43 protein-coding genes (1 of these 43 only partly in view) are annotated in these 46,117 nt (G+C 64.7%); 26 read left to right on the top strand and 17 right to left on the bottom strand.

Annotated features, from left to right (window positions below):
* Positions 1-103 precede the first annotated feature (103 nt).
* Positions 104-274, bottom strand: a complete 171-nt coding sequence (locus tag HV773_RS17905; RefSeq protein ID WP_175196065.1) for a hypothetical protein — start codon at positions 272-274, stop codon at positions 104-106.
* Between the two features lie 478 nt (positions 275-752).
* Here HV773_RS17905 and HV773_RS37410 point away from each other — a divergent pair, with 478 nt between their 5' ends.
* The 8 genes from HV773_RS37410 (at position 753) to HV773_RS17865 (ending at position 8,750) form a co-directional block, all read left to right on the top strand.
* On the top strand, positions 753-1,169 hold the full coding sequence (locus tag HV773_RS37410) for a nuclear transport factor 2 family protein (RefSeq protein WP_175196092.1): 417 nt from the start codon (positions 753-755) through the stop codon (positions 1,167-1,169).
* A gap of 3 nt (positions 1,170-1,172) precedes the next feature.
* Positions 1,173-2,030, top strand: coding sequence for an SDR family NAD(P)-dependent oxidoreductase (locus HV773_RS17895; protein ID WP_175196063.1), 858 nt, complete (start codon positions 1,173-1,175; stop codon positions 2,028-2,030).
* A gap of 53 nt (positions 2,031-2,083) precedes the next feature.
* On the top strand, positions 2,084-2,920 hold the full coding sequence (locus HV773_RS17890) for an SDR family NAD(P)-dependent oxidoreductase (RefSeq protein WP_175196062.1): 837 nt from the start codon (positions 2,084-2,086) through the stop codon (positions 2,918-2,920).
* A gap of 64 nt (positions 2,921-2,984) precedes the next feature.
* Positions 2,985-3,893, top strand: coding sequence for an NAD-dependent epimerase/dehydratase family protein (locus HV773_RS17885; protein WP_175196060.1), 909 nt, complete (start codon positions 2,985-2,987; stop codon positions 3,891-3,893).
* Between the two features lie 196 nt (positions 3,894-4,089).
* Positions 4,090-5,244, top strand: coding sequence for a pyridoxal phosphate-dependent aminotransferase (locus HV773_RS17880; protein WP_175196058.1), 1,155 nt, complete (start codon positions 4,090-4,092; stop codon positions 5,242-5,244).
* A 76-nt stretch (positions 5,245-5,320) separates the two neighbouring features.
* Positions 5,321-6,100, top strand: coding sequence for an ABC transporter substrate-binding protein (locus HV773_RS17875; RefSeq protein WP_175196056.1), 780 nt, complete (start codon positions 5,321-5,323; stop codon positions 6,098-6,100).
* A 3-nt stretch (positions 6,101-6,103) separates the two neighbouring features.
* Complete coding sequence (locus HV773_RS17870) at positions 6,104-7,528, top strand: FAD-binding oxidoreductase (protein WP_175196055.1); 1,425 nt, start codon at positions 6,104-6,106, stop codon at positions 7,526-7,528.
* 49 nt (positions 7,529-7,577) lie between these two features.
* Positions 7,578-8,750: an alpha-hydroxy acid oxidase gene (locus HV773_RS17865; protein ID WP_175196053.1), complete on the top strand. Its 1,173-nt coding sequence runs from the start codon at positions 7,578-7,580 to the stop codon at positions 8,748-8,750.
* 32 nt (positions 8,751-8,782) lie between these two features.
* Here the strand turns inward: HV773_RS17865 and HV773_RS17860 are convergent, their stop codons facing one another.
* Positions 8,783-9,694 (bottom strand): hypothetical protein, encoded by a 912-nt coding sequence (locus HV773_RS17860; RefSeq protein ID WP_175196051.1) that lies wholly within the window; start codon positions 9,692-9,694, stop codon positions 8,783-8,785.
* Between the two features lie 137 nt (positions 9,695-9,831).
* Between HV773_RS17860 and HV773_RS17855 the strand changes: the two genes are divergently transcribed.
* The 4 genes from HV773_RS17855 (at position 9,832) to HV773_RS17840 (ending at position 16,754) form a co-directional block, all read left to right on the top strand.
* Entirely contained in the window at positions 9,832-10,698 is an 867-nt protein-coding gene (locus HV773_RS17855) for a M15 family metallopeptidase (RefSeq protein ID WP_175196090.1), read from the top strand.
* Positions 10,699-10,892: 194 nt separating this feature from the next.
* Positions 10,893-14,786: a type VI secretion system membrane subunit TssM gene (tssM, locus tag HV773_RS17850; RefSeq protein WP_175196049.1), complete on the top strand. Its 3,894-nt coding sequence runs from the start codon at positions 10,893-10,895 to the stop codon at positions 14,784-14,786.
* Positions 14,783-15,793: a type VI secretion system-associated protein TagF gene (gene tagF, locus HV773_RS17845; RefSeq protein WP_175196047.1), complete on the top strand. Its 1,011-nt coding sequence runs from the start codon at positions 14,783-14,785 to the stop codon at positions 15,791-15,793. The genes tssM and tagF overlap by 4 nt, the downstream gene beginning before the upstream one ends.
* Complete coding sequence (locus HV773_RS17840; RefSeq protein WP_246282320.1) at positions 15,777-16,754, top strand: OmpA family protein; 978 nt, start codon at positions 15,777-15,779, stop codon at positions 16,752-16,754. The genes tagF and HV773_RS17840 overlap by 17 nt, the downstream gene beginning before the upstream one ends.
* Before the next feature lie 82 nt (positions 16,755-16,836).
* Here HV773_RS17840 and tssA read toward each other — a convergent pair whose 3' ends face one another.
* The 10 genes from tssA to HV773_RS17790 form a co-directional block, all read right to left on the bottom strand.
* Complete coding sequence (tssA, locus tag HV773_RS17835; protein WP_175196045.1) at positions 16,837-18,006, bottom strand: type VI secretion system protein TssA; 1,170 nt, start codon at positions 18,004-18,006, stop codon at positions 16,837-16,839.
* A 2-nt stretch (positions 18,007-18,008) separates the two neighbouring features.
* Positions 18,009-20,696 (bottom strand): type VI secretion system ATPase TssH, encoded by a 2,688-nt coding sequence (gene tssH, locus HV773_RS17830; RefSeq protein ID WP_175196043.1) that lies wholly within the window; start codon positions 20,694-20,696, stop codon positions 18,009-18,011.
* 37 nt (positions 20,697-20,733) lie between these two features.
* A complete protein-coding gene (gene tssG, locus HV773_RS17825) occupies positions 20,734-21,819 on the bottom strand; it encodes a type VI secretion system baseplate subunit TssG (protein ID WP_175196041.1) in 1,086 nt (361 codons plus the stop codon).
* The gene (gene tssF / locus HV773_RS17820) at positions 21,783-23,621 is read right to left on the bottom strand and encodes a type VI secretion system baseplate subunit TssF (protein WP_175196039.1); all 1,839 of its coding nucleotides are present in this window, start codon (positions 23,619-23,621) and stop codon (positions 21,783-21,785) included. Before tssF ends, tssG begins: the two co-directional genes overlap by 37 nt.
* Before the next feature lie 80 nt (positions 23,622-23,701).
* Positions 23,702-24,181 carry a type VI secretion system baseplate subunit TssE gene (gene tssE / locus HV773_RS17815; RefSeq protein WP_175196038.1) on the bottom strand — a complete coding sequence of 160 codons (480 nt, stop codon included), beginning with the start codon at positions 24,179-24,181 and terminating at the stop codon, positions 23,702-23,704.
* Positions 24,182-24,311: 130 nt separating this feature from the next.
* Positions 24,312-24,815, bottom strand: a complete 504-nt coding sequence (locus tag HV773_RS17810; protein WP_175196036.1) for an Hcp family type VI secretion system effector — start codon at positions 24,813-24,815, stop codon at positions 24,312-24,314.
* 71 nt (positions 24,816-24,886) lie between these two features.
* Positions 24,887-26,380: a type VI secretion system contractile sheath large subunit gene (gene tssC, locus HV773_RS17805; protein WP_175196034.1), complete on the bottom strand. Its 1,494-nt coding sequence runs from the start codon at positions 26,378-26,380 to the stop codon at positions 24,887-24,889.
* Positions 26,381-26,393: 13 nt separating this feature from the next.
* Positions 26,394-26,924, bottom strand: a complete 531-nt coding sequence (gene tssB / locus HV773_RS17800; RefSeq protein WP_175196031.1) for a type VI secretion system contractile sheath small subunit — start codon at positions 26,922-26,924, stop codon at positions 26,394-26,396.
* Between the two features lie 97 nt (positions 26,925-27,021).
* Positions 27,022-27,690: a hypothetical protein gene (locus HV773_RS17795; protein WP_175196029.1), complete on the bottom strand. Its 669-nt coding sequence runs from the start codon at positions 27,688-27,690 to the stop codon at positions 27,022-27,024.
* A gap of 108 nt (positions 27,691-27,798) precedes the next feature.
* Positions 27,799-28,062, bottom strand: coding sequence for a hypothetical protein (locus tag HV773_RS17790; protein ID WP_175196027.1), 264 nt, complete (start codon positions 28,060-28,062; stop codon positions 27,799-27,801).
* On the opposite strand from HV773_RS17790, the gene tssJ reads away from it, so the two are divergent.
* The 4 genes from tssJ to HV773_RS17770 all read left to right on the top strand — a co-directional run bounded on the left by tssJ (position 28,049) and on the right by HV773_RS17770 (position 31,926).
* Positions 28,049-28,675: a type VI secretion system lipoprotein TssJ gene (gene tssJ, locus HV773_RS17785; protein ID WP_175196025.1), complete on the top strand. Its 627-nt coding sequence runs from the start codon at positions 28,049-28,051 to the stop codon at positions 28,673-28,675. The genes HV773_RS17790 and tssJ overlap by 14 nt on opposite strands.
* A gap of 170 nt (positions 28,676-28,845) precedes the next feature.
* Entirely contained in the window at positions 28,846-30,192 is a 1,347-nt protein-coding gene (gene tssK / locus HV773_RS17780) for a type VI secretion system baseplate subunit TssK (protein ID WP_175196023.1), read from the top strand.
* Complete coding sequence (icmH, locus tag HV773_RS17775) at positions 30,189-30,983, top strand: type IVB secretion system protein IcmH/DotU (protein WP_175196021.1); 795 nt, start codon at positions 30,189-30,191, stop codon at positions 30,981-30,983. Before tssK ends, icmH begins: the two co-directional genes overlap by 4 nt.
* Positions 30,984-31,305: 322 nt before the next feature.
* On the top strand, positions 31,306-31,926 hold the full coding sequence (locus HV773_RS17770) for a DUF4142 domain-containing protein (protein WP_175196018.1): 621 nt from the start codon (positions 31,306-31,308) through the stop codon (positions 31,924-31,926).
* 67 nt (positions 31,927-31,993) lie between these two features.
* Here HV773_RS17770 and HV773_RS17765 read toward each other — a convergent pair whose 3' ends face one another.
* Positions 31,994-32,593 carry a TMEM175 family protein gene (locus HV773_RS17765; protein ID WP_175196016.1) on the bottom strand — a complete coding sequence of 200 codons (600 nt, stop codon included), beginning with the start codon at positions 32,591-32,593 and terminating at the stop codon, positions 31,994-31,996.
* Between the two features lie 88 nt (positions 32,594-32,681).
* On the opposite strand from HV773_RS17765, the gene HV773_RS17760 reads away from it, so the two are divergent.
* Positions 32,682-33,359, top strand: coding sequence for a cytochrome b/b6 domain-containing protein (locus tag HV773_RS17760; protein WP_175196014.1), 678 nt, complete (start codon positions 32,682-32,684; stop codon positions 33,357-33,359).
* A gap of 34 nt (positions 33,360-33,393) precedes the next feature.
* On the opposite strand, the gene HV773_RS17755 is transcribed toward HV773_RS17760, so the two are convergent.
* Positions 33,394-34,467, bottom strand: coding sequence for a hypothetical protein (locus HV773_RS17755; protein WP_377731128.1), 1,074 nt, complete (start codon positions 34,465-34,467; stop codon positions 33,394-33,396).
* A 140-nt stretch (positions 34,468-34,607) separates the two neighbouring features.
* Between HV773_RS17755 and HV773_RS17750 the strand changes: the two genes are divergently transcribed.
* Positions 34,608-34,883, top strand: coding sequence for an H-NS family nucleoid-associated regulatory protein (locus tag HV773_RS17750; RefSeq protein WP_175196010.1), 276 nt, complete (start codon positions 34,608-34,610; stop codon positions 34,881-34,883).
* A gap of 9 nt (positions 34,884-34,892) precedes the next feature.
* On the opposite strand, the gene HV773_RS17745 is transcribed toward HV773_RS17750, so the two are convergent.
* Positions 34,893-35,621 carry a FadR/GntR family transcriptional regulator gene (locus HV773_RS17745; protein ID WP_175196008.1) on the bottom strand — a complete coding sequence of 243 codons (729 nt, stop codon included), beginning with the start codon at positions 35,619-35,621 and terminating at the stop codon, positions 34,893-34,895.
* Positions 35,622-36,196: 575 nt separating this feature from the next.
* Here HV773_RS17745 and HV773_RS17740 point away from each other — a divergent pair.
* The 8 genes from HV773_RS17740 to HV773_RS17705 all read left to right on the top strand — a co-directional run bounded on the left by HV773_RS17740 (position 36,197) and on the right by HV773_RS17705 (position 43,570).
* Complete coding sequence (locus HV773_RS17740; RefSeq protein ID WP_175196006.1) at positions 36,197-36,802, top strand: c-type cytochrome; 606 nt, start codon at positions 36,197-36,199, stop codon at positions 36,800-36,802.
* A gap of 52 nt (positions 36,803-36,854) precedes the next feature.
* The gene (locus tag HV773_RS17735) at positions 36,855-38,207 is read left to right on the top strand and encodes a c-type cytochrome (RefSeq protein WP_175196004.1); all 1,353 of its coding nucleotides are present in this window, start codon (positions 36,855-36,857) and stop codon (positions 38,205-38,207) included.
* A 46-nt stretch (positions 38,208-38,253) separates the two neighbouring features.
* Positions 38,254-38,436: a hypothetical protein gene (locus HV773_RS17730; protein WP_175196002.1), complete on the top strand. Its 183-nt coding sequence runs from the start codon at positions 38,254-38,256 to the stop codon at positions 38,434-38,436.
* A 64-nt stretch (positions 38,437-38,500) separates the two neighbouring features.
* A complete protein-coding gene (locus HV773_RS17725) occupies positions 38,501-39,079 on the top strand; it encodes a cupredoxin domain-containing protein (protein ID WP_175196001.1) in 579 nt (192 codons plus the stop codon).
* Positions 39,069-40,694, top strand: coding sequence for a b(o/a)3-type cytochrome-c oxidase subunit 1 (locus HV773_RS17720; RefSeq protein ID WP_175195999.1), 1,626 nt, complete (start codon positions 39,069-39,071; stop codon positions 40,692-40,694). The genes HV773_RS17725 and HV773_RS17720 overlap by 11 nt, the downstream gene beginning before the upstream one ends.
* Positions 40,691-41,479 carry a c-type cytochrome gene (locus HV773_RS17715; RefSeq protein ID WP_175195997.1) on the top strand — a complete coding sequence of 263 codons (789 nt, stop codon included), beginning with the start codon at positions 40,691-40,693 and terminating at the stop codon, positions 41,477-41,479. Before HV773_RS17720 ends, HV773_RS17715 begins: the two co-directional genes overlap by 4 nt.
* A gap of 75 nt (positions 41,480-41,554) precedes the next feature.
* Positions 41,555-41,902: a cupin domain-containing protein gene (locus tag HV773_RS17710; protein ID WP_175195996.1), complete on the top strand. Its 348-nt coding sequence runs from the start codon at positions 41,555-41,557 to the stop codon at positions 41,900-41,902.
* Positions 41,903-41,938: 36 nt separating this feature from the next.
* Positions 41,939-43,570 (top strand): sensor domain-containing diguanylate cyclase, encoded by a 1,632-nt coding sequence (locus HV773_RS17705; protein WP_175195995.1) that lies wholly within the window; start codon positions 41,939-41,941, stop codon positions 43,568-43,570.
* Here HV773_RS17705 and HV773_RS17700 read toward each other — a convergent pair.
* Both HV773_RS17700 and HV773_RS17695 read right to left on the bottom strand, forming a co-directional pair.
* A complete protein-coding gene (locus HV773_RS17700; RefSeq protein ID WP_175195994.1) occupies positions 43,542-44,978 on the bottom strand; it encodes a cytochrome-c peroxidase in 1,437 nt (478 codons plus the stop codon). The two genes, HV773_RS17705 and HV773_RS17700, sit on opposite strands and share 29 nt — an antisense overlap.
* 115 nt (positions 44,979-45,093) lie before the next feature.
* On the bottom strand, positions 45,094-46,117 hold the 3' portion of the coding sequence (locus HV773_RS17695) for a phospholipase C (RefSeq protein ID WP_175196086.1). It continues 650 nt past the right edge of the window; the window shows 1,024 of its 1,674 coding nt (coding positions 651-1,674); the start codon falls outside the window, past its right edge — the gene reads right to left on this strand; it ends in the stop codon at positions 45,094-45,096.

Raw genomic sequence — 46,117 nt, 5'->3', positions numbered from 1 at the left:
TGCATCGCCGGCAGAAGCAGCCTCATGTTATCCGCAACCTGTTTCAGGAGAAGCATGTTCGCTACGCAGCTTGATCCAATATACGCACTATTTATTGAACTGGTCAGTAACTCGCCTGCAGTTCGCGCCTGATCAACTCGAGCGCGTCTGCCCATGGAGGCGTTTCGAGCGGTCCCTGATAGATGGCCGCCATCAGTTCGCTGAAGGCCGCAATCTCGGGGTTCGCCTTTATATTCGAAAGTCGGCTTTCTTGCGAAACCCAATTCGTCCGCATCAACACACTCCACCCTCCATGCCACCTGGTTCGATCCTGCCCGCTGCGTCGATAGCTCCACGCGTCGATCAACCGGCGTTGCGCCGGACCACCATAAGTTAGCGGCGGGCCTGACAGCAGCCATCATCCGTTTCGATTACGGGAAAACGCGCACTGGCCAAAAAAAGCGTCTGATGCTGCATGACAGCAATTTAGCGCGCCATTATCTTCGCAAGGGCACATGTTGACGCTGGAATCCCCAAAATTTCGATTTTTCAGCGTAGAAATCCCCCTCTTTTATATTTGCTGCGTCGCACGATTTTCATCTGCGGAAACACCGCGCCGGTCAGCTCGGCGTCTCGCCCGGGACCCGCCCTGCTCCATACGGATGAGGAGAAGCGGTCGATTCGATGGGAATCTGCCGTTGCGCTGCCGCGCGGCGTTCGTTCCGACGCGCATGCGCAGCGAATTTCATCCGATCAATTCACCGGAGCACGTCATGGCCGACCCGAATGCCCGCCACGCGCTGTACGACCTCGCCTGCCGCTACGCGCAGGCGGTCGACCGGCGCGACTGGGCGCAACTCACCGAAATGTTCGTCCCTGATGCGCAACTGAGCGGCCCCGCCTTCATGTTCGGCGACCGCGATGCGATCGTCGCCGGCCTGCGTGGAATCGAGCGCTACGACACCACCCAGCACCACATCCATAATCAGTTGCTGGCATTCGAAGGCAACGACGCGACGGCCGAAACGTACTGCATTGCTCAGCACGTCTACACGGTCGACGGAGTCAAGCGCAAGCTCGATTGGGGGATGCGCTATCACGACCGCTGCGTTTTCGACGGCTCTGCGTGGCGCTTTGCGTCGCGCTCGCTGCTCGTCGACTGGACGCAAGATCTTCCGTTGGAGGGATGAGCCATGCGTACCTCACCTCCCCTCGACAACAAGGTGGCGCTCGTGACAGGCGGCTCGGGTGGCATCGGCGCGGCTTGCGCGCGAGCGCTGCTCGAAGACGGCGCAGCCGTGGTTCTGATGGGTCGTCGCCGCGACGCGCTTGAACGCGTCCAGCAGCAACTGGCCGGCACGGTGCCGGACGGCCGGGTTGTCATCTACGCCGGTGATGCCTGCGCGCCGAAAGACATGCAGGATGCGATGACGTTCGCGTGGTCGCTGCAGGACCGCCTCGACATCGTCGTGCCAACGGTCGGCGGCGGTGGGTTCCGGCCGATCCTGATGCATGACGCCGATACGGTTCGCGCAGAACTGGACCTTAACCTGACAAGCGCGTTTCTAGCGATTCGCTATGGCGCTCCGCTGCTGGCGCAAAGCGGTGGCGGATCGATCGTCTGCATCTCGTCGACGGCGGCGCGAATGAATTTCCGCTGGCTGTCCTTGTATTGCGCGGCGAAGGCCGGCCTCGAAGCGCTGGTCAAGGGAGCTGCCGAGGAACTTGGTAGTGCGAAGGTCCGTGTCAACGCGGTGCGGCCCGGCCTGACCCGTTCGGAGTCGACGCAAGCCATGTTCAGTACGCCGTCGATCGTCGATGGTTTCATCGAGCAGGTGCCAATCGGCACGCTCGGCGAGCCCGAATACATTGCGCGCGCGGTGCGCTATCTCGCCGGACCGGAATCCGGCTGGGTGACGGGTCAGAGTTTCGCGGTCGACGGAGGTCACGAATTGCGCGCGAATCCGCGCCTGGACGACGCAATCGCGCACCTCTACGGCGTACCGGCCCTCGATGCCGTCAAAGCCGGACGTGCGCCGGACGACGTTTGACAATCCGTCGCTGTGAAGCGGCACATTATCTTCCAAACCAGAAGGAGTACAGAATGTTTGAATTCACCGGCAAAACCGTGCTGATTACCGGGGGTGGCGCGGGCATCGGCCGTGCGTGCGCGCAGGCGTTTGGCGCGTCGGGCGCGCGCGTGGTGGTCGCGGAGATCGACGCGGCTCGCGCCCAGAACGTACGGCAGGCGCTCGAAGCCGCGGGCGTCGAATCGGTCGTGGAAGTCGTGGACGTCACGCGCGCCGACCAGGTCGCCGCGCTGGCGCGCACGATCGACGCGCGCTTCGGCGGTCTCGACGTGCTCATCAACAACGTCGGCGACTTCCTGCAGATCGCCAAGCCGTTCGACGACTACACCGACGACGACATCGCGCGCCTGTACGACGTCAACCTGCGCCAGGTGTTCATCGTGACGCGCGCAATGTTGCCACTGCTGCGTCGGCGCGGTGCGGGCGGCAGCATTATCAGCGTTTCGTCAATCGAGGGCTTCCGCGCGATTCCGAACTGTGCGGTGTACGCGTCGTTCAAGGCCGCGATATCGGGCCTCACGAAGAGCCTCGCGCTCGAACTCGGGCCGGCCGGTATTCGCGTCAACCAGATCGCACCCGAGACGACCGAGACACCGCAGGTGCCGACCTCATTGATGGTGGCGGCCGAACACCGCGACCACATCAAACGCTGGATTCCGCTCGGCCGCTTTGGCGAACCCGACGACATCGCAGGCGCCGCGATGTATCTTGCCAGCCCCTTTGCCGCGTGGGTCAGCGGCACGACCCTGCATGTCGATGGCGGCGCGCTCGCCGCAGCGGGCTGGTATCGCGACCCGAAGGGCTTCTGGACGAACATCCCTGTCGTGACCGGCAACGGCTTCAACTTCTGAGCGGCAACGCACGCGCTTTCTTTCCATTATTGCGGCGGTGCAGTCACCGCCTTCGGAGACAACCATGAACATCCTCATCATCGGCGGCACCGGGCTCATCGGCGGTCACGCAGCGCTCTACCTGAAGGACCAGGGCAATACGGTCACGCTCGCGGCGCGCAAGCCGGTCGCGCCGGGCTCCGCGCTCGCGCAGTTCGCAGTGCTGCAACGCGATTACATTGCAGGCGACTTCACGCGCGAAGATCTCGCACGCTTCGACGCGATCGTGTTCGCGGCCGGCAACGACATCCGCCATCTGCCGCCGGGCACCGACGAAGCCGCGCACTGGGAGCGCGCGAACGTGGACGCCGTGCCGCGCTTCTTCGAGCTTGCCCGTGCGGCCGGCGTGAAGAAAGCCGTCCTGGTGGGCAGTTTCTATCCGCAGGTCGCGCCTGAACTCGTCGATACGGTGCCCTACGTGCGCTCGCGCCATCTGGCCGACCAGCGCGTGCGCGCGCTGGCCACGCCGGAATTCTCGGTGTGCAGCGTCAATGCGCCGTTCGTCGTCGGATCAGTGCCGGGCCTGCGCAACGAGATGTTCGCGGCCTACTCGAGCTATGCGGCAGGCAAAATCGCCGGACTCCCGGTCTACGGGCCGGCGGGCGGCAGCAACTTCATCTCGACGCAATCGCTCTCGGAGGCGATTTGGGGCGCGCTGCAACGCGGCGCATCCGGCAAAGGCTATCTGGTCGGCGACGAGAACCTGACCTTCGCCGATTACTTCGCCGCTTTCTTCCGCGCGGCCGGCAATGCGCAAACCGTACCGTCGCTTGACCAGGAACACCCGCTACTGCCCGACATGGCGATCTACACCGGACGCGGCAACGTCGTATCCTACGAGCCCGATGCGGCCGATCTCGCGCTGCTTCGCTATCGCCGCGGCGACATTCAGCGCGCGGTCAACGAGGTCGTCGCGAACTGCCGCGCACAGTAACGATCCGCGCGCGGCGCAGGGGCCGGCAGGCGGCGCGTCCGGGGGGCGCACGCGCCGTCCGCCCCACCGGCATGCATTTAACTCATGCCGGCCATGAAAAATTGTCGATTGGCGTCGAATACCGCTCCGAATACAGTTTCGGATACTTGATCGCGCGCACGCGCGTCGATCAATATTCGTTCCAGAAGGAGAATTCATGCGAAGCGCCACCGTCCCCCGTTCCAAGCTGCCCGACGTCGGCACCACGATCTTTACCGTGATCGGGCAACTCGCGGCCGAGCACGATGCGCTGAACCTCTCGCAAGGCGCACCGAACTTCGCTCCCGATCCCGCGCTCGTCGAAGGCGTCGCGCGTGCGATGCGCGAAGGCCACAACCAGTACGCGCCGATGGCCGGCATCGGCGCGTTGCGCGACGCGCTCGCCGAGAAGACCGAGCGCCTGTACGGCACGCGCTACGACCCGTCCAGCGAAATCACCGTGGTCGGGAGCGCGAGCGAAGGCCTCTACGCTTCGATCAGCGCACTCGTCCATCCCGGCGACGAGGTGATCTACTTCGAGCCCTCGTTCGACAGCTATGCGCCGATCGTGCGGATGCAGGGCGCAACGCCGGTGCCGATCAAGCTCGTGGCGCCGCATTTCCGCGTCGACTGGGACGCGGTTGCCGCCGCGATCACGCCGCGCACGCGGATGATCATCGTGAATACGCCGCATAATCCGACCGCCACGGTTTTCTCCGCCGAAGACATCGCCCAGCTCACCCGCCTCACCCGGCAGACCGACATCGTGATCCTGTCCGACGAGGTGTACGAGCACGTCGTGTTCGACGGCGCGCGGCACGAAAGCATGGCGCGGCACCGCGAGCTCGCGGAGCGCAGCGTGATCGTGTCGTCGTTTGGCAAGTCGTTTCATGTGACCGGCTGGCGCGTCGGCCACATGGTCGCGCCGGCCGAACTGATGGACGAGATCCGCAAGGTTCACCAGTTCATGATGTTCTCGGCCGACACGCCCATGCAGGTCGCGTTCGCGGAAATGCTCGAGCAGCCGGAAAGTTATCTCGGCCTGGCCGCGTTTTATCAGCACAAGCGCGACCTGCTCGCACGCGAGCTCGAAGGTTCACGCTTGGAGTTGCTGCCGAGCGAAGGCTCGTTTTTCATGCTCGCGCGTTTCCGGCACTTCTCCGACGAGCGCGACAGCGACTTCGTGCTGCGCCTGATCCGCGATGCGCGCGTCGCAACGATTCCGCTGTCCGCGTTCTATACGGACGGCACCGACAATGGTGTAATCCGGCTCAGCTTCTCGAAGGACGATGCGACGCTGGTGGAAGGCGCGCGGCGGCTTTGCAGCATTTGATGTGACGGTTGGATCACCGGCGGGGCAACCGTCCGCCGATCACTGACATTCCCTGGACCTGGAAGAGTAAATCACGATGAAACACCTGAAAATTTGCCTCGCCCTCGCCTGCGCGTTCGGTTCCGGCGCGGCGCTCGCCGGCTCGGATACGCTGCGCTACGGCCTTGAAGCCGAATATGCGCCGTTCGAATCGAAGTCGCCGAGCGGCCAACTGGTCGGCATGGACATCGACGTCGGCAACGCGGTGTGCAAGACCGCGCAGCTCAAGTGCACGTGGGTCGAGACGTCGTTCGACGGCCTCATCCCCGCCCTGAACGGCCGCAAGTTCGACGCGATCAACTCGGGGATGAACGCGACCGACAAGCGCCGCGAGGCCATCGACTTCACGCACGTCATCTACCGCGTGCCGACGATGCTGATCGCGCGCGCCGGCAGCGGCCTGCAGCCGACACCCGCATCGCTGAAGGGCAAGCGCGTCGGCGTGCTGCAGGCGTCGGTCCAGGAAACCTACGCGAAGGTTCACTGGGAGTCGGCGGGCGTTTCGGTCGTGTCGTACCAGGACCAGAACCAGGCCTACGCCGATCTGGCCGCCGGGCGCCTCGACGCCACCCTCGTGCAGGCGCCGTCGGGCCAGTCCGGCTTCCTCGATCGCCCCGAGGGCAAGGGTTTCGCGTTCGCCGGCGGCGCGGTGCGCGACGACAAGATCCTCGGCGCCGGCATCGCGTTTGGCCTGCGCAAGGGCGACGCTGCGCTGAAGGACAAGCTCAACGCGGCGATCGACAAGCTGAAGGCCGATGGCACCGTGAAGTCGCTCGGCCAGAAGTACTTCGGCAACGCGGACATCTCCGCGGAGTAACGCATGCCGATTCACGATATGGCGACCGCATGCGGTGAACCGGGCCACGCGGCAACGGACGCGCTCGACGCCGCGCTCATTGCCGAACTCGGCGCTGACATCGTCACGCGATCGGCCGATATCGAGCCGCACTACTTCACCGCGTACAACGAAGCGCCCGGCGCGCGGCCGCGTGCGCTGGTGCGGCCACGCAGCGTCGACGACGTCTCGCGCACGCTCGCGTTGTGCACGAAACTCCAGCAGCCCGTGGTGCCCCAGGGCGGGCTGACCGGGCTCGCGCGCGGCGCGGTCGCGCTCGGCGGCGAGATCGTGTTGTCGATGGAGCGCTTCGCCGGCATCGAGTCGATCGACGCGGCGGCCGGCACGATCACGGTGCGCGCGGGCACGCCGTTGCAGGTGGTTCAGGAAGCCGCGGAAGCCGCCGGCTTCACGTTCGGCGTCGATCTCGGCGCGCGCGGCTCGTGCCAGGTCGGCGGCGCCATCGCCACCAATGCGGGCGGCACGCGCGCGATCCGCTATGGCGTGATGCGCGAGCAGGTGCTCGGGCTCGAAGCCGTGCTCGCCGACGGCACGGTCGTTTCGTCGATGAGCCGGGTGCTGAAGAACAACACCGGCTACGACCTCAAGCAGTTGTTCATCGGCAGCGAGGGCACGCTCGGGATCATCACGCGCGCAGTGCTGCGTCTGCGCCCGAAGCTCGCGCCCCCTGCCACCGCGATGTGCCGCGTCGCCGATTACGACGCGGTCGTGCGCCTGTGGGACCGGATGCGCGCGGTGCCGGAGGTCGTCAGCTTCGAGGCGATGTGGCCGTCGTTTTACCAGTATGTCGGCCGCCATACGCCCGACGTCACCGCGCCGTTCGCCGGCGAGGACGGTTTCGCCGTGCTGATCGAATGCGCCACCAGCGCGCCGGGCGGCGATGCGGCACAGACGCTCGAAACGTGTCTGGCGGACTGCTTCGAAGCGGGGCTCGTCGACGATGCGGCGCTCGCGACTTCGGAGCGGCAAGCGCGTGACATGTGGCTGCTGCGCGAGGGTCTCGCGATCGACGCGCTGCCGAATCTCATCAATTTCGACGTGAGTCTGCCAACCGGCGAGCTCGGCGAGTTCGCGCAACGTTGCGAGGCGGCGCTGCGCGCGCGCTGGCCTGACGTGGTGTGCCTGTTCTTCGGGCACGTCGGCGACGGCAACATCCATATCGGCGCGTCGCTCGCCGAACTCGACGAGGCCCTCGCGGAAGAACTCGACCGCACGGTCTACGGCGTCGTGCAGGAAATGGATGGATCGATTTCGGCGGAGCACGGAATCGGCGTACTGAAACGGCCCTACCTGGGCTGCACGCGCAGCGACGCCGAAATCGGCATGATGCGCCGCTTGAAAGCGGCGCTCGATCCGCAGCAGCTCCTCAATCCGGGGAAGGTCCTTTAAGCGGCAGCGGCGCTAGACGCAGCTTGACGTGATTGGGACGTACACCGAAATGAAACGCAAACTCTATAGCGGACGCAATCCGGCCCGCGCGGTCGCGATTGCCGATCTTCAGGCGATGGCGCGCCGGCGCCTGCCCCACTTCGCGCTCGAATACCTCGAATGCGGCGCCGAGGACGAACTCGGCGTCCACGCGAATCGCGCGGCGTTCGAGGCGCTTCGGCTCGTGCCGCGCACGCTGCGCGACGTCTCGGCTCGTTCGATCGAAACGCAGTTCAAGGGCGGCAATTCGGCAGCGCCGATGGCAGTCGGCCCGACCGGTTTCAACGGCATGCTATGGCGCGATGCCGATATCGCGCTGGCACGAGCAGCCGCTCAAAGCGGCGTGCCGTTCTGCCTCGCGACGCTTGCGAGCGCAAGCATCGAGCGCGTCGCCGCAGCCACGCGCGAGTGGCCCGCTGCGCCGCGCTGGCTCCAGCTCTACATGTTCCAGGACCGGCAATGCACGCTGGAGCTCATGCAGCGTGCCCGTGATGCGGGATACACATCGCTCGTGCTGACGACCGACGCGACCGTGTACGGCAATCGCAACTGGGAAGCGCGCAATTACCGTGGCTTCAAAAAGCCGGACTTCAGGAACCTGCTCAACACCGCAACGTGCTGGCGCTGGCTCGCCAATGTGTATGCGCCTGGACTGCCGCGCTTCGAGAATCTCGACGGCTTCATCGGCAAGCGCGCGAGCGCGCTCGACGCGGCCGAGTGGATCGAGCGTCAGATGGACACGACGCTCGCGTGGCGCGACGTCGAATGGCTGCGCGAGCGCTGGGACGGCACGCTGATCCTGAAAGGCATCCTTGACGCGGACGACGCTTCGCAGGCCGTGCGTTGCGGCGTGGACTCGATCGTGGTGACGAACCATGGCGGCCGGCAGCTCGATGCTGCGATCCCGAGCGTCGCGGCGCTGCCGGCCATCGCCGATGCAGTTGGCGGGCGCGCCGAGATTCTGCTCGACTCCGGCGTTCGGCGCGGGATGGACGCGCTCAAGGCGCGCCGTCTTGGCGCCCAAGGCGTGCTGCTCGGACGCGCCACGCTCTATGGCGTGGCGGCGGCAGGCGAACGGGGTGCGTTGCGCGCGCTGGAGATCATTCGGAGTGAAATCGACAACGGGCTCGCACAGCTCGGTTGCGCGAGTCTCGATCGGCTCGCCGATATTGCGATCGCGTAACGCCCCTCGTCAGGGGCCGCGCCGCCGCAATCTCAATGCTCGTTGCTTGCCCGCGCCGCCGAGGGGCATGCGGGATCCTGGCCCCAGTGGCCATCGCACACGCGCCAGCGGCACAACTGGTCTTCGAAGAACCCGCGCTCGCCGCATGCCTTCACTTGCTGCGCAAGCGAAGCCGTGTTGTCGGCCGATGCCTTGGCTTTCGACCCGCGCGCGGCCGTTTTCGTATCGGCCGGCTTGGTGCGCGCAACGAGCACGGCCAGCAGATCGACATCGGAGTCGTCCTTCTTCGCAGCGTTGCCCGGCTTCTTCGACGGCGCAACCGTGCCCTTGCTTTCCGCACGATGGGCGGAGGCCGTCTGCTGCTTTGCCGCGCCCTTCTCGCGCGACTGCGCCTGCGCATGAGGAGCCTGCGCCTGCGCCGCTTTAGGCGTTGCTGCCGCAACCGTGGCGCTGCTGGCGTTGCCCACCCCACCTGCCAGCGCGCGCGAAAGCCTGTCTGCATCGCTAGCCGGCCTGGCGTTGGCCGCATCGTCGTCGGAAACGATCTTTGCCGCTTGCGACGCCGAGCCTGCGTCCGGCGCGCTGGTCTGTGCGCTCGCAACGACTGCCTGCGACGCGCTAGCTGCCGCCACCGCGAGCGTGGCGCTCGCCGGTGCGGCCACGCTCGCTGCCGTGGATGGCGCGCGCGTCATCAGGTGCCATGCGCCGAACGCGCCGGCGCCGATCACGAGCAGCGCCACAAGCGCGGCCGGCTTCGAGGAGCGCGACGCCTTGCCTGCCGGCGCAGCAGGGGGCACGACGCGCCCTTCGAGGTTTGCAAGAATGCGCGAGCCATTGGCCGCGCCGTTGGCGGGCGCGCTAGCCGCCTTGGCGGCGTTATCGGCTAGCAGGCTGGGGCGAGCGCTGGGTGAAGCTTTAGAACGGGAGTTGTCCGGCACACTCATTAGAGTCTCATTCGAATCGTGCACATTGAATCGGGCCTGTTTCGCCGTGATAATACGTGTCGGCCCGACTTCGGGCAGGCCTGATTCTAAAATCAAGCATTACAAAAAACAATTGCCTCCAGTTCACGGGGTTGCTTTTGGTTGCCATTGCACTCGTTGTCTATTTCGTCGTTACCGTTCCCCTGGCGGCAATACTGCTTTTTCCGGGCGTGCGGGCGGGGTTTATCGAAGCAGTATCCAATCTGCATAACCACATTGCGCGACGTGCTTCAGCAAGCGCCACGCATGCGCGCAAAGGCATTTCAAGGTCGGCAAAATATTCTCAATCGACCGTAACCGGCATGCAAAATTTGCTGATTAAACGGCGCTTGCTGATTTTGTCGACGACAGGTATTCTTGCGACGCCGCCGCTGATTGCTATTGCGCTTCGCGGCCACCAGTTATTCCAATACGATGACACGCTTCGGGCGCCCGATGAAAAAATCGCGGCGCTGCTCAATGGCGAGCAGCTCGTTCCGCCTCCACCATTGCCGCCCGAAGCGTTCGCCTCACGGGAGGTCGAACAGATTCGCCCCGCATTGGTGGATGCGAGTCGCGACTGGAATCTGCTCGATCCCGACTTCCGTACGCGTCTATTGCTCGCTTATAAAATCATGCACGAGCAATACGGTTATCAAATGGCCTTGCTGGAAGGTTATCGGAGCCCCGACCGGCAGGACCGGCTGGCGAAAATGGGGAGCAACGTGACCAATGCCGCGGCGTTTCAGAGCTATCACCAATATGGTCTCGCGGCGGATAACGCGTTTTTACGTGACGGCAAGCTCGTCATTTCAGAAAAAGATCCTTGGGCCATGCGCGGCTATCAGTTATATGGCCAGGTTGCTGAGCAGGTCGGGCTAACGTGGGGTGGCCGGTGGAAAATGATGGATCTTGGGCACGTCGAATATCACAAGCCCGGGTTCGTGCTCGGGCGCAGGGCCGCGGCTCTTCAAAAAGTCCAATAGCGCGCCAATGAATATGACATTGACGCGCCCTGCCCGCTTCACGGCTAGTTTCACCGCTCACTTCGCCGAATTAGCACCATCCGCCGACACGCGCGACACGGTTTCGCAACCGAACGCCGATAAGCTCATGCGGCCCGCCGCGGCCGCCGCGGATCACCAGAACAGCACTCAAAGCACCAGGACCTGACCGGCTTATGCAACGCTTCCTCAACGGGTTGACCGACAAGCGCACGATTTCCATTCTCGGCTTCATCGCGCTGGCCTCGATCCTGTCCTTTGCCGCCGACAAACTGCAAATCGATCCGGTATGGGTCGTGGTCGTGCTCGGCGCGGTGCTCGCCCTGTGCCTGCTCGTGTGGATCGTGCGCCGCATCCGCGTGCGCCGCGCCAATAACAATCTCGGCAATATGCTCGAGCAGCAGGCCCAGGTCGAAAGCACCAGCAGCGCCGCCGCCGCTGCCGCGAGCGGCAAAGAAGCCGAACTCGACGTACTGCGCACGCGCCTCGTCGACACGGTCAAGACCATCAAGACGTCGAAGATCGGCCAGCTTTCGGGCGGCTCGGCGCTTTACGAACTGCCGTGGTACATCGTGATCGGCAATCCGGCGGCGGGCAAAAGCAGCGCCGTGCTCAACTCGGGCCTGCAGTTTCCCTTCGCCGACAAGAAAGACGCCATCGTGCACGGCATCGGCGGCACGCGTAACTGCGACTGGTTCTTCACGACCGAAGGCATTCTGCTCGATACGGCGGGCCGCTACTCGGTGCACGAGGAAGACCGCGGCGAATGGCTCGGCTTTCTCGGCCTGCTCAAGCGCTATCGCCCGAAGGCGCCCATCAACGGCATCATCGTGACAGCCAGCATTGCCGAGCTCACGGGCAACCGCCCCGAATTCGCGATCAATCTCGCGAAGAACCTGCGCCAGCGCGTGCAGGAGCTCACCGAAAAGCTCGAAGTGTTCGCGCCGGTCTACGTGATGTTCACGAAGGTCGACCTCATCACGGGCTTCACGGAATTCTTCAGCGGCAGCGACCGCAACGAATACGACCGCGTCTGGGGCGCCACCCTGCCCTACGAGCCCGACGAAAAGCGCGACGTCGTCACGCTGTTCGACGAGCGCTTCGAAGAGCTCTACGACGGCCTCAAGGAAATCAGCATCGCGCAGATGTCGATCAGCCGCGGCAACGCGCTCACGCCCGGTCAACTGAGCTTCCCGCTCGAGTTTTCCACCATCAAGCCCGCGCTGCGCGCGTTCCTCGCCACGCTGTTCGAGAACAATCCGTTCCAGTACAAGCCCATTTTCCGGGGCTTCTACTTCACGAGCGCATTGCAGGAAGGCGAGACCAACAGCGCCGCCGCACAGCGCATCGCCAATCGCTTCACGCTCTCGACCGACAGCCTGCCCAAGCCGCAAGCAGCGTTCTCAAAAAACGGCTTCTTCCTGAAAGACCTGTTTTCCAAGGTGATTTTCGCCGACAAGCAAACAGTCCGCCAATTCGCGAGCCCCGCCAAGACGCGCCTGCGCTACGCCACGTTCTTTGGCGTGGTGGCCGCGCTCGCGCTGGCGCTCGGCGGCTGGACATGGTCGGCGATCAACAACCAGCAGCTTGTGGCCAACGTTCAGGCCGACCTCGACAACGTCGAAAAGCTCCAGCAGAACCGCAACGACCTGCAATCGCGCCTGCAGGCAATGGACATTCTCGAAGACCGCATCGAGCAGCTCGAGCAGTTCCGCCGCAGCAAACCGCTCGCGGTGTCGCTGGGCCTGTATCAGGGCGACCGCGTCGAGCAGCATCTGCTGCAGGAGTACTACAACGGCGTGCGCCAGATCCTGCTCGCGCCGGTCTCGCAGAATGTCGAAGGCTTCCTCAAGGAAGTCGATGCGCATCCCGACCAGCTCGCGCCCATGACGCACGCGCCCGAATCGGGCGCGGCGCCGGTTTCCGCGCGCGCGGCCATGGCGAACGCGAACCAGGGCGGCCTCTATAGCGATGCGTCGCCCACCAGCGTCGAGGACGCGTACAACGCGCTCAAGACCTACCTGATGCTCTCCGACAAGCGTCATGTGGAAGCCGCCCACCTCACCGACCAGATCGCGCGCTTCTGGCGCGGCTGGCTCGAACAGAATCGCGGCAACATGCCTCGCGACGAGATGATCAAGAGCGCCGAGCGCATGATCACCTTCTATCTCGCGCGCGTATCCGACGACGACTGGCCGATGATCAACGCGAACCTCGCGATCGTCGACCAGACGCGCGAAGACTTGCGCCACGTGGTGCGCGGCATGCCGGCGCGCCAGCGCGTCTATGAAGAAATCAAGGCGCGCGCCTCCACGCGTTTCGCGCCCATGACGGTGGCGCGTATCGTCGGCGACGGCAACTCGTCGCTCGTGGCGGGCAGCTACGCGATTCCCGGCACCTTCACGCGCGAAGCGTGGTTCCAGTATGTGCAGCCCGCGATTCGCGAAGCCGCCACCAAGGAACTGCAGGCGAAGGACTGGGTGCTCAACACCTCGGCCAGCGACGACCTGACGCTCGAAGGCAGCCCCGAGCAGATCCAGAAGACCCTGGTCGGCATGTACAAGACCGAGTATGCGCAGCACTGGCAGAAGTTCATGCAGGGCATTGCCGTGCAGGATTTCGGCAGCTTCGGCCAGGCCGTGGACGCGATGAACCGCCTTGGCGACCCGCAAGATTCGCCGATCCGCAAGATCCTCGAAACCGCGTACGACCAGACCTCGTGGGATAACCCGTCGCTAGTCAACACCACGCTGAAGCAGGCGCAAAGCGGCATCATGGGCTGGTTCAAGAACGTCTTCTCGCGCACCACGAGCGGCCCGATCCAGGCGAACATCGACATCAACGGCAATCCGGTCCAGATGCCAATGGGTCCGATCGGCCAGGCGTTCGCGGGTCTTGGGCGCATCGTCGTCAAGCACGAAAACGGCTCGATGCTCAAGGGCTATATGGACTCGCTCTCGAAGGTGCGCACGCGCTTTAACACCATCAAGAACCAGGGCGATCCGGGACCGGGCGCACGCCAGCTGATGCAGCAGACGCTCGACGGCAGCGGCTCCGAACTCGCCGATTCGCTGAAGTTCGTCGACGAGCAGATGCTCACCGGCCTCACCGACGACCAGCGCAAGGCGCTGCGCCCGCTGCTCGTTCGCCCGCTTATGCAGGCGTATGCGGTGGTGATCCAGCCAGCCAGCGCGGAAGTGAACAAGGTGTGGAACGCGCAGGTGTATCAGCCCTTCCAGGCCTCGCTCGCGAACAAGTATCCGTTCTCGAGCACGGCGAAGATCGAAGCGGGCTCCAGCGAAATCGCCCAGACCTTCGGCCCGGACGGCGCGATCTCGAAGTTCGTGAGCACCACGCTCGGGCCGCTCGCGGTGCGCCGCGGCGACACGCTCACCGCGCGCACGTGGGGCGACATGGGCCTCTCGCTCATGCCCGACTTCACCAACAGCTTCGCGCGCTGGGTCGCACCGCTCGCGGGCGGCGCGGCGAGCACCAGCGCGGGTTCGAGCGAGCCGCAGACCGTGTTCCAGATCCTGCCGCAGCCTTCGAGCGGCACGACCGAGTACACGATTGCGATCGATGGCCAGCAACTGCGCTACCGCAACACGCCGCCGCAGTGGGCCAACTTCGTGTGGCCGAACCCGCAGGGCACGCCGGGCGCGACGCTCTCCGCGACCACCTTCGACGGCCGCACGATCCAACTCGTAAACGAGCCGGGCCGCTATGGTCTCGAGAAGCTGATCAATTCGGCGCAGCGCAGCCGCAAACCGGACGGCACCTTCGATCTCACGTGGACGCAAGGCAGCGTGACGATTTCGGTGAGCATGCGCATCATCAGCACCTCGCAGCCCACGGCCTCGTCCGGCAATGCGCCGCAACAGCAGGGGTTGAGCGGCGTGCAACTGCCTTCCTCGATCGCGAACGTGGGTCCGGCGGGCGCCAATCCCAATGCACCGGGTGCGCCTGGCGCGCCTGGCTCCAACAACGCGCAGAACAACAATGCGCCCGGCGGCGCGGTCACGACGGCCAACGCCACGGGCGCCAACAATAACGCGGGGGAGGCGCAATGACGCAAACCGTTCAGGCGCAGATCGCCTACTTCGGCAAGATCCCGTCGCGCGGCGACTTCGTGAAGAGCCCACACAATCCGCAGCTTCTGCAAACGCTCGACCGCTGGATTGCCGAAGCCATGGACATGCTCACCGACGATCCGCGCTGGAAGATCGTCTACGAAGAAGCGCAGCCGATGCATTTCGCGTTCCTCGGCTCGCAGAGCAAGCTCGCGATCGCGGGGCATATGGTGCCGAGCCACGACCAGTCGTCGCGGCGCTTTCCGTTTCTCGCGGCCACGGCGCTCGAAGTCGAGCAGCCGCTTGCGTTTCTCGCGCGCAGCCCGCTCGCGCTCGCGCGCCTCTGGTCGCGCGTTTGCGCGCAGATGCAGCCGCTGTTGGGCACGAGCGAGCCGGCCGGCGCGCTGCAGGCGCTCGGCGAGATGCACGTGCCGGTGGACGTGGGCGGCGCGGGCAATCCGCACGACGGCACTTTCGCCGATTTCGTCGAGCATCAGACGCTCTCGGGACTCGAGCAAATGCTGCTCGCGAGCGGCCATCCGGTGCGCCTGCGCGGCGCGATGCTCGCGCTCGGCTCGCTGCTGCGCCCCGTGATGACGAGCGGCACGGCTCATCTCGAACGCGGCCTCACACTGCCCTTGCCCGTCGATCCGTTCTATCGCAGCCTCGTGGCGGCGTTCTGGCTCGAACTGATCGCGCCGTTCGTCTCGAAGGCCGACTTCGAACTGGCCATTTTCATGGGCACCATCGCGCAGCGCGAACGGCTCATCGTCGGCTTTAACGGCGCTTCCCCGAAAACCCTGCACAGCGTGGTCGATCCGCAAACCTACGCCGCCCATAACATCGATATCGACGACCCCGAGTGGGTCGACGAACAGGCACAGAACGACCATGGCATCAGCAAACTCGTCAGCTACCTCGACCAGCCGCAACTGTCGCTGCGCGTCTCGATCGACACGTTCCGCGAGGCTTTCATCGGGGAGCCGGTCGATGGCCGCCGTGTTTGAGATGCATAAGCGCGGCGCGCTCGCCGCAGCGGTCGCGCTGGCGCTTGGCGCTTTCGGTGCGCCCGCGTTTGCCGACGAAGCCAGCCCCGCGCGCGTCACGCCCGTGGATACGAGCGGCGGACAGATCCGCACCACGGCGCTGCCTGGCGCCGCGTCCTCTGGCGATGTGGCCAGTGCAACCGGTGTAGCTGCTGGGGCGGTGAATGCGCCCTCCGCTTCCGGCGCGCGCGGTACCGCGAGCTCGATGCCCGCGCCGGCGAACACGACGCCGGGCCAGGTCGTGGTGGGCGGCAAGGTGCCCGACGAAGCGACGCACTCCGCCGTGCTGCAACGCCTGCGCGACACCTATGGCGCGGCGAACGTGGTCGATCAAATCGAAGTGGGCGACGTGGCCACGCCGCCCAACTGGTCGGCGAACGTGCAGAAGCTGATCAACCCTCAGCTCAAGCAGGTGCACAAAGGACAACTGAAGATCGACGGCACCCAGATCGAGGTGCGCGGCGAAGTAGGCAACGAAGCGCAACGCCAGCAGATCGCCAGCGACATGGCCAACGCGCTCAATCCCACCTACACCATCCGCAACGGCCTGCGTGTGAGCGCGTCCGAGCAGGGGCTGCTCGACCAGACGCTGGCGAACCGCACGATCGAATTCGAAACCGGCAGCGCCACACTCGCGCCCCAGGGCCGCGCGATTCTCGACCAGATGGCGGCCGTGCTCGCGAAAATGAACACGCGTACCGTGGAGATCATCGGCCACACCGACAACTCAGGCAATCGCGCATCGAATATCGCGCTGAGCCAGGCGCGCGCGGATACGGTGAAGGGCTACCTCGTCGGCAAGGGCATCTCGCCGCAACAGCTCACGACCGACGGCGTCGGCCCCGACCAGCCCGTGGCTTCGAACGACACGGCCGAAGGGCGCGCGCGCAATCGCCGTATCGAGTTCCGCGCGGGTCTTTGAAACCTTTGAGGCTTCGCCCGCGCTTCGTTAATGCGGTCGACCGGGCAGGCACCCTTCTCCCGGTCGACTCCGCATCACCGCATCACTCTTCGTTCTTCACACCCAGCATCTCGCGGATATGCGAGAGCGTGCTGTCGTCCTTCACCACCGTCGCCAGCCACTGATGCAGCGGCATGCCGGCCCATTCGGCCGCCTTGTCGGCGAGATAGGCCACCGGGCTATGCGGCTCCGTGGCTCGGAAATAATCTGCCACCGCGCGCAGTTGCGCGACGGCGTCTGCACGGCTCTGAATGCCGCCATGCACGTGGCCATGAACACGATTGGAGGTCTGCTGCACGGGTTCCTCGTGGGGCAAGACGGTCTTGAAGCTCGGTTCCGCACGTTCCGGCGTAGAACGCACATTGTTTTGGACTGCTTGTGAAGCGTGCTGCGGGGTATCCGCCTCATGCGATGCTTCCGCCTGCTTCGCCGCCGCGTCCGGATCGACACCCACGTCGCGTGCGAAACGCGTCACCAGACCGTAGACGCTCTCGAACGCATCGCGCGTCTGCCGGAAGCTCGGCGCGGCGTCGCCCGCGCGGCTCTCCAGTTCGTAGTCGAGCGCCGCGAGCGCCGTCTGGAACGCCCTGAATTGCGCGAGCAACGCTTCATAGAACGCGGGCGCCGTGGCGCGCCGCGAGGCATCGATCTGCTCGACAGAGGGCTTGCCGCGCGCAATATCGGCCGCGTTATCGGGATCGCGCTTGATCGCCTGCGCGACATGCTGCGCGACCTCCCAGTCGAGCGCGCTGAACGGCGTGCCCGACTGCGTTAGCGGGACGGCGCGCAGCAGTTCGGCCGAACGCCCCGCTAGCCATGCCACGTTGCCGAGGCGCGACTCGATGTCGTCGCCTTCGGGCAGCGGATGCAGATGATCCCAGAAGCGCTCGACAAGCCCGGTAAGAACCGCGTAGCCCTGCGTGAGGCCGGGCATGCCGTCCTGAATCGCCAACGCCTCGGTTAGCCACACGGCCACGCGCAGATCCTTGGTTTGCGTGGCGAGCAGTTCGGTGCAGCGTTCGGCGACGAAGCCCCAGTCCGCCTCCTTGATCTCCGTGACCCATTCGCCCTGATCGAGCGAGGGATCGTCGAAGCGGCGCGCGTGCGCGATTGCGTCGAAATCCGCGGAAAACAGCAGATCCTCGCCGCACGGCGAGCTGTCGTTGATGGGCGCAAAGATGGGCACGAGTTGCGTGGTGTAGTCGGTCGACATGGTCAATTCACGGTGTATTCGAACTCGCCGGCCTCATTCGCACGCACCGCCACGCTCGCGAGCGCGGTGCCCTGCGCGATGCGTTCGAGCACCTGCTGCGCCAACTCGGGCAGCAGCGTGCCGTTCAGGATGTGATCGACGTTGCGCGCGCCCGAGTCCACTTCGGTGCAGCGGGCCAGCACGGCCTCCACGAGCGAGTCGTCCCACTCGAAGGCGGCGCCGTGATTCGCCTCGATGCGCCGGCGAATGCGTTCGAGCTTGAGTTCGATGATCTCGGCGAGCACGTCGTCGGAGATCGGATAGTACGGAACGACCTTCATACGCCCGAGAAACGCGGGCTTGAAGGTCTTGTAAAGTTGCGGACGCAACAATTCGGCAAGCGCGTCGGCATCCGGCAATTCTTCGGCGGACTTGTTCAGGCACGCCTGCATCACGGCGGACGAACCCACGTTCGAAGTCAGGATGATGAGCGTGTTGCGGAAATCGATGGCGCGCCCTTCGGCGTCGTCCATCGTGCCCTTGTCGAAGATCTGGAAGAACATCTCCAGCACGTCGGGGTGCGCCTTCTCGACCTCGTCGAGCAGCACGACCGAATAAGGATTGCGGCGCACAGCCTCGGTGAGCACGCCGCCTTCGCCGTAACCCACATAGCCCGGCGGCGAGCCCTTCAGGCCCGAGACGCTATGGGCCTCCTGGTACTCGCTCATGTTGATGGTCACGAGCTTGCGTTCGCCGCCATAGAGGATATCGGCAAGCGCCAGCGCGGTTTCGGTCTTGCCCACGCCCGAGGGGCCCACGAACATGAACACGCCGCGCGGCTTATTCGGGTCTTCGAGATTCGCATTCGCCGTGCGCACACGCTGCGCGATCGCGTCGAGCGCGTGGTCCTGGCCGATCACGCGTTCGCCGAGCAGCGGGCTCAGGTTGAGCACGGTCTTGATTTCGTCCTTCACCATGCGGCCCAGCGGAATGCCGGTCCACGACGCCACCACTTCGGCCACCACGTGCGCGTCCACCTGGAGCGGCACCATCGGGCCATCGCCCTGCAGCACGTGCAACTGCTCGACCAGCGCGGGCAGTTCCGCGCGCGCGGCATCGGCGTCGCGGGCGAGGTCGGCAGCGTTTTCCTCTGCGCCCTCTTCCCGCGCAGCGTCGATGCGGCCGCGCAGCGCCGCGATCCGCGCGACGAGTTCGCGCTCCTTCACGTAGCGCGCCTCGTCTTCGGCCACGGCGGCGGCGGCCTCGTCGCGCTGCGCACGCAATTCGCCTAGGCGTTCGTCGTGCGCGGCGCCATTGGCCGCTTCGCGTTCGAGCGCGGCGATTTCCGCATCGATGCGTTCGATGCGGCGCTTGCCGTCGTCGATCGCGCCGGGCGTCGAGCTATGCGCGAGCGCGACCTTCGCGCACGCGGTGTCGAGCACGCTCACCGCCTTGTCGGGCAACTGGCGCGCACTAATGTAGCGATGCGAAAGCCGCACGGCTTCGGTAATAGCCTCGTCGAGAATGCGCACATTGAAGTGGCGCTCCATGAGGCTCGTCATGCCGCGCAGCATCGCTGCCGCGAGCGCCTCGCCGGGCTCTTCGATCTTCACGACCTGGAAGCGCCGCGCAAGCGCCGCATCCTTCTCGAAGTACTTCTTGTACTCGCTCCAGGTGGTGGCCGCGATCGTGCGCAACTCCCCGCGCGCGAGCGCCGGCTTGAGCAGATTGGCCGCATCGTTCTGGCCCGCCTGGCCGCCCGCGCCGATGATGGTATGCGCTTCGTCGATAAACAGCACGATGGGCTGCGGGCTCTTCTTGACCTCGTCGATCACGCTTTTCAGGCGGTTTTCGAACTCGCCCTTCACGCTCGCGCCGGCCTGCAAGAGGCCCATGTCGAGCACGCGCAGCGCAACCTTGCGCAACGGCTCGGGCACGTCGCCCTCAGCGATGCGCAGCGCGAGTCCTTCGACCACCGCGGTTTTACCGACACCGGGCTCGCCCGTGAGAATCGGATTGTTCTGGCGGCGGCGCATCAGGATGTCGATGGTCTGGCGGATCTCGCCTTCGCGGCCGATCACCGGATCCACATGGCCGTCTCGCGCACGCTGCGTGAGATCGGTCGTATAGGTGTCGAGCGCCGGCGTTTTCGAAGGGCCGGCGCCCGCTTGCGCCGGCGCGTCTCCCGATGAAGCAGCGTCGTCCGATGCGTTGCGTTCGGCATCGCGCGGCACGCCTTCCACCGATCCTTCTGTCAATTCATCGAAGCGGTGCTTGAGTTCGGCCACCGGCACGCCGGCAAGACGCGTGGACATGCGTTGCGCGAATTGCGCGAGATCCGGCGCGCTCAACAGCGCGAGCAGCAAATGCCCCGAGCGGATGCGGCCGATTTGCGTATCGAGCGAAGCGATCAGCCAGGCCTGCTCGAACAGCACGACGAGATGCGGCGAAAACACCGGCGTGCGCGCGTTGCCCGTCTTGAAGCGCTGCAATTCGCGCTCGAGATCGGCGCGCACCGCATGCGGATCGATACGCGACGCGCGCAGCGCACACACGAGATCGGACGCCGGCTCTTCGAGCAGCGCAAGAAACAGATGCTCAAGATCGACTTCGTAATGCCCGCGCGACAGGCAGGAACTGGCCGCCCGTTCGGCCGCGAGACGGCTAGTCGTGTTGAGCTTGGTAATCAGGGTTTTAAGGGGCGTGCTCATGTCGTGAAGTCGGTCCAGGCGTGATTCCGGTCAATCGTCATTGGGTGACATGCAATTCGTAGTGGGCGTCGCTGCGGTCGCAATCGGCCTCGTGCGTGCAGAGGAACGCGTCCCAGCCAAGCCGCGAGCCGGCGCCGAGCTGGCTCGCGCCTACATCGGCACGGCGCAGCACGAGCCGCACCTCGTACTCGAGGGTCATGCGCCCAAGCAGCACAAGCATGCGTTCGAGCGCCAGGGCGCGCTCGCCGCCGGGCAAGAATGCTTCGTAAGCCTCTTTTATCAGCGGACCGATCACGAGGCGCGCGCGCATGTCGCGCTGCCAGACGCGCTCGCCCGCGAGCGCGGTCGCACCGAGCACGACATTGCTCTTGCCAAGCGTGGAAAGCTGCTCGGGCGGCACGTCGTACCATTTGCCGACGAATTGCTCGACGCGAACCGGTGCGTTGAAATACTCGGAGAGCGTGTTCTGCAGATACGCCGCCGAAACAGGCCGATGGCGCGCAGCAATGGCGTGTCCGGCAATGGCTTCGTCCAGCAGCGCGCCGGGGCCCTCGCGCAGGCTGTCGCGCGAGTCCTCGTTGGCCACGCCCGCGAGCGCGAGCAGCAATGGCAAATAGCGCTCGTCGCGGTCGAGTTCGTAATGAAACGGCAGACGGTATTTCTTCCACGCAGCGTAAAAAAGCGCCGTCGCGCGATTGGAAAAAACGTCGAAAAACTCGCGTGCAGCGCGGTCCCGCTTGATCTGCTCACGCGCGATGATCTGCTCCGTGTAATGAAGCGGCAGCGCGCCTTGCGCACCCAGCAGGCCGAAAAACGCAGGCGTGATGGCGACCTGCTCCACCTTGCCGTCTTCGAGCGCAGCGGTGCGCGCGGCTTTTTCCGCGAGCGGACGCCCCGCTTCGTCGTACGACACGGCCTGCTCGATCTCGCTGGGCGGAAAGCCGAGCGAGAGCGTATTGCGAAACGTCACGCGCTGCGCGAGCACGTCGCGCTGGCGGTCTTGCGCCTTGTCGACAAACCAGCGTTCGAGCAGGCGCACCGCCTGGAAAAACTCGAAGCGGTGCGGCTCGTCGAGCAGACGCTCGATTACACCAGGATCGATTCGCCGCTGCGGGGCTTGCATCGCAGGATCTCCTCGCCGGTGAGTTCCGAAATCACCACCAGTTGAATGAAGCTGTTGATATGCACATAGAGGCCGAAAAACACGTCAAGCACGCGCGCGAACGTGCCGAGGCTCGTGCCGACGAAATGCTCCTCTTGCACGGTCACGCGAATTTCCACGCCACGCACGAAGGTGGCGAACGGCTTGCCGGGCAGCCATTGCACGGCCGGACGCTGCTCCACATTCACGATGCCGTCGATGTGCCGTGACGAAACCGCTGAACGGCGCATGTCGTAGAGCGCGAGCATTTCCTTGAGCGTGGTCGCGCCCTCGCTCGCGAGCGACACATGACTGAGCGAAAGATGCGAGATCAGGCGCCAGTGGGCGGCCTGGCGGCGCTCGAAGCGTACGCACGGCGTGGGTCGCGCGAGCAGCGTGATCGTGCTCGCGTGCGAGCCGCCCTCGTGAAACAGGTCGCCGCCTTCGAGCCCCACGGCGAGCCCCGCGGGCAGATCGCGGTTGGTGCAGGTGAGCGCGAGGCTCAGCGTGTCGGTCTGCTCCGCCGAGGGATCGAAGTCGATGTCGACGATCGATATTTCGGTTTCGTAGCCGGGGCTCTTTTGCGCCACCCATTCGTCGCGGCGCGCGAACCAGTAATGGCCCGCGCGTGCAGCCTCGCCGTGGCGCAGCGAATAGAACGGCCTGAATTCCACCACCGATTCGTCATTGGCGCGCTGCTGCACGAGCTTCACGGAATCGATCGAATAGACCTCGTAGGCGGACGCGCGGCGCCCCTCGGCAATCACCGGATACGCAATGGCCTGATGGCTCAGGCGGATCGGTTCGCCGGGCTGCTTGAAGAGATTCACGACCGGCGTGCAGAAGAGCCGCAGATGATGGGCCGCGAGCGTGTCGAGCAGGCGCGCCTCGTGCGAGTCGCCGCGCACGTCCTTGAGCACGATATGCAGCGTGAGGCGCTGGCAGCGGCCCGCGGCGGCGCTCATGGCGGCAAGGTCGAAATCGACGAAATCGAATTTGGCCGGAAACGCGAAGTATTCGGTGAGCAGGCGGTAGGCCGGATGCGATCTCGCGGGAAAGTCGATGAGCGCATCGCTTTCGGCAAAGCCCGCCTGCGCGAACGGCAGCTCGCGCAGCGCGCTCCAGCGTCCGCTGCGCTCGGGCTCGACCCATGCGCCCAGTGCATTCACGAACAGACAGTCGCCGAGCGCGGCAATGAACGATTGCTCGCCATGCAAATACGTGCGCAATTGCGGCACTTTCAGACTGGCGAGATCGAGTTGCGGCGAGAGCGATTCGAACGTGATCGAGATGACGCCGCTGGCGTCGCCGGGCAGCACGATCGAGGCAGGCGCCATCGCCACGGGCATGTAGCGCGCCTCGGCAATGCGCACCGGCGCGAGCGTGACGTCATAGGCCGTGCGAAAGCGGCACTGCACGCCGCGCAAGGGCCGTGACTTGAGCTCGGTGCCGCGCTCGACCACCGCAGGCGCGGTGAGATTGACGAACGATGCAGCGGTGCCGAGCTGCGCGATCGAGCACGAGGGAAACGGCCGCAGATAATGCGGGTAAAGGACTTCGAGCAGCGCCTCGGTGAATTCGGGGTAATCGTCGTCGAGACGCTTGTTGATGCGCGCGCCCAGCAGCGCGAACGACTCGATCATGCGTTCGACGTGCGGGTCTTCGCAGTGCTCGCCCGTCATCGCGAGCCGTGCTGCGATCTTCGGGTAGCGCTGGGCGAATTCGCTCGAATAGCGTCGCAGGAACGACAGCTCGCGCTCGTAATACGGCAACAACTCTTCCATCGCGGCTTCCCGCCCCCCAAAAAACTGCCTGCGCCTACCGCTTCATGCCGCGTGGTCGCGCGGCGCCGGCCATTGCAGTCTTATGTCTTTGCGCGTGCGCGCGTCACGGAATACTGCAGCGTGGAAGGCTGCAGCAATGCGTCGAAGTTTACCGGCTCTTCGGCCGGATGAACCACCAGCATCGCCTGAATAACGAAATTCAGCGAACCGGTCGAGCGCGAATTCGTCTCGAGCCTCACGTTCACGCTCTGCAAACGTGGCTCGTGCCGCTCGATGGCCTGCCGGATCGACCCGCAAATAAAGGTGCGATCGTAGTGGCTCGCCAGACTGAGCCCGGCGAAGTCATTCAGGCCATAAGTCAGCAAGGACTTGGTGCATTCCGGAAACTGCGCGAGGTCTTCTTCCGAAAACGCAATGCGTGTGTTCAGGATCGACTCGAGATCGCGCGCGACGGTCGCCTTGAGCTCATCCAGCGACAATTGCCGCATGGCGGCGGGCGCCGGCACATGCGGTTCGTCGTCGAACAACTTGTCGAAAAAACTGGGTTCGAATCGCTTCATCAAACCAGGTGACGCGGTTCAGGCGTCATATAAGGCAACGCCCGAACGGCGCGCAGCGCACACCGTTCGGGCCTTCTAACATCAATCGGACCCAAACCCGGACATCAAACCCGGGCATCGGGTCGGGACATCAAACCGCGTAGGTCTTGTCGTTCTTCGTGAGGCTCCACGCACCCTGAGCATTGCCGCCCTGGTTGCCGCCGATCTTCTGCTGCGTGTACTTCCATTGCACGGCAGCGTACTTGAGCGAGAACGCTTCGCTCGGCAGGCCTTCGCCGGCGACCGACGGCGTGATGCTCGAAATGATCACGTACTTGAGCTTGATCTCGAGGTACTTGATGCGGTTGCCTTCGCCGTCCGAGCGCATGAAGTCGATCGTGACTTCGTCGAACGTCGTGCCGCCCGAAGCGTGCTGATACAGCAGCGGGCTGACCACGTCGATGTCCTTCGTGAAGCACATGTCGGCATGCTCGCAGCGCTCCGACGTGTGGCCGCCCGCCGTCGAAGCCGTGGCCGAGCGCGGCTGCAGGATCGAGTGATTCCACGTGTCGATTTCGATCCAGTTCGCGTGGTCCTTATCCTGCGACTCGCCCTTGATCGCCGGATTTCCGAACTTTAGATAGATATCCTTCATAACGCATCGCTCCCCATAGAGGTGGTTTGTACCGCGGTTTTACGCGCGGTTATACGCGCTTTTACGCGACTTTACGAATTGGCCGGTTTCGGCAGATCCGCCACGAGCCGCAGCGAAATCGACAGCTCGTCGAGCTGGAAATGCGGGCGCAGGAACGCGACCGAACGGTACGAGCCCGGACGCCCCGGAATTTCCGCGACCTGGATCGACGCTTCGCGCAATGGGAACTGTGCCTTCTGCTCCTGCGTCGCGTTGTCGTCGAGCAGCACGTATTGCGAGATCCAGCGGTTCAGGAACACCTCGACGTTTTGCGCCGAAGCGAAGCTGCCGATCTTGTCGCGCATCATCGCCTTCAGGTAGTGCGCCACGCGCGACACCGAGAAAATGTATTGCAGTTGCGCGGACAGCACGGCGTTCGCATTCGCGCTATCGGTGCTGTATTTTTTTGCCTTCTGCACCGACTGCGCGGCAAAGAACGCGGCGTAATCGGAATTCTTGCAATGCACGAGCGGAATGAAGCCGAGGTCGCTCAGCTCCTTCTCGCGGCGGTCCGTGATGGCGATTTCGGTCGGGCACTTGAGCGCGATTTCACCGTCATCGGTCTTGAACGTATGGGTGGGCAGGTCCTGCACGAGGCCGCCGCCTTCCACGCCGCGGATCGCCGCGCACCAGCCGAATTCGTCGAACGCGTCCGTCAGGCGCGCCGCGAAGGCCCAGGCCGCATTGCACCAGAGGTACTTGCTGTGATCGGTGCCGTCCACTTCTTCGACGAAGTTGAAGCCTTCCGCCGTGGCGCCGTCCTTCGGGTTGAACGGCAGGCGGCCGAGAAAGCGCGGCAGCGTGAGGCCCACGTAGCGCGAATCCTCGGAGTCGCGGAACGACTTCCACTTCGCGTACTCGACGGTGTCGAACACCTTGCCGAGATCGCGCGGCTTGCCGAGATCGGCGAACGATTCGAGGCCCATCAACTCAGGCGAAGCCGAGCAGATGAACGGCGCGTGCGCGGCCGACGCGACATGCGACATCTGTTCGATGAAGTACATGTCCTCGGGCTGGCGCGTGATTTCGTAATCGCCGATCAGCGTGCCGAACGGCGCGCCGCCGAAAGTGCCGAACTCTTCTTCATAAACCTTCTTGAAGAGCGCGCTCTGGTCGAATTCAACGGCCGTCTTGAAGTCGCGCACGACATCGCGCTTGGGCGCGTGCAGCGCCTTGATCTTGACGGTCTGGCCGGTGTTGCTTTCCTTGCACAGATAGTCGAGGCCGCGCCACGTGCTTTCGAGGCGCTGGAACTCCGGCGCGTGCATCACCGCGCTCAACTGCGCCGAGATGAGGTGGTCAAGCTCGGCCACGCGGGCGTCGATGGTGGCCGAAAGATTGTCGGAAACGACCACGGTGCCGTCGAGCACCTGGTGCACGAGTTCGCCAATCAGGTCCTTCGCGCGCGCGTGCTCCGAGTCGGACTTCGCGACCTTGCTTTTCTCGACGATCTCGTCGAGCAGCGACGGCGTAGATTCGTCCTGTGCCGCCTGCGACTGCTGTGCCGCTGTGCTTTGCTGGTTCATGTCGTCCCCCGCCTCATTCGCCCTTGGGCTCGTCTTCGGAAGAACGCGTGCCCGCGTTCTCCGCCAGTGCCTGCAATTGCTGCGTATTGGAGAGCACTTCGCTCAGCAGGTCTTCGAGCTTGTCGTTGCCGGCGAGCTTGTTGCGCAGGTCCGCGAGCTTCGAGCGCGCCTCGAGCAGGCGGCGCAGCGGCTCGACCTGGGCGACGACCTCGTCCGGATTGAAATCGGCCATCGACTTGAAGCGCAGGTCGACGGCAAATTTGCCGCCCTCGCCGCTCAGGCGGTTTTCCACCTGATACGCGGCGCGCGGCTCGATGCCCTTCATCACGTCGTCGAAGTTATCGCGGTCGATATTGATGAACTTGCGGTCGCGCAGCTTCGGCTGCTCGATTTCCGATTGACCGGCCAGATCGCCCATCACCCCGACGACGAACGGCAGTTCCTTCACTTCGATCGCGTCGCCACGCTCGACCTCGTAGGTCAGCTGGACGCGCGGCGGCCGCACTTTCCCCAAGCGCTTCTGAATGCTTTCTTTCTTTGCCATCGACGGCTCCCTGCTTCCGTTACGAGCTTCGTTGTGCTCGCGCTAGCGAGTGGTGTTACAGGCGGTTCACGCTACGTACACGCGCACCGCCAGCAGATTAGCGCAGCGCGCTGAACGGGTCCGCGCCGTTGCCGGCCGCCTTGGCGGGTGCCGTTGCCGCGGGCGCGGCAGGCGTCGCGGGCACCGTCGCAGCCGGTGCGGCGGCAGCGGTCTCGGCCACTTCGCCGGTCTTGGGCGCCGCTTTCGGAACGTGACGGACGTACTTCTTTTTCTTTGCCTTCGCGTTCTGGTCGGGCGGGAACAGCGCGTCTTCGCCGAGCGTGTCGCGCAGTTCCTTCGCGAGCGCCTGGGCGTCGGTCTTCGCATCGCCTTGCAGCGAAGCGTCCTGGCGCAGTTCGCCCAGCGATTGCGTGGCCACGCGCAGGCCCGCCACGGCGAGCACGCTCTTCGCGGCGCGGTCGGTCTGGTCGCGCTGCAGGGCTTCCTGCGCGGCGACGATGGCCTGCCCGTAATGCTGCTGCTGGAACTGAATCTGTGCGATGCGCGACCACGGCTCTTCACGCGTGGGGTCGGCGGCAGCGAGCTTTTGATAGGCCGCGATAGCCTGGTCCTGGCTGCCACCCTTCGAAAGCGCGTCCGCGTCCGCGAGCGCCTTATTGAAGGCCTCGGGCGATGCTGAGAGAGAATTGCCCTGGGAAGCGCAACCAGCGATTACACCGCAAGCGATCACTACCCCCGTTAGCCTCGAAAAGACCCGCTTTTTCATCGTTCTTTCACCGCAGTTTGATTTTTAATTCAAGGAGAGAAGCCAGAGTTTTACTTATCCCCCAGCGCGCCGTATAGTACAGGCCAATTTTGTTATTTTCAAGGTGGCTTAACCTTGTTTTAAAAGCACCGGAATTGACAATCGTGCTGAAATTGTGAAGCAACCGATAAACAACAAGCAAACCGAGGAAGAAATACCGACCGGATCATTGAGCGCGGGGGTATGCGCAGGAAATTTTTTCTGCTCATTAAATAAATGAGGCATCACGGGGTTAATGCCGCGCAATGCGTCATGCATTACCGGCGTCGGGGCATATATAACGCAGCTGGAGAGTACGGGCCGAGCGCCCGCGATAAAAATGACTTCGCGCATTACTCAATTCGCATCGAACGCGGTGGCGCTGTGCGCCGCTGCCGCCTTGCTGGGCGGCTGTGCGGCGGCGATTCCCGCCATTGGCGGCGCGGCCTCGGCCGCCCTGCAACTCGCGGGCATGGGCAAGCCCGACGTGCCGGACAGCCAGAAGCCGCCACGCGATCTGGGCCTCACGCTTTATGCAGCGCGCAACCTGAATGCGGCGAACGACAACAAGCCGCTCGCATTAGTGGTGCGCCTCTACACGCTGAAGGACCCGACCTCGTTCGAGCAGGCACCTTTCGACACATTTACCGATCCCGCGAAGGAAAAAAGCACACTGGGCGCCGACCTGTTGAGTGTGCGTGAAATCACGCTGATCCCGGGGCAGCGCTATAGCGCGACCGAGAAGGTCTCGCGTGAAGCGCAGGCATTCGGGATCGTCGCGCTTTTTCGCGACCCTGCAATAGAGCGTTGGAAGTTCGCATTTGACCCGGCGAAATCGGAGAAATCCGGCATAATGGTCGGCCTGCACAACTGTGCCATGACCGTTACGAGCGGCACGGTGATTCCGACCGGTGCGGGGCAGTCGACGCAAACGCTCAATCTGCTCTCTTCGGTGACCTGTGGATGAATCGGCGCGCGCGATTGTATTAAAGCGTGCCGGAAGCAAAGGACACGCGGCTCTAATAGCGGGCATTTGGAACGCGATAGAAACGCGATAGAAGCTAACCACTTTAACCCATCCAGTCCGTCGGCACGCGCGCGCGGCGAGACTCGATCGACGCATAACGTTGAATCAACATGAGCTATTCCTCGAAAGTGCTATGGGGGGAAGGCCTCTTTCTCAGGCCTCAGCACTTCCAGCGGCAAGACGCCTATCACGAAGCGCGGCTCTTCGAGTCGATCCAGGCCATCCAGCCATATAACTGGGGCGTGCGCTCGATCCGCATCGACCACGACTCGCTCGGCAGCAATATCCTGCGCCTGAACGAACTTTCGCTCGTGTTCCCCGACGGCACGCTGTACTCCGCGCCTCAGGCCGACAGCCTGCCGCCGCCCGTCGCGCTCGACGCGCTGCCCGAAGGCCTCAACGAATTCACGTTCTATCTCGCGCTGCATCAGGTCCGCGAGAGCGGCTCGAATTACTCGGGCGACCGCGACGCCGGCTTCGCCGCGCGCTACGTGAGCGAGCAGGCAAGCGTGGCCGATTACTATACAGATGCGGCACAAGCCGACGTCACGTTCCTCAAGAACAACGTCAAGCTCGTTGCGCACACCGAGCCGCGCGATCAGTTGCTTACGGTGCCGGTCCTGCGCGTGCGGCGCACGGCGTCCTCGGGCTTCGAGGCCGACGAAAGCTTCGTGCCGCCGAGCCTCGCGATCGAAGCGTCGGCGCTCCTGCATCAGCGTCTGCGCCGCCTGATCGACGCCTTGCAGGCCAAAGTCAATGCGCTCTACGGGTTTCATCGCGAGCCCACCAAGAACATCATCGAGTTCCGTTCGGGCGACATCGCGTCGTTCTGGCTGCTGCATACAGCAAGCGGCGCATTCGCGACGCTCGCGCATCTGTACCAGCACGCGGCCATCCATCCCGAGCGGCTGTTCCAGGAGCTGCTGCGCCTCGCGGGCCAGTTGCTCACGTTCTCGAAGAATCACACGCTCGCCGATTTGCCCGCCTATCGCCACGACGATCCAGGCCCCGGCTTCGCGCGCCTCGACACCATTCTGCGCGACCTGCTGGAGACGGTGATCTCCACGCAGTACTTCGCGATCGCGCTCGACGAAGTGCGCGCGTCGTTCCACGTTGGCCGTCTCGACTCCGGCAAGATCGACGATAAAACCACGTTCTATCTGGCCGTGTCCGCCGACATGCCCGCGGTCGATCTCGTCGAAGCCGTGCCCGCGCGCTTCAAGGTGGGCGCGCCCGACGACGTCGACAAACTCGTGCTCTCCGCCATGCCCGGCGTGCGCCTCGTCTACACGCCGCAAGTGCCGCCGGCCATCCCGGTGCGTCCGGGCGCGTGCTACTTCGCGCTGGAGTCGCGCGGCGCGCTCTATGAGCGCATGATCCAGGCACAGTCGGCCACGGTCTACACGCCTTCGGGCATCAACGATCTCAAACTCGAACTCATCGCGGTGACGTCATGACGAACGCGCCTTCCCTGTTCGGCGGCGCGACGCCGCCGCCATCCGCCTCGCCCACGCCCGCGATGCCTATGAACGAGCCTGCGTACCAGGCGCGCTCGCTGCTCGATCTGTTGTACGACGGCTTCTTCATGCTGTTCCTGCTGAAGAGCGGCCGCGAGCCCGGCAGCGCAGACGACTTCGGGACGCGCGTGCAGCAGTTTCTCGGCGACTTCGAGCGTGGTGCGAAGAAGCTCAATATCGCGGCCGAAGATATTTACGCCGCAAAGTTCGCGTTCTGCGCGGCCGTGGACGAGTCGGTGCTCTCCTCGCAGTTTAAGATCCGCTCGGACTGGGAGCGCAGGCCGCTGCAGCTTGCGCTGTTCGGCGAGCAGCTCGCGGGCGAGAAGTTCTTCCAGTACCTCGAGGAATGCCGCGCCCAGGGCGCGGCGCGGCTGCAATCGCTCGAGGTCTTTCACATGTGTCTGCTGCTGGGCTTCCAGGGCAAGTACATGCTCGAAGGTCCCGAGAAGCTCGCGTACCTCACGGCGCGCATCGGCGACGAGATCGCTCACATGAAGGGCAAGCGCGCCGCGTTCGCACCGCACTGGGGGCTGCCCGATCTCGTCGTGCACCGCCTCAAGCGCGAAGTGCCGCTCTGGGCCATCGGCGCCGTGTTCGCGCTCGTCGGCATTCTCGCGTGGACGGGGCTCAACACCTGGCTGCGTGACAGCACGGTGCGCGCGCTCACGCCTTATACGAACATCGTCAAGCTCGGGCCGCAATCGGCCAATCTCACGATTTCGCTGCCTTGATTCGGCTTTGATCCTGCTTTGAACATGTAGCGTCGGAGTCTGCACGATGCCTATGACATCGCGATGATTCGCGTGTCATTCGCACGCGAATCCCAACGCCCGATTCCCAACGCCCGATTCCCAACACCTTTACCAACCGTTACAGAAGCGGCTCCATCGTTTCACCTGGTTTCACCTATACGTACCCAGCCTTTCTAGAATTCATCAGACCGTTGCGCAACACACTCGCACAACGGTCGCGAACGTGGTCTCGTGCAGCACATGCGCATCGCATTGCACCGGGCCTCGTTTGCGAAACCGATAATTCACGAAAGGAGTTCGTATGTCCCGCCTCTCGCTTGCTTCGCTCGCCACCGCATCCGCTGCCGGCCTGCTTGTCCTTTCGCTGGGCGCTCAAGCCCAGACCACGGCCCCCGCAGGCACCACCGCCACTAATGCAGCCACGGCTGCTGCGGCCAGCTCTACCGGCACGGCCGCAACGACCAACGCGGCTGCCGGAGAAAAGCTTCATGGTTCCGACAAGGCGTTCATCGCGGACGGCACGCAAACCGTCGCCACGCAACACGACGCCGCGCGCATTGCCGATTCGCGTTCGAGCGACCGCGAAGTGAAGGCCTTTGCCGAGCAGATCGCCGCCGACTACGCGAAGCTCTCCAACGCGATGCGCGCAGCAAGCCCGCGCGGCGTGGACGTACCGCGCAACGACCCGGACACTGCAGTGCTCGACAGCATCAAGAATTTGCGCGGCGCCGACTTCGACAAGGCGTATATCGAGCAAGTGGCGCTGGGCGGCCAGCAAAAAGCACTATCGGCATTCCAGGCGGAAATTGCCCAAGGCCGCGATGCAGGTCTGAAGAAGGTTGCGACCGAAGGCCTGCCCGTGATTCAGGCCGACATCGCCAAAGCGAAGGAACTCGCACAGCGCAAGCATATGGCCAGTTGATTGGCCAGGCCCGCAGTTGGCCCCATAGTGCAAACAAAGCGGGCTCGGTCTTCACCGAGCCCGCTTTTTATTCTTGCGGCGGTTCGTGCGCAGCCATCACGAGCCGCTCCATGCGACGGTCCGGCACGAACCACAGCAACGCCACCGCCGCAAAAAACAGCGTGCCGATATGCGGCCACCCCAGCACCGCCAGCATGATCCCCAGCACATATCCGGCCACCGAGGCCTTGCCCTTCACGTCGTGCCGCAATGCCCGCGCGAGCGCGCTTTGCGCGCCGTGATGGCGCACCAGTGCGCCCTGGAGAATCACGTAGGCCACCCCGCAGCACAGCAGATTCAAGCCGTAGAGCATGGTCGGCCAGCGCCCGAAATGGTTCTCGCCCATCCACCCGGTCGTGAACGGCAGCAGCGAAAGCCAGAACAGCAGATGCAGATTCGTCCACAGCACGGTACCGTTCACGCTGCTCGAGGCGTGCAGCATGTGATGATGGTTGTTCCAATAGATGCCGACGTAAACGAAGCTCAAAATATAGCTAAGCACGGTCGGCCACAGCGGCACGAGCGCCGCGAGGTCCTCGCCGTGCGGCACCTTGAGTTCCAGCACCATGATGGTGATGATGATGGCGAGCACGCCATCGCTGAACGCTTCAAGTCGGTTCTTGTTCATCGGCTTCGCAGTTCGAGGGTCGGGTCAAGCTGGCGCAAGTATGGCCGAAAGCGCCCTCGCACGCGAGCCGCAACGCAGGGGAAATGCCATGGATGCTGGACCACATGCTTCGCCCGCGCGCCGCGTTCAAGTTTGGGATCTGGCCGTACGGCTCTTTCACTGGCTGACCGTCCTGCTGGTGGCGATCGCTTATATCTCGCAGCGCATGAACTGGCTGCAACTGCATGTGCGCGCGGGCGAGACGCTGCTCGCACTCGTGCTGTTTCGCTTGCTCTGGGGCTGCTTCGGCAGCGAGACCGCACGCTTTGCCCGCTTTGTCGCGACGCCGGCGGCCGCGTGGCGGCATTTGCGCCATCTCGCGCGCCGCGAGCCCGACGTGCAGGTCGGCCACAACGCGGCGGGCGGCTGGATGGTGCTGTTGCTGCTCGCTCTGCTGCTCGTCGAGACGCTCTCCGGCCTCTACGACTACAACGATATCGCCGACGAAGGCCCGCTCTCCGAAGTCGTCCCCGCCGCCGTCGCGAATGCAATCGCGGCGATCCACGCCTATGGATGGGACGCGCTGGCCGCGGCCGTCGTGCTGCACGTGTGCGCGATCGCGGTCTATGCGCTCGTCAAGCGCCACAATCTGCTCGGCCCGATGGTGACGGGCGCGAAGCGCTTGCCCGCGACGGTGCACGCGCCACGGCGCGCCTCGTTCTGGCTCGCGGCACTGCTGATGGCGGCTGCCGCGCTCGTGACGACGCTGCTTGCGGCGTATCTGTGAGCACACGCCCGCGCTTGTTTATATCGGCATCGCCCTAGCCCGCCGGCACCGTAAGTATCGGCGCCTTCTGATCCTGATTGGCCTGCGCGAGCGCGATGACGTTCTGCAATACCGTCAACGCGTACTTCGAATCGAAGTCGTCGTTGTCGATCCAGAAGGTGGCGTCGTGATAAACGACCGCGGCGTAGGCATCGGGCGGTGGCTTCTTGTCCACGTGCACAACGATGGTGGGCCGCGTCTCGCCGCCGACGAGGTGCACGGTCGGCACGGTGGCGCCGCGCTTGACGTCGTCTTCGGGCACCGAAATCTGTGCGCCGAGGTTCGTCAGGATGCCCATTACCGATCGCGTCACCATGTTGATGGCGCGGCCATTGCCCGACGCGGGGCCGTACACCACCGCATACTCGCGCACGGCGGGCGAGAGCCGCAGCAGGCGGCGTACTTCGGCGAGATCGGTAGCGGTGCCGGGCGGCGCGTCGTCGCTGCCGAGCGTCATCGTCACGCGCGCCGGATGGTCGGGCGCGGCCTGCTTGTAGTTCACGGTGAGCTGCCCCGCGAGTTGCAGGCGGCGCAGCGCGCGCAGCAGCGCAAAGAAGCCGGGGTTCCCATCGCTCTCGGGACCGCCTAGCGGCGCGGCATTCTGCAGCCCGCCAATTGATTGCACCGAAAGGCGCAGCAGCAGGTCGATGGGCACGCCGCTATCGGCAAGCGGCAGCAGCAATTCGGTCGGCAGCGGGCGGATATAGCCGGTGGCGAGCGCCTCGCCCGTGGTCGGCACGAACGTGAAGGTCGGGTGATTCGAATACGAAGCGCCCGCGCTCGCCTGGCCGAAGCTCGTGCCCGCCGCGCTCGACCCGCCTTCGGCGAGCACGCCCGCGCTCGCTTCGAACGTGTATGAGGCGATGATCTGGCTCACCGCCACGAACGAGGGCGAATCGCCGAAGCGCAGGCCAACGACGGTCGCGAGCATCTCGCGTTTTTTCGCGTCGCCGAGCGCGCGTTCGTAATCAACCTGATCGGTGCGCAGCAGATGCGGACCGAACCAGGCGCAGCCAGATGTCATGAAGAGCGGACACAATGCAGCGGCGACGAGCCGCCGCCGGGACAGCAAACGCAATGCAATCATGCGGGAAGTCCAATGGAGTGAGCACGAAAGGCGATGCGTTCAGCAAGCTCCATGCCTCGCACGGCGCGCGGCGCTTGACGTAAAATCTACCGCTTCCTTCACTCCATTCGAAAAGACCGCAGATGGCTACCTACCTCGAGTTGCTCGCCGAAAAACGCGCCCTGGACGCGCGCATCGAAGCGATGCGCGCGGAGGCGGCTCAAGAAGCGCTTGCGGCCGCGCGCGCCGCCATCGCCGAATTCGGCTTCACGCCGGAGGATTTGTTCGGCAAGGCGCGCCAGCAAAAGAGACCACTACGGAGTCCACGGCGCAAGCGCCCGGACGCACCCGACGGCGCCGCGGCGCAAGCCCCCGATCAGGCCAACTTCGATCTGTTCGGCGACTCCGCCGGACATTGACGCACGCTATCAAGCCCCTTCCGCCGCCCGCCGCAGCCGCTCCCGGCTGCTCGACAAATGCATGCGCATTGCAGCGCGCGCGCTTTCCGAATCGTGTCTTGCGATGGCGTCGAAAATGCTCTCGTGCTCGCGGTTCACGAGCTCGGCGTAAGCCTTGGGATCGCTGTGCGCGATACCGGCCGAATCGATGCGATGGCGCGGAATCAGCGCCGCGCCCATCTGCGTGAGGATGTCGACGAAATAACGATTGCCGGTGGCGCGCGCCACCGAGACATGGAATTGCAGATCGGCGCCCGCGCCGTCGCCGCCGGGGCGGGTAGCCGCCGAAATCGCATCGAGCGCCGCGCGGATATTCGCAATGTCGCGCTCGCTCGCGCGCTGCGCCGCGAGTCCTGCGCACTCCGTTTCCAGGCTGATGCGCAACTCCAGCACCGAGAGCAGATCGTTGAGCGTGCTCGCGGGCACGACTTCGAGATCGAGCGGCTCGCGGCGCGGCTCCAGCACGAAGCTGCCGATGCCATGGCGCGTTTCGATCACCGACATGGCCTGCAGCCGCGAGATGGCCTCGCGCACCACGGTGCGGCTCACGCCCAGTGTGCTCATGAGACTGCTTTCGGTCGGCAGCTTGTCGCCGGGCTTCAACGTGCGCGAAGCGATCTGCTCGTTGATGTAATTGACGGCCTGCTCCGCAAGATTGCGACTGCGGGCGGGTATGGGCGCGGCGCTCGACTCGGCCATCGTCCTCTCCTTCGAATGCGAATAGTGTTTCATTATACGTCGTCAGACAACTAGGCGCCTGCTTCCGTGCCCCGTTCAGCAGCGGGGATTCGCCCGGTTCGCCGGCACCCCAAAGACATCGGACAACCGGGTGTGCCGGCACGGCAATCGGCATACCCATCAAACTCGCAAGCGTCTCTCCAGAAAGAAAGCACTTGCACAAATTAATTTGGATTCCATATTTATCGATGTATGCCGCAATGCACCCAAATAATCGATGCGTTAGCAAACATTCTTATACAAAGGCCGTCTGAAGAAACCGCTGTAAATAATTTGTACACGTTCACTCGACAGATTGCGTTTTTTTACGATAATGTCCCCCAAGAGGATGCGGGCCGGAATGCAAGTCACTCCACGGTCGACGCCTCAACTGATATCGAATCGCATCGCGCTTGTGCCGTACATGCCGTCCACAATCCGCAACGAGGGAATCATTGAGAAACCGCATCGTCCGCGTTGTCCTCTGCGCCGTGGCATTCGCGCTGCCATGCGCTGCGTCGTTCGCGGCCCCGCCCGCGGAACCCGCGCCTGACACGATGCAAGCCCGTGTGATGGGCTGCGCCGCATGTCATGGCGCGCACGGCGAAGGCACCGACAACGACTACTTTCCGCGCCTCGCCGGCAAGCCCGCCGGCTATCTCTACAACCAGCTCATCGCATTTCGCGACGGCGGCCGCAGCTATCCGCCGATGAACTATCTGCTCGCGTATCTGCCCGATGCGTATCTCAAGCAGATGGCCGAGTTCTTCGCACACGAGCGCCCGCCTTACCCGCCGCCTGCCACGCCTAAAGTCGATGCGGCCACGCTCGCGCTCGGCAAATCGCTCGTCATGAACGGCGCGCCCAATCGCAACGTGCCCGCGTGCGCGGCCTGTCACGGCGCTTCGCTCACCGGCATGCAGCCCGCCATTCCTGGCCTCGTGGGCTTGCACGCGGACTACATCAGCGCGCAGCTAGGCGCATTCCGTTATGGCACGCGCCGCGCCGCCAGCCCGGACTGCATGCACGACATTGCCTCACACCTCGCCGAACGCGACATCACGGCCATCGCCGCGTGGCTCGCGTCGCAGCCCGCGCCCGCCCACCCAGCGCCCGCCGCGCCCGCGCCCTTGCCGCTCGCATGCGGCAGCGCCCACAACTAGCCGAGGCCTCGACGTGCGCAAACTTCGATCCCTCCTTCCAACGATGCCGGCCATGCCGTCGACGCCCACGCTGGCCGCGCGCGTCACCCGCACCCTGGCGCTGAGCGCCACGCTTTTGTGCGCCGGCACCGCGCTCACGCATGCGCAAAGCGGCGCGCCCGCGGCCAATTCGGCGGATGCGGCAAGCGCTGCCGCCGCCACGGCAACGGCCAACGCCAAGCCGGTGGCAAGCAATGCCGAGTTGCTGGTGCGCGGCGAATATCTTGCGCGCGCGGGCGACTGCGTCGCGTGCCACACGGTGCCTTCGCAGAAGATGTTCGGTGGCGGCCGCCCGATGGAAACGCCGTTCGGCACGCTCTATACGCCGAACATCTCGTCGGACAAGCAATACGGTATCGGCGCATGGAGCGCCGACGAGTTCTACCGCATGCTGCACGAGGGCAAGTCGCGCGACGGCACGCTGCTCTACCCCGCGATGCCGTTCGCGTCGTACACCAAGGTCACGCGCGCCGACTCCGATGCGATCTACGCGTATCTGCTTTCCACGCCCGCGGTCAATCAGCCCAATCGCGCGCATACGCTGCGCTTTCCGTATAACCAGCGCCAGCTACTGATCGGCTGGCGCGCGCTGTTCTTCCGCGCCGGCGAGTTCAAGCCCGATCCGAAGCAGTCGGTGGAATGGAATCGCGGCGCGTATCTGGTGGAAGGTCTCGGGCATTGCACGATGTGCCACACGGAGATCAACGCGCTCGGCGGCAATACCGCCTCCAAGGAATTCCAGGGCGGCCTGATCCCGCTGCAGAACTGGTACGCGCCCTCGCTCACCTCGAACAAGGAAGCGGGTCTCGGCGACTGGAGCATCGACGACATCGTCGATCTGCTGCACGCGGGCGTCTCCAATCGCGGCGCGGTGTACGGGCCGATGGCCGAGGTCGTCTACGACAGCTTCCAGTACCTCACCGAAGACGACGTGCGCGCCGTGGCTGTCTATCTGAAGTCGCTGCCGGGCCACTCAGGCGAAGTCGACAAGTCGCCCAAGAGCCAGTTCGTGACCGAGGAAGCCAACCGTCTCTCGCCGCTCGGCAAGAAGATTTACGACGCTCAGTGCGCCGAATGCCACGCATCCGAAGGCCAGGGAAAGCTGCCGCATTTCCCGCCGCTCGCGAATAACCAGTCGATCCAGATGAATTCGGCGGTCAACCCGATCCGCATGGTGCTCAATGGCGGCTATGCGCCGGGTACGAAGAAGAACCCGATGCCCTATGGCATGCCGCCGTTCGCGCAATTGCTTTCCGACGAGGAAGTGGCCGCCGTGGTCACCTATATCCGCACCGCGTGGGGCAACCATGGCACGCCGATTTCCGGGCGCGAAGTGAATGCGCTGCGCTCGGCGCCGCTGTTTTGAGCCGCATTTTTGAGCCGCCGTTGCGAATCTTCAAGCTGAGGCAGTGATGATCGAAACACCCGTTCCCCAACAACCGGGCGCGCCCGCGCTGCACGAGCAGGTCGACGAGATCGTGCGCCGCGGTCCGTGCGGCGCGCTCGCACTGGCCGGCATTGCCACGGCCATCGTGGTCGCGCTCTGGTTCGCGTTCTACTTCCTGGTGTTCCTGCCTCGCGGCGTCATTCAATAGCCGCGACGAATAACCGGACAATCCGCCGGCAACCCTTTCACTCAATCTCGCGCCAACCGCCCACATGTCCACGCATCCAACCGATCCCCATGCCAGCGCCGAAGTGGCCGCACGCGTGGAGCGCCGCTGGGCCACGCTCATGGTGGCGCTCGTTCTCGTGCTGGTGGCGATGACCGTCTACACCGGCCTGCACTGGGCCATGATGCCGCCTTCGCGCGTCGAGACCATCGACCCGGAAACGCTGCACGTGTCGGGCGAATTCGTCGAAACCAACCTCGGCAGCGCGCTCGAGCCGGACGGCTCGGTCACGGTGCGCGTGCTCGCGCAGCAATACTCGTTCACGCCGCAATGCATCGTGGTGCCGACCGACACGCCCATCACCTTCCGCGCCACCAGCGCCGACGTCGTGCACGGCTTTCTCGTGACCGACACGAACCTCAATTCGATGGTCGAGCCAGGCTATGTCTCCACCTTCCGCACGACCTTCGAAAAGCCCGGCGACCATCTGATGCCGTGCCACGAGTATTGCGGCACCGGGCACCAGGGCATGTGGGCGCACGTGAAGGTCGTCGACCGCGACACCTTCACGAAGATGGCCGCCCTTCCGGAGAACCAATCGCGGAGACTGAGCTGTGTTAAATAACAAGCGACTCGTGCTCGCCCACTTCTGGCTCGCGTTCATCCTGTTCGGGGTCGCGCTGCTGCTCGGCGCGTGGCAGATGCTCGTGCGCAGCCCGCTGCATCCGTGGCTGCACGATCCCGAGCTCTACTACCGCTCGGTGACCGAGCACGGCACCGTGATGGGCTACGCGTTTCCCACGCTCATCGCCATGGGCTTCGGCTACGCCGTGACCGAACTCTCGCTCAAGCGAGCGCTCATCGGCGCGCGCTGGGCATGGCTCGGGTTCATCTTGCTCGCGCTCGGCGCCGTTACCGCGTCCGTGCCGGTCGCGCTCGGCCGCGCCTCGGTGCTCTACACCTTCTATCCGCCGATGATCGCCAACGTGTTCTATTACATCGGCGTCGTGTTCGTGGTGGTGGGCTCGTGGATATGGGTCGCGCTGATGGGCGTGAACTTCACCGCGTGGAAGCGCGCCAACCCCGGCAAGCCGGTGCCGCTCGCGATGTTCGCGACCACCGCGGGCGCGTATCTGTGGGGCTGGACCGCCGTGGGCGCTGCCATCGAAGTGCTGTTCATGATCCTGCCCGTCGCGTTCGGCTGGCGCAGCACCATCGACGCGGGCCTCGCACGCGTGTTCTTCTCGTGGACGCTGCACGCCATCGTCTACTTCTGGCTCATGCCGGCGTACATCTGCTATTACACGATCATTCCGCGCGCGATCGGCGGCCGGCTATACAGCGATTCGATGGCGCGCATCTCGTTCATCCTGTTCCTCGTGGTGGCGATGCCGATCGGCCTGCACCACCTCTTCACCGATCCGCAGGTGGGCTCCGGCTTCAAGTTCGTGCAGTCGGTGTTCACGGCGCTCGTGTCGGTGCCCACGCTGCTCACGGTCTTCACGATCTGCGCCTCGGTCGAAATCGCTGGGCGGCTGCGCGGCGGCAAGGGCGTGTTCGGCTGGATCGCCAAGCTGCCGTGGCAGAACCCGCAGATGCTCGCCGTGGCGTTCTCGTTCGTGATGCTCGGCTTCGGCGGCGCGGGCGGGCTCATCAACATGAGCTACCAGCTCGACCAGCCCGTCCACAACACGCAATGGATCACGGGCCACTTTCACCTGATCTTCGGCGGCGCGATCGTCATCATGTACTTCGCCATCGCCTACGATCTGTGGCCGCAGCTCACGGGCCGCGCGCTCACCAACTGGCGACTCATGCGCTGGCAGCTCTGGCTGTGGTTCATCGGCATGATCGTGACCACCTTTCCGTGGCACCTGGTGGGCATTCTCGGCATGCCGCGCCGCATGGCCTACTTCGATTACAGCGATCCCGCGCTGGCCGCGCAGGCGAGCCTCGTGACGGCCTCGGCAATAGGCGGACTGATTCTCGTGATCTCCGCGATCCTGTTCTTCGTGGTGCTGCTGCAAGGCCATCGCAGCCCGGTCCAGACGCCCGAGGAATACCGCTTCAGCGCGCCCGTGCATGAATCGCCGGTGTTGCCGCGCGCGCTCAACGGTTTCGCGCTGTGGGTCGTGCTGATGATCGCCCTCACGATCACCAACTACGGCTACCCCATCGCCCAACTGCTCGCGACACCCAACACGGCCGTGCCCGCGATTCCGATTGGAGCGCCGCGATGAGCGAAGAACGCCTGTTCACATTACGCAATGTGTGGTTCCGCGCGAGCGTGGGCGCGACGATACTCGCGTTCGTCGGCGCCGCGCTGATCGGCTTCGTCTGGCTGCCTTCGGCGCAACGCGATGCGCAGTTCCAGGGCATCTGGAACGCCATCTGCAGCGCGGCCGGCGTGCCGCGCCAGTGGTCTCAGGCGGGCGCCACGATCACGCCGGGCTACAAGGTCAGCACGGTCGAGCTCACGCCGCATATGCTCGACAACGCCAGCACCCTGTCGATCGGGCGCGGCGCCACGCTCTCGCTGCGCTGCACGATGTGCCACGGCCCGCAGGGCATGAGCGAGGCCAATTCGCCGAATCTCGCGGGCCAGTTCGCGAGTGTGGTGTACAAGGAACTGCTTGATTTTCAGGGCGGCGCGCGCAAGAACGCGGTCATGACGCCGATGGCGCAGAATCTTTCCGACCAGGATATGCGCGACCTCGCGGCCTACTACGCCTCGCTGCGGCCCGCGGCGCGCGTGAGCGGCACGCCGCCGGGCATCGTCGCGCTCGGCGCGCCGATGCGCAATATCCCCGCGTGCGCCTCGTGCCACGGCGGCGTCGACCACAAGGTGGGCACCCCCTGGCTCGACGGCATGCCGGCGGCCTACACCAAGGCACAGCTCACGGCCTTCGCGGACGGCACGCGTCACAACGACATTTCCGAGCAGATGCGCAATATCGCGCGCAACATGACCCCCGAGGAAATCGACGCGGCGGCGGCCTGGTACGCAGGCGGCGTGCACCCCTAACGACGGGACACGCGCGGGAAGCGCCTCGCCGCTTGCGCGTCCCGCGCTTCCCCCACATTCTTGCGTAGAGACATCATGGCCATTGCTCACGCCAAGCCCGGCGAAGTCTTCGACGTGCATGCGCTCGGCGGCGCGCTCAAGGACGCGAAATCGACCACGCTGATCCGCGCCGCACAGCTCGAGGTGATCCGTCTCGTTCTGCCGGCGGGCAAGCGCTTGCCCGAACACAGCGTGCCCGGCGAGATCACGGTGCTGTGCGTCGAAGGCGTGGTCCGCTTTTTCGTGCGTGACGAGCCGCGCACGATGCAGGCGGGTCAGATGCTGCTGCTCGGCGCGGGCGAGCCGCATGCGCTCGAAGCGCTTGACGACGCCTCGGTCATCGTCACGATTCATCTCGCTCATCCCGCAAGCGACGGCAAATAGGCAAGCATCCGCCCACTCCCCATGGCGTCCAGGCCATTGCATCTCCGTTTCATAAGCGCCGTGCGCAACGTCTGCGCGGCGCCGTTCCGCTGGGTCGTGCACCATCCATTCGTGCCGGGATGCGCGGGCACGCTCGTGGGCCTCGCCATCGTCGCGCTTGCGTTCACGGGCTTCGCGCAGCAGCGCGAGCAGGCGCTTACGCACGCGCGGCAAACCTCGGACATGCTCGTTTCGCTGGTGTCCACGCACCTCGAAAACAGTTTCGGCGTCTACGACCTGATGCTGACCGAGGCGCTCGATTCGATTCGCGATCCGCGTGCGGCCGCACTGCCGCGCGATCTGCGCCGACAACTCATGTTCAGCCGGGTGGCGGGCGCGGCCTATCTCGACGGTGCGCTCTATATCGACGCCCACGGCAAGATCGTCGAATCGCAGGACGGCCGCGACTATCCGAACGTGAATCTCGCCGACCGCGACTATTTCCGCGCCCAGGAACGCAGTCACTCGATGGGCATGTACATCTCCGACCCGTTCCGCTCACGCGTGAACGCAGGCCAATACGCGATCGGCCTCTCGCGCCGCGTGAGCACCTACGATGGCGGGTTCGGCGGCGTGGTGCTGCTCACGCTGCGGCTCGCCTATTTCCAGCAGTTGTTCGACCTCATCGATGTCGGCAAGCACAGCGCCATCTTCATCATGCTCGACGACGGCACGCTGCTCGCCCGCAAGCCGTTCTCCGAATACGACGTGGGCACGAATCTCGCCTCGCAGCGGCAAATCGCGCCGATGCTCAAATCGAGCACGGGCACCATCGTCGCGCGCGACGACGAGGACGGCACGATGCGCATCCATACCTGGCGGCGCGTGCCGCACACCTCGCTGATCGTGGCGGTCGCGCCCTCCGTCGACGACGCGCTCGCGTCCTGGCGCGAGCGCGTCGCAATCTACGAGCCGATGTCGCTCGTATTCGGTGCGGTGGTCGCGCTGTCCTCGTGGCTGCTCGCGTTCGGGCTGCGCGCACGCCTGCGCGCCGAATCGGAGCTCGAACGGCTATCGGTCACGGACGCGCTCACGGGCCTCGCGAACCGCCGCGCACTCGATCTGCAGTTCGTGAACGAATGGAACCGCGCGCGCCGCGCGGGCGAGCCGCTCTCGGTGCTGTTCATCGACATCGACCGCTTCAAGCTCTTCAACGACTTCTATGGGCATGCGGTGGGCGACGAGGTGCTCGCCGCCGTGGCGCATGCGATCCAGGCTAGCATGCATCGCAAGACGGACATGGTGGCGCGCTACGGCGGAGAGGAATTCGCGGTGGTGCTATCGAACACGCCGCCCGACGGCGCGCTGAATATCGCGGAGCAAATCCGGGCGAACGTGCAGCGTCTCGGCATCGCGCATGGGCACAGTGAACACGGCTCGGTCACGGTGAGCGTGGGCTGCGCGACCTGCACGCCGCGCGAAAGCACGGGCGCGCATGCACTGCTGCGCGCCGCCGACGAAGAGCTTTACGCGGCGAAACAGGCCGGCCGCAATCAGGTCAAGGCAACGGCATTCGACGGACCGCCGCCCGATCCGCGCAACGCGCTGGCCAACGGCGGCGCACCGAAGGAATCGCCGGGGCCGGCCGCAACCGGTTCGGCTATTTCGACGGCGCCGGATCGTCGTTGAGCGTCTTCAGGAACGCGACGATGTCGCGAATCTCTTCGTCGCTCATCGCGGGTTTGTCGCCGAACTTGCGGTCGAACGGCGCGTCGGTCACATCCACATTGTTCTGGTATTGCGGCGGGATATCGTCGTATTTGTCGATCTTGCCCTTCGCATCGCGCGGATAGAACTTGCCCGGGTCAGTGTTGCGCTCGTTGTAGAACGCCATCACGTGGTCGAGGTCGTGATAGATGCCGTTATGGAAGAACACCGTGCGCGTGGCCGCGTTGCGCAGCGTGGGTGTGAGGAACATCCCGCAGTACTGCGTCTGGTCGCGCATATCCGCACGGAACGGCCCGCACACGCCCAGATCGTAAAAGCGCGGATCGCGATTCTGCGCCAGCTTGCGGTTACGCGGCACCCCAAGCGCCTCGTACTGGTAATCGGTGAACATCGGCGGCAGGCCATCCTTGCCCGGCCTGGAAAGGTGGCAGCCCGCGCAGTTCGCACGGTCCGGATCGTTGAAGAGGCGCAGGCCGCGCAGTTCGGCGCGGGTGAGACGCGCGCGCCCTTCGAGCCAGCGGTCGTACTTGCTGTTGTACGGATGGAACGACGGATCCTCCACCTGGTAGCGCGAGATCGCGAACATCGCTTCGGAAACCAGCAGCTTTCGGTCGCTAAAAATTCGTGGTCCGAATAATTCCGTGAAGCGCTTCGCGTACGACGCGTGCTCCAGCTTCGCGGCCACCTGGTCGACGCTCGTGTTCGCCATCTCCACCGGGTTGAGCAGCGGGCCATAGGCCTGCTGTTGTAGCGTATCGGCGCGGCCGTCCCAGAACAGGCCGCCTTGCGGGACCATCTCCGTGGAGGTCGACGGACCGCCCGCGGTCTTCTGCGACTTGACCACGCCCGCGGACGCCGTGGCCTGCTGGGCGGCCGTGGGTGCGTCGTCGTTTTCGCCGGCATCGGGGCCGATGCTGAAATTCGGCTGGCGATACAGATACATGAGCGACGGCGGCGGACGATAGCCCTGCTGCGTCATCGCGAGTCCGCCCTGCTGCACGTCGAGCCCGTTGGACGGGCCATAAGCGTGCTCGGGGCTGTGGCACGACGCACAAGACTGTTTGCCCGAAGCCGACAGCGCCGGGTCGAAAAAGAGCTGCTTGCCGAGCTGGGCCATGGCAGAAAGCGGCGCCACGGGCGGGCGCTGCAATGCCACCGGATGCGGATTGGCGCCGGTAAGGTTCTCGACGATGACGCCTACGGGCGCGGGCACACTGGCGGGAAAGGCCACGGCGTAAGCACCGAAGCCGAGCACAGCAACCGCTAGAGCGGCGGCTGGGCCCGCTAGCGTGCGCCCATAGCGTGCAGGCTTCGCCTTGACGCGGGTTGATGACGATGAGGAAGAAGCAGACGACGAAAACTCGGACATATTGCGTTGTTCCTTGCGGAACCAGAAAACCGAAAAGCCGTGGACGAAACGCGAGGATGCGCCACACGGCGCAAGGGCGCGCTGCGCGCGCGCCCTTGCGGACCTCAAGCGCCGGTCACATCGCCGGCGCGGCGCTCAACTGCGTGCCTTGCGTGCCGTCGAGATACAGGACCGGCAGATTGCCCTTGCCCGCGAAATCGAACATGCCGCGCATATCGCCCGCCACGGCATCGAACGAGCCGCCGCCAAGACGCGCGCTGCCGAGCCAGTTGTCTTCGATGAAGCGCACCACCGAGGACTGGTCGATGAAGGTGTGATCCACGTAGTTCGCCTTCGCCCACGGCGAGATCACCATGAACGGAATACGCGTGCCCGGACCGCAGCGGCCATTGACCGGCGCACCCGCGACGCCCGTGGGCTGGGTGCCGCTGCCGCACACGCCATTGCCGTTGAGCTGGTCGGCCGAGGCCATCGACGAATGCACCGGCGCCATGTATTGATGGTCGTACCAGCCGTCCGAGTCGTCATAGGTCACGACCACGGCGGTGTTCTGCCAGTCGGGCTGCTGCATCAGGAAGTTCACGACCTTCGTGACGAATTGCTGCTCGTCGAGCGGGTCCGAGTAGCCCGCGTGCGCGTCCTGCGCCGCCGGCGCCTTCAGGAAGCTCACCGACGGGTAGTTGCCGGCCTTCACCGCGGCGAAGAAGTCGTCGGTGTCGTACTGATGGTTCGCGGGCTCGGCGGTCTTGCCATCCGTCTCCAGGCTTGAGCCAATCGCGGCCGTCGAGCTCGGGCGCGTGTGCTGCGGGTTCGCGGTCGACTTGAAGTACTGGAACCAGTTGTGGTGCGGAATATAGTCGGCCGTGGCGGCGTTCACAGCGGTCGCGACCGTGCTGCGCTTGCAGCCCGTGGTGCCGTTCGGGTTGGCCGTCTGCAGGTTGAAGCCGCCCATGAAGCCGCCCCAGCTGATCTTTTGCGTGTTCAGCAGGTCGCCGATGTTCTTCGCGTTGATCATGCCCGTGTCGGTGGTGCTCGAGCACACGTCGTAGCCTGGATCGACGTCGTTGATCATCGTGAGGCCGCCCGCGCCGTCATTAATGTAGTACGACGAAGTAGTGGCCGTGGCCGGCTGCTTCGAC

This window comes from Paraburkholderia caffeinitolerans (assembly GCF_902859945.1).
Lineage (GTDB): Bacteria > Pseudomonadota > Gammaproteobacteria > Burkholderiales > Burkholderiaceae > Paraburkholderia > Paraburkholderia caffeinitolerans.
This window is presented reverse-complemented; position numbering and strand designations above follow the sequence as displayed.

Coding starts and splice junctions, on each gene's coding strand:
- HV773_RS17905 (WP_175196065.1), bottom strand. CDS start 274: ATGCGGACGAATTGGGTTTCGCAAGAAAGCCGACTTTCGAATATAAAG.
- HV773_RS37410 (WP_175196092.1), top strand. CDS start 753: ATGGCCGACCCGAATGCCCGCCACGCGCTGTACGACCTCGCCTGCCGC.
- HV773_RS17895 (WP_175196063.1), top strand. CDS start 1,173: ATGCGTACCTCACCTCCCCTCGACAACAAGGTGGCGCTCGTGACAGGC.
- HV773_RS17890 (WP_175196062.1), top strand. CDS start 2,084: ATGTTTGAATTCACCGGCAAAACCGTGCTGATTACCGGGGGTGGCGCG.
- HV773_RS17885 (WP_175196060.1), top strand. CDS start 2,985: ATGAACATCCTCATCATCGGCGGCACCGGGCTCATCGGCGGTCACGCA.
- HV773_RS17880 (WP_175196058.1), top strand. CDS start 4,090: ATGCGAAGCGCCACCGTCCCCCGTTCCAAGCTGCCCGACGTCGGCACC.
- HV773_RS17875 (WP_175196056.1), top strand. CDS start 5,321: ATGAAACACCTGAAAATTTGCCTCGCCCTCGCCTGCGCGTTCGGTTCC.
- HV773_RS17870 (WP_175196055.1), top strand. CDS start 6,104: ATGCCGATTCACGATATGGCGACCGCATGCGGTGAACCGGGCCACGCG.
- HV773_RS17865 (WP_175196053.1), top strand. CDS start 7,578: ATGAAACGCAAACTCTATAGCGGACGCAATCCGGCCCGCGCGGTCGCG.
- HV773_RS17860 (WP_175196051.1), bottom strand. CDS start 9,694: ATGAGTGTGCCGGACAACTCCCGTTCTAAAGCTTCACCCAGCGCTCGC.
- tssM (WP_175196049.1), top strand. CDS start 10,893: ATGCAACGCTTCCTCAACGGGTTGACCGACAAGCGCACGATTTCCATT.
- tagF (WP_175196047.1), top strand. CDS start 14,783: ATGACGCAAACCGTTCAGGCGCAGATCGCCTACTTCGGCAAGATCCCG.
- HV773_RS17840 (WP_246282320.1), top strand. CDS start 15,777: ATGGCCGCCGTGTTTGAGATGCATAAGCGCGGCGCGCTCGCCGCAGCG.
- tssA (WP_175196045.1), bottom strand. CDS start 18,006: ATGTCGACCGACTACACCACGCAACTCGTGCCCATCTTTGCGCCCATC.
- tssH (WP_175196043.1), bottom strand. CDS start 20,696: ATGAGCACGCCCCTTAAAACCCTGATTACCAAGCTCAACACGACTAGC.
- tssG (WP_175196041.1), bottom strand. CDS start 21,819: ATGCAAGCCCCGCAGCGGCGAATCGATCCTGGTGTAATCGAGCGTCTG.
- tssF (WP_175196039.1), bottom strand. CDS start 23,621: ATGGAAGAGTTGTTGCCGTATTACGAGCGCGAGCTGTCGTTCCTGCGA.
- tssE (WP_175196038.1), bottom strand. CDS start 24,181: ATGAAGCGATTCGAACCCAGTTTTTTCGACAAGTTGTTCGACGACGAA.
- HV773_RS17810 (WP_175196036.1), bottom strand. CDS start 24,815: ATGAAGGATATCTATCTAAAGTTCGGAAATCCGGCGATCAAGGGCGAG.
- tssC (WP_175196034.1), bottom strand. CDS start 26,380: ATGAACCAGCAAAGCACAGCGGCACAGCAGTCGCAGGCGGCACAGGAC.
- tssB (WP_175196031.1), bottom strand. CDS start 26,924: ATGGCAAAGAAAGAAAGCATTCAGAAGCGCTTGGGGAAAGTGCGGCCG.
- HV773_RS17795 (WP_175196029.1), bottom strand. CDS start 27,690: ATGAAAAAGCGGGTCTTTTCGAGGCTAACGGGGGTAGTGATCGCTTGC.
- tssJ (WP_175196025.1), top strand. CDS start 28,049: ATGACTTCGCGCATTACTCAATTCGCATCGAACGCGGTGGCGCTGTGC.
- HV773_RS17790 (WP_175196027.1), bottom strand. CDS start 28,062: ATGCGCGAAGTCATTTTTATCGCGGGCGCTCGGCCCGTACTCTCCAGC.
- tssK (WP_175196023.1), top strand. CDS start 28,846: ATGAGCTATTCCTCGAAAGTGCTATGGGGGGAAGGCCTCTTTCTCAGG.
- icmH (WP_175196021.1), top strand. CDS start 30,189: ATGACGAACGCGCCTTCCCTGTTCGGCGGCGCGACGCCGCCGCCATCC.
- HV773_RS17770 (WP_175196018.1), top strand. CDS start 31,306: ATGTCCCGCCTCTCGCTTGCTTCGCTCGCCACCGCATCCGCTGCCGGC.
- HV773_RS17765 (WP_175196016.1), bottom strand. CDS start 32,593: ATGAACAAGAACCGACTTGAAGCGTTCAGCGATGGCGTGCTCGCCATC.
- HV773_RS17760 (WP_175196014.1), top strand. CDS start 32,682: ATGGATGCTGGACCACATGCTTCGCCCGCGCGCCGCGTTCAAGTTTGG.
- HV773_RS17750 (WP_175196010.1), top strand. CDS start 34,608: ATGGCTACCTACCTCGAGTTGCTCGCCGAAAAACGCGCCCTGGACGCG.
- HV773_RS17745 (WP_175196008.1), bottom strand. CDS start 35,621: ATGGCCGAGTCGAGCGCCGCGCCCATACCCGCCCGCAGTCGCAATCTT.
- HV773_RS17740 (WP_175196006.1), top strand. CDS start 36,197: ATGCAAGCCCGTGTGATGGGCTGCGCCGCATGTCATGGCGCGCACGGC.
- HV773_RS17735 (WP_175196004.1), top strand. CDS start 36,855: ATGCCGTCGACGCCCACGCTGGCCGCGCGCGTCACCCGCACCCTGGCG.
- HV773_RS17730 (WP_175196002.1), top strand. CDS start 38,254: ATGATCGAAACACCCGTTCCCCAACAACCGGGCGCGCCCGCGCTGCAC.
- HV773_RS17725 (WP_175196001.1), top strand. CDS start 38,501: ATGTCCACGCATCCAACCGATCCCCATGCCAGCGCCGAAGTGGCCGCA.
- HV773_RS17715 (WP_175195997.1), top strand. CDS start 40,691: ATGAGCGAAGAACGCCTGTTCACATTACGCAATGTGTGGTTCCGCGCG.
- HV773_RS17710 (WP_175195996.1), top strand. CDS start 41,555: ATGGCCATTGCTCACGCCAAGCCCGGCGAAGTCTTCGACGTGCATGCG.
- HV773_RS17700 (WP_175195994.1), bottom strand. CDS start 44,978: ATGTCCGAGTTTTCGTCGTCTGCTTCTTCCTCATCGTCATCAACCCGC.